The following is a 57,671-nucleotide window of genomic DNA, read 5'->3' on the forward strand; positions in this document are numbered from 1 at the left end:
GTCTACCATTCCTGCAATTTTCACGTAGCCACCAAAAGGCAGCCATCCGATACCGTATTTTACGCCTTCATATTTTCTCCAATCGCTATCCGGAAGTACAGAAACGTCGATAGGTTTAAGCACTTTTTTACCGTTCACCTCAACCTCTTCCTCGGTAGGCTGGTTTGGGGTGAAAAATTTATATCTCCATTTTCCATTGATTTTCTTCATGGCGAAGATGGAAAAGTAAGGGTCGAAAAATAAAAAGAATTTATCTACTTTGGTTTTAAACCATTTGGCGGGCAGGAAATGCCCAAGTTCGTGAAGAATGACTAAAATAGAAATGCTCAAAATAAATTGAAACACTTTAATTGCTATTTCCATTAATTATTTTTAAATTATAATTTGCAAAGGTAACAATTATCAAAAGGATGCCAAACAAAAAGCCTCTCTAAATGAGAAGCTTTGTCATATCTTAAGGGGATTTAAAAATTAAAAGATATACCCAGACTGCCATTGTTTCCGACTTCCGCAAACACGCCGATATTCTGTGTGAAAAAGTATCTCGCTCCGATGTGAGCGCCGATTCCGAATTCTCTGTGCAGAACTCCAACATCTACGCCGGGATAAATATCCAGCTTTTCAGGAAGTTCCAGTGTTTTATTTAAATGGAAATTCACTCTTCCGAAGGCAAAAAAGCGGTTGTCACTATTATTGTCTTTGAAGTTTTCAAAATAAATATTCAATCCCGCTCCTATAGAAATCAGATCGTTAATACCGTAGTCGTAAGTTCCCGTGATTCCGGTTCCGTAGCCCCACGCGCTGAGTCCTGCATTTACCTTCTGGTCGCCACTTCCGGTGTATGCCTGTGCACTGACTGTCATGCCCGAAAATACTAAAATCATCATTAAAAACAATTTCTTCATAGTCTATTTTTTAAGTTAAATAAGTTTTGCTCACATTGATTTAAGCCTTTCTGAGTAAAGCAAAGTTGCGTTGAATTTTCGATTATTATTAGCTCATTTCCAAAATTAAGAAATTTACTGTAATTCCCATCGGTATGCATTTCTCTGGTTTCCCGAACAACCTGTATTTTATAAGTTAGATAGGACAATATTAAAATTATTGCGAAAAGGCCTATCTTTAAATTCGAAAAATTCATTAAATGAAAAAATATATTACAGTTCTTTTATTTCTTTCAAATTTCTTTGCATTTTCTCAAAACAAAATCAAAATGTATAACGAGCGAAAGGGTGATTCTATTACATTTTATGTTGACAATGCTGAAATTTATCCTGTATCATTGGTATTTAATGGTCAGCCTGAAGCAGAAAACCTGAGAAAACCCGATGTATTTAAAACCACTCAGGTGATTCCCGGCAAAACCAGCAGATACCGCGTGACATATTTTGTAGTAAATGATAAAAAGAAAGGCTGGAATCTGAAAAAAATGCCCGGTTACCAGTCTTACATCGGAGACATTACCATAAAGCAATACGACAAAAACTACCAGTATGATCTGCCTTTCGGGAAAGGAAAAGCGTTTTATATTCATCAGGGATATAACGGCACATTTTCGCATCAGAATGAAAATTCGTTAGACTTTATCATGCCCGAAGGCACCGAAGTTTTAGCTGCCAGAGACGGTTTGGTGATTGATATTGTACAACATAACGACAAAAGCTGTCCTACAAAAAACTGTGCTGCCTTTGGAAATTATGTATCTGTTTTACATCCTGACGGTACTATTGCGCAGTATTTTCATTTAATGCAAAATGGAGCCAAAGTGAAAGTAGGTGATACCGTTACCAAAAGCCAACCTATTGCACAAAGCGGAAATACAGGCTGGAGCAGCGGACCACATCTTCATTTCGTTACATATCTCCCGAGTTCCACAGGTGAGAAACAGAGAATTACTTTGAAAACCCTTTTTAAAACCGGACATGGTGATAAGGTGGAATATCTGGAGGAGAAGAAATCTTATGCGAGAGGGTATTAGATTAAGAGAGAAAGTCAGCCAATGCGACTCGATTACTACCATCAATTCCGACTTCTTGAAGAGCATTTTTATGTATAATTTGACGAAAAGAGAAAAAGGTTTACCACCTGAAGAAGTGAAGTGATTTTTTGATTTTAAAACAAATCCCCGAAGAGGTGATCTTCGAGGACTTTGTGGGTATCGCCCTTTCAGGATTTTTCAATTTAATTCTGATTCAAAATTATCTCAAATCGATAAAATTATCCGTAGGATTCACATCTGCCATTCTTTGGCTTAAATCAATTCCCAACATAGATATTTGAGATTTTGAGTAAGGAATGGTAAGTGTGTATTCTTTCTGCGTCCAGGGCCAGTATTTTTCTGTTTTGAAATCGCCGTAGCCGTCCTCCTGTTTCCAGCTGCGGGTCATGTTCATCGGGATTTGGTAGGTCACGATTTTATTGTCTTTCGTCATGATGCTGAAGTCAACAGGCATCGGGATCTGGCTGTTGTTAACTAAAGTTATCGTTGTAGATTTTGAATCGTATTTTACGTCTTTAATTCCGTAGTCAATGGTTTTCGTAGTATTGATCCAGTAATGATGAAACCATTTCAGATCCATACCAGAAACTTTTTGAGCAATGTGAAGGAAATCTCTGTCTGTAGGGTGTTTCATAGCCCACTGATCAAAATATTCTTTCATTATTTTTTCTAAATTCTGCTCGCCTACGATGTAGCCCAACTGAACAAGATACAATTCACCTTTCACATAACTTGCAAAACTGTACGCCGTACCGTTGTCGTGGTGGTCGCCCAACCAAACGGCAGGCTCTTCGATTCCTCTTTTTACAATATTTCTGTAAGCATCAATTTTCTCCACAAATGGGTTTGGCCGCTCGTCTTTTGGAGGAAACAGCTGGTGCATCACAATGCTTTCGGCATAGCTGGTGAAACCCTCATCCATCCACGGTCTCAAAGGTTCGTTGGTTGCGAGCATCTGCTGATACCATGAGTGCGAACCTTCGTGAACCATCAGTCCCATTAAATCCTCTACACTTCCTGCTTCACCTAAAATCATAGTACACATCCCGTATTCCATTCCGCCGTCACCACCCTGAATGAAAGCATAAGAAGGATAAGCATATTTCCCGAAACGGGAATTCATGATCTGGAAATATTTCGTCACATAAGGCTTTGCCTCGCTCCAGACTTTGGTTTTATCGTTTTTCTGATATACGAAAAACACTTTCGGTCCCTGAGGAACATCAAAACTTTCTATTGAATAATCTTTATCTGCCGCCCAGGCGAAGTCGAGCATATTTTTAGCCGACCATTTCCATGTAGCTTTGTTTTTATCGGCTTTGATTGTGGCTGAAGCATCGTAACCTTTTACTTCAGTCGGATTTAAAAGCGTTCCACCTGCTCCCACGACGTAGTCTTTGTTGATTTTAATGGTCACATCAAAATCTGAAAACGGCGCATGAAATTCTCTTCCCACGTAATCGAAAGTTGCCCAGCCATCGTAATCGTATTCAGCGATTTTCGGATACCATTGAGACATCGTCATATCGACGCCTTCACGGTTATTTCGTCCTGCTCTTCTGATCTGTTGTGGAATCACAGCGTCCCACTCCATGGTAAAAGTGGTTTTGGAATTGGGTTTTAAAGGTTCATTTAAATACACCTTCATCACGGTTTCCTGAATTTCAAACTTTACATTTTTGCCATTCTGTTTGATCCAGTGAATATTCTGTGAACCTTCCTGATCTTTAGGAATTGAAGCTAATCTTGAAACGCCGTTTTTCTGCAATCTCGAGTCTCCGTTTTTTCCCTGTCCGGCCACCCTTTGATCCATCATTGAATTAGGTTTAAAAGCATTCCAGTACAAATGGAAGTACACGACATTGAGCTCGTCGGGAGAGTTGTTGGAGTAATTTAAAGTCTGATTTCCTTCGTAGGTAAATTTTTCTGCATTGACATCAATATCCATTTTGTACTGGGCAGCCTGCTGATAATAAGCTTTCTGCTGCGCCTGTAATTGTGAAATGATCAAGGCAAAGAGTATTGCAAACGATTTTTTCATTGAAGATTTTATTTTTTTTAAAGGTAAGTATTTTTTTGAGTTTCGCACAGATTACACAGATTTTCACAGATGAGTACGGACTTTATAAGCCTAAAATGCAACTGTACCAATCGGTGAAAAGCATCAGTGTTATTTGCGTTGAAATGAATTATTTTTTTAATCAAAGTAATCTGTCCTAAATGATAATAGCAATGCTCGATCATTCCATCCATGTTTCTGAGATAGGTATCATATTTTTCATCTACAAAAACTTCACTGAGTTTAGAATCAGGCATCTGCTCCAATAATGTTGCGAATTTTTCAGAATCGTTCCAAAGTTTATTTAAAAGAGATTCCCATTGTTCCTGAGATTCAATTGGCTGAAGATCAAAACTGAATCTGTCTTTAATTTCCAGTTCGCCACCTTCTAAAACGTTCAGAATTCCGGCGATGTAATAATCAATATGAAAAGTGAGCATGGCGATGGTGTTGAGATTGGCAATTTTTGTATTTGCCTGCTGCCAAGTTACATCTGAAAGCTGATCTTTAAAATTGGTATTGGCAATCCATTTTCCATCCAATACAACTTCACGGAATCTTCTGGCTAATTGTGAGGGTGTGCTCATTGTTTTAAATTTAAATATCTTAAAGATAATATTTTTTTTAGCTCCCACAGATCTCGCAGATTTTCACAGATTCGTTTTAAAAACAGTAAAATAATTATTGCCACAAATTCACGAATGATACTGTATCATTTTCTAAGTAACATTGACAAGGTTGGTAACGATTAAACCGTAAAAAAAATCCTTCAGGGTTTTGAAAACCTTGAAGGATTAGATTATAAGTTAAGTTGAAAACTATTTTTTAGAAGAAAGCTCTTTCTTTCCGCTTTGAAAAATCTTTTCCAGAATTCTTAAAGTGATCAGATACGTTGGTTTTACACCTGTCAGTCCTAAACCTCCTGAAGATAATGTAGCTCCCGTTTCCAAAGGATTATCAGAAGCGTAGTATGCGTAACTTACAAAAAGATCCGGCGCAATGTGATGTCTGATTTTTGACGCAACCTGAATGGCTTTTTGGTAATGTGCACCTTCCATTTCAAGTCCAATCGCCTTCCATGAAGTGTTCATAAAATAAGAAAGAATGTCTCTGTTCTGAAGCGATGTTCCCAAAACGGTAATCATCGGCCCTTCGAAAGCTTTCAGTTCATCATCTTTGAAATCTTCAAGCTTTAAGGCATTTTCAAATGGGTAATTATCTGCAGTTCCTTCGAAGATATGGGAAGTCGGAATCATAATGTCGCCTTTTCCGCCGGCAAGAATTCCCGCTTTCCCCATGATGGAGACTGATTTTACTTTCATCATGTACACTTCACCTTTTTGCTCGAAAGGTCTCAGCAATTCATCCATCACCTCAAAGGCCTGTTCGCCAAATGCGTAATCGAAAACCAAAACAACATCGTCTCCGGTAAATTTAGTATCACTGAAAGGCGTGTTTTTCAAATCAATTTTGCTTAAATCGATGATCTGAACGTCAATATTACTGCCGCTGCGGTCGTCAATATAAATTAATCCCTGCTCCTGAGAGTATTTTAATACCTTATCACGAAGATCTTTCTTGTTAGAAATTTCCTGATAAAGTTTGTAATCAACTTCTTTGGTCTGTTTTTTCTTCAATGCATCGTTCCCGAAAAGCATGTTTTTCACCGAATGCATATTCGCAGAAATAATGTGTAACGGACGCATGTGAAGATCATTCTCAAATAAAACTTCTTTCACTTTGTGGGCCCATTTTTCACCGAAATAGTGATGCCCAACTCGTTCTTTTAAGATTGCACTGAAATAAATTTCGCGCTCACGGCTTTGTTTGGCATCTTCAAGACTCACTTTCCCAAGATGGTAAATGATTTTGAATAATCTGTCCGGATTCTCATCGTCACCGAAAGTATTGTAGGCATTTAGAGTTTCATCAAAAGTTCTTCCTATTAAAGAAGAAAGATGAATCAACGCAACTTCTTTTTCCCTTCTGCTGAATTTCTTCTCACCTTTCACTACTTCTTCAATGATCTTGAAAGCTCTTGTCGGCTTCCAGTTCTCATCCTGAATAAACGCGAGGTTGCGGATTTTATCGGCTTCTATAAATAAGAATGTTAAGTGGGTAAGAATATCATAGATTTCTGAACGTCCCAACAGAACTTCGATGTTCATCTGATGTTCGTCGATACGGTAACAGTTTCTTCTTCTCTTTTTAGGCACGATCGGCTCGAAACTTCCTTTATCAAAGCCTTCGTCTGATGTAAGATGTATGAAAGCACATTCTTCTATACCTTCCGGAAGTCTGTCTAAAACATACATCAAACCATCTAACTCCAACTTGCTTGGAACGCTCATGGTACCGTAAATTTCGGGATTGATCGTTTTCAACAAACTTCTAATGCTTTCTCCGGAAACTCCGCTTGGCTTGAAAAAACCTCTATAAAACAGGTGTCTCATAGAAATGTATAGTCTTTCAATTGCCTCGGTGGTTTCTCTTGCTCTAGAATTTGTCATATATTAAATTTTTTATAAAAAGTCTCGCAAGTTACGAAAAATAATTTTAACATTTTAAATAACTTGTTTTCAGTTGCTTAATCTTTAAAACTAAAAACCCAGTCGACATATTTAAAGTTTTTTAAAATTAATACTTGCCGGAAAATGTGAAAAGAAATTCAGAATAATTTTTATTCATATTAAAAGAAATTAAAATTCAGAGTCGGGAATTTAATTTAAATTGCAAAAGTTTTTTCTGAAAATTATTTGGAAAAACTCAGTTAACCCTCGAAAATCATAGGTTAATTTAATTTTAAACATATTTAAACCTCAAAAAATCATAAAAATTTAGGGGTATTTTATTTTCAATCTATATTTTTTGTAAATTTGCGTCGTAAAAATCAAACCTAATATGTCAACTTTAAGATTCAAAGCGTTAGAAACTTTACCATTTAAGGACTTCAGAAAAGATAATTCTATTGAAGTTCCTGTAAAATTATCAGAATTATTCTGTCAGAATGTTTTCTCTGAAGAAACGATGAGAGAATATTTAACGAAAGAAGCTTTCCAATCTATTTTGGATGCGATGAAAAAAGGAACTAAAATCCAGAGACACATCGCAGATCAGGTAGCTGTAGCGATGAAAGACTGGGCAATGAGCAAAGGTGTTACTCACTACACGCACTGGTTTCAGCCTTTAACAGGAAGTACTGCAGAGAAACACGATTCGTTTTTCACTCCAATTGAAGGCGGAAGAGCAATCGAGAGATTCAGCGGAAATCTATTGATCCAGCAGGAGCCTGATGCATCTTCTTTCCCGAATGGTGGTATCAGAAACACTTTTGAAGCGAGAGGTTACACAGCCTGGGATCCTACATCTCCGGCGTTTATCATGGGAACGACTTTATGTATTCCTTCGATCTTCATTTCTTACACAGGAGAAACTTTAGATTATAAAGCACCACTTTTGAGAGCTTTGAACGCTGTAGACGAAGCTGCAACGAATGTAATGCAGTATTTTGACAAAAACGTAACGAAAGTAACACCGACTTTAGGTTGGGAGCAGGAATATTTTTTGGTTGATTCAGCATTGTATCAATCACGTCCGGATTTGGTTTTAACAGGTAAAACTTTGCTTGGACACTCTCCAGCAAAAGGACAGCAATTGGACGACCATTATTTCGGTTCAATCCCGACAAGAGTAATGAACTTCATGAAAGAGCTGGAAGTTGAATGTATGAAACTGGGAATTCCTGTTACTACAAGACACAACGAGGTGGCTCCAAACCAGTTTGAGCTTGCTCCAATGTTTGAAGAAGTAAACGTTGCTGTTGACCACAACTCTCTGTTGATGGATGTTATGGCGAGAATTGCTCACAGACACCATTTCCATATTTTATTCCACGAAAAACCTTTCGCAGGTGTAAACGGGAGCGGAAAACACAACAACTGGTCTTTAGCAACTGATACAGGTGAAAACCTTTTAAGTCCAGGAAAAAACCCTAAGAAAAATTTACAGTTCTTAACATTCTTCGTGAATGCAATCAAAGCTGTTCATGAGTATGCTGACCTTTTGAGAGCAAGCATCGCTTCTGCAAGCAACGACCACAGATTGGGTGCTAACGAAGCTCCACCGGCAATTATTTCTGTATTTATCGGAAGTCAGTTGTTCAGAGTTTTGGAAGAGCTTGAAAAAGTAACCGAAGGGAAACTTTCTCCAGACGAAAAGACAGATTTAAAATTAAATGTAGTTGGAAAAATTCCTGAAATCTTGTTAGATAATACAGATAGAAACAGAACTTCTCCATTTGCATTTACTGGAAATAAATTCGAGATCAGAGCGGTAGGTTCTTCTGCAAACTGCGCAGAATCTATGACGGTAATGAACACCATTGCTGCAAAACAATTGATCGATTTCAAAAAAGAAGTTGATGCTTTAATTGAAAAAGGACTTAAAAAAGACGAAGCGATCTTCAATGTGTTGAGAGAATACATCAAGCAGTGTAAAAACATTATGTTTGAAGGTGATGGTTATTCTGATGACTGGGCTCTTGAAGCTGAAAAAAGAGGTTTGAACAACTGGAAAACGACTCCTGAAGCATTGAAGCAGGAAATGAACCAGAAATTCCTTGACCTTTATGAAGAAATGGGAATTTTCAACCACAGAGAAGTTGAGGCGAGAAACGAGATCAAATTAGAAAAATATTCAACAGTAATTGATATTGAAGCCAGAGTTTTGAGCGATATCGCAAGAAACCACATTATTCCTTCTGCTTTAAAATATCAGAACAGATTGATTGAAAACGTGAAAGGCCTTAAAGATATTTTCGGAGATAAAGAATTCAAAACTTTAGCTAAAGAGCAAATGAGTTTGATTACCAATATTTCTGCGAATGTTTCTAAAATAAAATTAGGCGTTGAAGATCTGATTACTGCAAGAGAGGCAGCAAAAGCGGTTTCTGACAGCCAAACGCAGGCAGAAGATTACTGTACAAAGGTAATCCCATTATTCGACGGAATCAGAGAAGCATCTGATGACCTTGAAATGATGGTAGATGACGAGCTTTGGCCAATGACAAAATACAGAGAAATGTTATTTACAAGATAGCATTTTGTAAAGTTCCATATTAGTGAAAAATTCCCCCGTCTTTTTAGGCGGGGAATTTATTTTATCTGGTTCTTATTGATTGAAAAAACCCTGCCAGCGTTTCAAACGCTGGCAGGGTTGATTTTTAGATATTTAAATATAAGCTTAAAAATTAAGCCAACATTCTCTGTGCTTTTTTCACGCCCTCCACCAAAAGATCAATCTCTTCAAAAGTATTGTAAACAGCAAAACTTGCGCGTACCGTTCCGGCAATATTAAAGAAATCCATAATTGGCTGGGTACAGTGATGACCGGTTCTTACGGCAACGCCCATTTTATCGAGGATCATTCCCACATCAGAAGAAATCCCGACTCCTTCCAAATTAAAGGAGACAACACCCGTTCTGTGTGTATTTTCTCCGTAAACTTTTAAACCATCAATTTCAAGAAGTTGCTTTTGAGCATATTGCAACAAAGCATTTTCATGATTCTGAATGTTTTGGTGACCAACTTTATTCATAAAATCAACTGCTGCTCCCAGCGCAATATTTCCCCCAACATTTGGTGTTCCTGCCTCATATTTAAAAGGCAAACCTGCGTACGTTGTTTTGTCAAACGAACAGATGGCGATCATCTCTCCGCCTCCGTGGAAAGGTGGCAAATTTTCAAGGATTTCCTGTTTTCCGTATAAAATTCCGGTTCCCATTGGGGCGTACATTTTATGACCAGAAAAGACAAAAAAATCGCAATCCATTTTCTGAACATCAATATTAAAATGCGGAGCCGACTGAGCGCCGTCAATTACAATATAAGCGTTTGAATTGGCTCTTGTTTTGGAAATAATTTCCTCAATCGGATTTACAATTCCCAAAGCATTGGAAACCTGATTTACAGAAACAACCTTTGTTTTTTCGCTTAAAAACTGATCCAGATAATCCAGCTGCAAAACTCCGTTTTCATCCATAGGAATCACTCTTAATTTTGCTCCGGTTCTTTCGCAAAGCAACTGCCATGGGACAATATTCGAATGATGTTCCAGATAAGAAATAATAATCTCGTCGTCCTGCTTTAATTTTGATGTTAAAATATAGGATATTAGATTTAAACCTTCCGTAGTTCCTTTAGTGAAGATAACCTCAAAATCATGTTCTGCATTGATGAATTTCTGGATTTTTCTTCTCGAAAGTTCCATTTCTTCAGTTGCCAGCTGGCTCAAAGTATGAATTCCTCTGTGCACATTGGCATTCAATTCCGTGTAATATTCGTTCCAGATCCCCAGAACTGAGTTGGGTTTTTGAGAGGTAGCTGCATTATCTAAGTAAACCAATGGCTTACCGTTCACTTCGCGGTTTAATATAGAAAACTGACTTCTGATTTCCTGAATGTCAAACATTTATTAAAATTTAAATTAAAAGGTTCTTTATTTAGAACACGTCAAATTTACGGCTTTTTTATGAAAGGATTTGATGCTTACAGCCATAATAGATTTAATCTAAAAACAAAAAAACCTGCCAGAATCTGACAGGTTAATTTATTTAGGATAAGAAAATTCTTATTCTGCTGCTGCTTCTTCAGTTGCAGGAGCTTCTCCTTCAGTTGCAACTTCTTCTTCATCATCGTCATCCTGAGCTGCTGCTCCACCTTTCGCTGCATTTCTAGACATTTTAACAGCTACAACAACTGCATTGTCAGGGTGCATGAAAGAATATCCTTCAGCTTTGATTGATCCAACATAAAGTTTGTTACCAATTTTAAGCGAAGTAATATCTACAACTACCTCATCCGGCAAGTTTGCAGGAAGAGCTTTTACTTTCAGTTTTCTGAAAGTCTGACGTAGAACACCACCAGCTACAACACCTTTAGAACGACCAGTGATTCTTACAGGAACTTCCATAATTACCGGCTTATCGTCAGATAATCTGTAGAAGTCTGCGTGAATAATCTTGTTTGTAATTGGGTGGAACTGAATATCCTGAAGAACTGCAGGAATTACCTGTCCGTCAACTTCAATAGATACCGTGTGTGCTTCAGGAGTGTACACTAAACCTTTGAATGATTTCTCCAATGCAGAGAAATTCAATGGCTCGCCACCTCCGTAAACAACACAAGGAACTAATTCAGCATCACGTAAAGCTTTTGTCGACTTTTTGCCCACGCTTTCTCTTTTTGTACCTTGAATTGTAATAGATTTCATTTTATAAAAAATTTTAAAAATTGTTTCGTTTTATATTGCAAATAATTAATTATCAATTAGATAACAAATTTGCTACTGATTGACTGATGCTCATGCACCATCTTCATAACATCTGCAAATAATGGGGCGCAAGATAGCACTTTTATTTTAGTTGACAAATTAGTTTTCACAGGAATTGAGTCAGTTACAATAACTTCCAGCAATTGTGAGTTTTCTATATTATCGTAAGCCTTACCGGAAAGTACTCCATGAGTGGCCATTGCTCTTACAGATTTTGCACCTTTTTCCATTAAAATATCTGCAGCTTTGCAAAGTGTACCTGCAGTGTCGATCATGTCATCGATAAGGATCACATTTTTACCTTCCACATCCCCGATAAGGAACATTTCTTCTACAACGTTTGCTTTTTTACGTTCTTTGTAAGCGATTACTACATCTGCACCAAGGTGTCCTGCATAGTTTTTAGCTCTTTTGGCACCTCCCATATCAGGAGAAGCAATTGTGAGATTTTCTAAATTAAGATCTCTGATGTAATCTACAAAGATTGTAGAGGCATACAAATGATCTACAGGAATCTCAAAGAACCCTTGAATCTGATCTGCGTGCAAGTCCATCGTCATAATTCTTGTTGCTCCTGCAGCTGTTAAAAGATTGGCAACCAGTTTTGCCCCAATTGGTGCTCTTGGTTTATCTTTTCTGTCCTGTCTTGCCAGACCAAAGTAAGGAAGAACAACAGTAATACTTTTTGCAGAAGCTCTTTTGGCAGCATCAATCATTAGTAGCAATTCTAAAAGATTATCTGCCGGTGGAAATGTAGAAGCAATCAGAAAAACTCTTCCTCCTCTCACAGATTCGTCTAAAACGGGCTCAAATTCTCCGTCGCTGAACTCCTGAATAATGATTTTTCCTAATTCTTTCCCATAGTGCTGGGCAATTTTTTCTGCCAGCTCTTTACTGGTTCTTGTAGAAAATAGGTAACTTAACTGATCGGCCATTTTTACATTTTTATAGATTTGCAAATTTAAAAAAAAACCACAAGAATCAATCCTGTGGTTTTCATTTTTTATTTTCGTCCTTTTAAGGGAATTTCACTCCTGAATATTTGTTGACATCAACTTGAGGAAGTGAAGATTTATAAGTAGAATTTATAGCTTTAATAAATTCATTTGCGATAATTGCGTATCCTCTTCCTGTAAGATGTACACCATCTAATGAAAATGCACCACCTGTAACAAACTTCGCATTATACCTTACCCCATCCCAAGAAATACCGGACTGAGAACCTAATTCTGACATTTTTTTGTTGGCATCAACAAAAGCATATCCCTTAGAAGTTGCCGCTGCTTTAATGGCTACGTTATAAGCATCGATAGCAGTATTTATTTCGATGATTTCGGATGGAATTAAGATGTATCTGTCTGCAAATGGGTACGCAACACCTCTTGCGCCTAAACTTGCAGGAATCCCCGGTGGAAGTGTTTCAGCTTTACCAATTTCATTTCTTGTGGTTAACGGCACTAAGTCGCCTGCTCTCGCTTGTCTTGCCTGCCCGTAGGTTGCTCCTAAATACGGTGCAAGCGCCATCAAAGTTGGATTTCCTGAAGCGGTTGCCGCAGCAGTAATCTGTGTATTCAAAGGTGATAAAGTTTCATCTTTTATCAAAAGCGGATTAGATGCAGTCTTAGAAAGCGTCTTAATTCTATCACCAGCTCCTAATGCTGTCAGTATCTGATTTAACGGCCCATATAAATTGGTGTTCAGATTATCAATTAAAGCTTCCCCAGCAGCAACATTCCCATTTCCTAAAACTGAAGCAGATAATGGATTTACAGGAACAGTAGTTAAAGAAGGAATGGAAGTAACACCGGGAATATTCGCTATTACGCCTTTTGCGTTTGTAGATGAAACCTCATTAATTAACGCATTATAAAATGCAGTAAATTGAGCAGGAGCAGTTAGCGTCTCAACAGAAGAGTCCGCTCCTGCTAAAGCATATAATAAGGCATCATTATTTCCAATCCATAAGCTAAAAAAAGTTGGGCTTTGAGCTTTAAAATCTGCAATAACGGAAGTGCCTGGACTTGAAGCAAATCTTACAAAAAAGGGATTAGCGGTTCCCAAACCTAAGTTCGCCGGATTTCCATAACCCGGAAATAATAAATGAGAAACTTTTGCTCCAGGTACACCCAAATTTTGATAAGGACCAGAACTATAAATATTCGCTAAAGTTGTAGTACCTGAAATAACTGGATTCTGAAAAGGAGCTACGCCACCAGCATTTGCAACCAACACCAACTTATCTTTAAAGCCAACGGAAGCAATTCCTCCCATGTTATCACCCATCATCGGTTGTTTAAATAAAGTTCCTCCTGCTAATGTCATTTGCTGTGCAATCATTGAGGGATACGATTCGTTCTGTCCATCAGTGTATAGTGCACCATCTCTGTAACCTGCTGTTAATGAGTTTCCAAGAGCTACGTATTTAGTAAAATTTGCTTCACCGCTAGTGACAGCGATGTCTTTCACATCTGTATCAAAATCTGTTTCGCAGCTTGTTGTAAAGAACAGCGCTGAAACAGCTATAGAAGATATTAATATTTTTTTCATAAGATAATCAAAATTAAAGGGCGTTATACGATAATCCCAGACCGAAGTAGAAAGCCTGCGCTTTTGCCTGTCCGTTAAATCCTAAATAACTGTTGTTTACACTTCTGCTTTGTGGGAATGTATATCCTCCCGCTACATCCACACCAAACTTTTTAAGTTTAAATCCTAAACCGCCGGTAAGCACAAATGTGTTGAATGAAGGTGTTTCAGGAATGAAATTCTCATCAGTATAAGGTGATTCGTCATAGTAACCTCCTAATCTTCCGTAGATCATATTTGAGAAAGCATACTGAGTTCCCAGTCTGAAAGTTTTGGAATTTCTAAAATTCTTTGGAGCAACCAAAACTGTTGGATCTGCCTGATTTCCTGCAGGTGCCTTGGCAAAATCAATCGTCAGTTTTGAATATCTTTCCCATCCGTGATAGTTGAAATCTGCGGAAACGAGCCATTTTGGTGTAACTTTATAAGTCATACCGATCGTGTACTCATCAACAAGTGGAAGCGTAGCATTAAAATTATCAACCCCATCGGTTCCCAGTCCTAAAAGTCCATAAACAGACTGTGACGGAAATCTGAATGTTGCCGTAGCATTTTCAGCTTTCATATCCACCGGTGAGCGGTAAGCAACACTCGCTTCAAACTTATCATCAGGTTTGAAATAGAAACCGAAACCAAATCCGTGGCCGCTGGCATCTTCACTCTTCAGATTGACTTCTCCGCCAAACTGCGTTACAGCTTTATCCCAGTTTACCTTACCTGATGCGTAGATATAACTTGCGCCAAAAGAAAGCCATGGAGCCATTTTCACAGAAACCATTGGCTGAAAATAGAAGCTTTTCAGTTCCAGCATCTGCACCATTTCCCTTCCTTCCCAGTCATAAGGATATTCTATCGTACTTCCAAAAGGAGTAGCAAAACTGAAACCTACAGATAAATTTTCAATAGGTTTATAAGCAATAGCAGCGTAGATAGGCGTTCCGACAGGATTATTTGTTTCTGTACTCTGAAGTGTATTTAAATTCTGGAAAGTAACTCTATTACTTGCTCCGAAGCCTCCGGCCACAATACTTAACTTTGAAGGTATGAAAGACATCCCCGCCGGATTAAAGAATGCAACACTCGCATCTTCCGTATGGGCACTGGTGTGTGCCATCGCCAATTGTCTTACTCCCTGCAGCGAAACCCTGAAGCCTCCCGCATAAGATAAGACCCCGGCCAGCAAAGCCGTTGATACTAATATTTTTTTCATAGGGTATTATTATTAATTAACCCAAATATAAAATTATTTTGCCAACGCCTGTTAATAAAAGTATAATTTTTAAACAATATGTTAAAAGAAAACTATGTTTAAAATAACAATTCACACTGTATTCGATATAAGTAACTACTAACAAGACTTTTATAATTTGGATAAAAAATTAATTATACATCTGTTTAAACTTAAACATTTAAGAAAGAGAATAATTGTTATTTTTGGAATTATGTAAAAATAAAAATCGATAAATTTGCAAATTAAATTAATATACAATATATGAGTTGTGGATGTAAAACGTCCGGCGATTCTACCCATTCGTGCGGGCCTAAAAAAACCGCCAGTGGCTGCGAAAGTGTAAATACCTGTGGTAATAGTTATAAATTAAGTGTTTTCGACTGGTTGTCTAACATTCAAAATCCTACATCAGACCGATGTGACTTTGTGGAAGTTAGATTTAAAAATGAAAGGAAAGCGTTTTTTAAAAATGTTAACAACATTCCTTTACATATAGGTAGCGTAGTAACGGTAGAATCAAGCCCCGGGCATGATGTGGGCGTAGTAAGTCTCACCGGTGAATTGGTAAAAATTCAAATGAAAAAAAAGAGAGCTCCCGAAGATGCTGCTCTTAAAATATACAGACAGGCCAACCAAAAGGATCTCGAAGTATGGCAGGAAGCCAGAAAAAAGGAAGAAACCATCAAGGTGGAAGCCAGAAAAATCTCTCACAGACTTGGTCTTGAGATGAAAATTACCGACGTTGAGTATCAGGGAGATGCCTCAAAAGTCACATTTTTTTATACTGCAGAAAGCAGGGTAGATTTCAGGCTTTTGATTAAAGAATACGCTTCTACTTTCCGCACAAAAATTGATATGAAGCAGATTGGTTTCCGTCAGGAAGCTGCGAAAGTGGGCGGAATCGGGTCTTGCGGAAGAGAATTGTGCTGCTCGACATGGCTGACAGATTTCAGATCTGTAAACACCAATGTTGCGAGATACCAGCAGTTGAGTATCAACCCTCAAAAACTGGCAGGACAATGTGGAAAATTAAAATGTTGTCTTAATTACGAGCTCGACAGTTATCTGGATGCATTAAGCCACTTCCCTTCTTCTTCAACTACTTTAGATACTGAAAAAGGAAGAGCTTTTTGTATAAAAATCGATGTTTTCAAAAAGAAAATGTGGTTTGCATACGTTGATAATTCAATGGCATGGTACGATTTCGATATTGATTTGGTGAAAAAACTGATCGCTCAAAACAAAAAGGGTGAAAAAGCACCACCTCTTGAAGATCTGAAAGTACCGGAATTTGCTGCGACTTCTGTTGATCTTATTCAGGAAAACAGTGTTGACCGTTTCGAAAAGAAAGGAAGAAACAACAGAAACCGCAATCAGAATCAGGGACAGAACAATAATCAGAACAGAAATAACGGACAGAGAAATAAACCCCGCGGCGAAAGACCAGACCGTCCGGAAAGAGCTGAACGACCTGAGAGAACTGAACGTACGGAACGTCCTGCTGAAGAGCGAAATTCTGAAAGAAACTCAGGCAGAAATCAGCAAAACAGGAATCAGAATAATCAAAACAATCCAAGACCTCCAAAAAATCAACAGCCAAAAGCTCAGTCTGAAAAAACCGAGCGTCCGGAGAGAGTTGAAAAGGTTGAGAATGCTGTGAATTCCGACAAGCCAAAAGCTCAGAATCCGAATCCGAATAAAAAGAATTTTAAAAAGAAATTTCCTCCCAAAAAAGACAACAATAACAACAACAATAATGCATAAATTTTTAGGTTTATTAGTTTTTGCCCTGTTCATCAGCTGTGATTCTTCATCTGAAGACATCATCATGAATCCCGTAAACGGAAAATGGAACAGAAAAACAGTGCAGAAATATAATCTCAATATTTCTGATTCTCAAAATCCTAAAAATATTATATTTGTTGTGAGAAACAACGACAGTTATCCTTACAGCAACCTCAGGTTTATTGTTGATTTTAAGGATCTTCAGACCAAAAAAAGTAATGTTGACACTTTAAATTACATTCTTGCAAAACCTAATGGTGAATGGTTGGGAACTGGTTTTGGAGACACAAAAGAGACTTTGTTTCTGTATAAAGTAAACCACAGATTTCCGAAGAACGGAAAGTATGAAATCAATGTTACGCAGGCTATGCGAAATGATAATCTGCCAGGCATTGAAGATTTAGGAATTAAAGTAGAAACGGCAAAACCGTAATCATACATGGAAGAAAATAAAAACATTTCCGGAGGCAAAGGAAAAAATTTTCCGCTTCCGCCTAAAAAAAAGAGAGATACCGGCTGGAAAAGATGGGTGAAATTCGTCTGGATCGGTTTCTTAGCAGTTGTTTTGGGAATTTCAGGTTTATTCTTTGCAGTTTCCCAGGGATTTTTGGGAGAAATGCCGGATGTGAAAGAGCTTGAAAATCCCGATATTTTTGTAGCTTCAGAAATTATCTCCTCAGATGGGGTGGTTTTGGGTAAATTTGAAAAGGAAAAAACACAGCCTATCACTTATCAGGAGCTTCCTCCTTACCTTATCTATGCACTGCAGGCAAAAGAAGACGAGCGTTTTTCCGAGCATTCGGGAATCGATTTGCAGTCTGTGGCAAGAGCGGTTGCGTACGGAGGTAAACGTGGTGGTGGTTCTACAATCACACAACAGCTTGCAAAACTTCTATTTACAGGGACAGCCTCAAGAAACAAGATTGAAAGAGGAATTCAAAAGCTGAAAGAATGGGTTGTTGCCGTAAGTTTGGAAAAAAGATATACCAAGCAGGAAATTATCGAGCTTTATTTTAACAAATTTGATTTCCTTTTCAATGCCAATGGTGTTGAGATGGCTTCTAAAATTTATTTTAATAAAAAAACGTCAGAACTCACTCTTCCGGAAGCTGCAACCTTTGTAGCAATGCTGGAAAACCCCAACAAAAACAACCCACACAGATACCCTGAGAAAGCTAAGGAAAGACGAAATGTCGTTTTGGAGCAGATGCTTAAAACAGGATATATTGATAACGATACTTATCAAAAAGCAATAGAAACTCCTGTAGTGGTAGATTATCATCCAATTAAAGATGTTACTCAGGGATATTCGGCGTATTTTAAATCTTATCTGAAAAAGGAAATCGATAAATATCTTGATGAGTACGAAAAGGAAACAGGCAAAAAACTGAATCTTTATAAGGACGGATTAAAAATCTACGTTACCCTGGATTCTAAAATGCAGAAGTATGCTGAAGAATCTATTAAGGAACACCTTACAGATCTTCAGAAAAGATTTGATGCCGAGCAGAACAGAAGAAAAAACAGACCTTTCTACTATCTTAATGACCAGCAGGTAAACGACGTAATGATGCAGGCTGTGAGAAGAACAGGCAGATATAAACTTCTGAAAGCCGAAAATATGCCTGAAGATTCTATCATGATGGAATTTCACAAACCGATCAAAATGTCAAGATTTACATGGAACGGTGAAGAGGAAGTGGAAATGTCTCCATGGGATTCTATCAGGTGGCACAAGCAGGTTGCTCAGGCAGGTCTGATGTCTGTGGTTCCTGGAACGGGAGAAATTAAAGCATGGGTTGGTGGTATCGACTGGCAACACTTCCAGTATGACCACATAAAACAGGGTAAAAGACAGGTAGGATCTACCTTCAAGCCTTTTGTTTATGCGACCGCTATTATGAAATTGGGTATGACCCCTTGTTCTACAGTTTCCAATGCAACATTTAACAAAGGAAGCTACAGCGTACCAGGCCGTGGTGGAATGCTTACCTTAAAAGATGCATTGGCACATTCTCAAAACCCTGTTGCATTGAGACTTGCTGAAATGGCAGGAACTCAAAGCGTTATTCAGACTGCAAGAGACTTGGGTGTAACTCAGGATATTTCCACAAGTTTACCGATGGCTTTAGGTTCGTCTGACATCACCATCTACGAAATGGTGGGTGCCTACAGTACCTTTGCCAATTACGGAAACTACAACAAACCGGAAATGATCTGGAGAATTGAAGATGCCAACAACAGAGTTATCAAGGAAATCAATGCTGAGCCAAAAGAAGTGATGAATCCTAATTACGCTTACACGATGATCGAATTGATGAAAGGTGTGGCACAATACGGAACAGCTTCCGGAGAATTAGGCAGAAAAGGAATTTCAAAAGCAGTTGAAATTGCCGGTAAAACAGGTACAACGCAAAACAACTCAGACGGTTGGTTTATGGGAATTACTCCAAAACTGGCCACCGGAGCATGGGTAGGCTGGGAAGACAGAGCAACCCACTTCCTCGGAACAGGTGAAGGTCAGGGTGCGAAAATGGCATTGCCGATCTGGGCTATCTTTATGAAAAAAGTTTGGGCAGACAAGTCTCTGAAAATCTCACCGGATGACAAATTCGTAAAACCTTCTGAATGGAAAGACGGATGTACCAATCTTAAAGGTTTAAGTTCAGGCTACGGCGACGAAGGCGGTTTACAGACCATCGACGAAATTAAAAACCCAAGACCTGCTGAAAATAACAATAAACAGCCTGGCAAAAAAGAAGAAAATGTAAATGAGAATCTGAATAAGTCTGAAGAAATCGACTTTAATAAATAAGATTACTCAACTGTAACTATAGAGACCTTCCATATCGGGAGGTCTTTTTTTATGAAGTTTTTGGTTAATTTTGAACTATGAATCTCGATCAGATAAAACAACCTTTCACAGAACAGTTTCCGGGAGATTTCTCAGGAAACACCATGCAGCGACAGACCCCTAAAATGCTTTTCTCAATTGTTGAACCTTCAGGTTTTGAGAACCCGGAGCTGATTTTATTTAATCAAAAATTATCTGATGAAATCGGTCTCGGAGAATTTAGTGAAAAATCTGATTTAAATTTTTTGGTCGGAACAGATTTGCCTCAAAATATAAAAACCTATGCAACCGCTTACGCCGGACATCAGTTTGGAAACTGGGCAGGTCAACTCGGTGACGGAAGGGCGATCTTTGCCGGAGAAATTGAAAACAAAGAGGGTAAAAAGTTTGAAATTCAATGGAAAGGTGCGGGAGCTACACCTTATTCAAGACATGCTGACGGAAGAGCTGTCTTGAGATCATCCGTTCGGGAATATCTGATGAGTGAAGCAATGTTTCACTTAAAAGTTCCTACCACGAGAGCTTTAAGTTTGGCTTTATCCGGAGAAAATGTAGTTCGCGACATCATGTACAGCGGAAATCCTCAATATGAAAAAGGTGCCGTGGTGATCAGAACTGCTGAAAGTTTTTTGAGATTCGGGCATTTTGAACTTCTTGCGGCTCAAAAAGAAACCGAAACTTTAAAAAAACTTCTTGATTTTACCATTGAAAATTATTTTCCTGAAATAAAATCTGAGGGCGCAGAAAAATATCAGGAGTTTTTTAAAACAGTTTGTACAAAAACTGCAGATCTGATGGTTGAATGGTATCGGGTCGGATTTGTACACGGTGTGATGAATACAGATAATATGTCGGTTTTAGGTTTAAGTATCGACTTTGGTCCTTATTCGATGTTGGATGAATATGATTTAAATTTCACTCCAAACACCACCGATTTGCCTGGCAGAAGATATGCTTTCGGAAAGCAGGGACAGATTGCCCAATGGAATCTCTGGCAACTCGCCAATTCGCTGTTTCAGGTGATTGAAGATGAAAAATTTTTGGAGAAAACATTAAACGAATTCGGAACTTACTTCTGGACAAAACATGATGAAATGTGGTGCAGAAAATTCGGATTTGAAAAACTGATTTCCGGTGACGATGATTTCTTTTCGTCATGGCAAAGTCTGATGCAGGAACTTTCATTAGATTACACACTGTTTTTTAACGAACTCGAAAGTCATTTGAACCAAAAAATAACTTCTGAACAGCTTCAAAAAATTTCTTACGGATTGATTGACGATGAAAATCTTGAAAAATTTAACAAATTTTTATCTGAATATGAGAAAAGGTTATCAAAAAACTCAATTTCTGCGGAGGAATCAAAAAAGCTGATGCAGGAAAACAATCCGAAATTCACTTTGAGAAATTACCTTTTGTATCAATGCATCGAAGAACTGGAAGAAGGCAAAAGAGATTTACTTGAAAAACTGATTATCGCTTTGGAAAACCCTTATGAGGAAAAATTTCCTGAATTTTCTGTGAAAAGACCGGATGGCTTTGAAGGCGTGGCGGGCTGTTCGATGCTTTCGTGCAGTTCATAATTTGAATTTAAACCTTTAAGATTTCGTTAAAGACTTTTGTAAATCCTATTTTTGCAGAAATTTATAATGAATGTCTATTAAATCAAAACTCATTCACTTTTTTAAAATGATCTTTCCCTCCACATTTATGGAGCTGGGAATTTTCATTTTTTCCCTTGCCACTTACGGGATTTTCGGAACTTTTTTGGCGCAGCATTACAAAATAGTTTTCGACAGCAGAATTCCGTGGGATGCGTATTTCAGTTTTGATAACAAAGCAATTGTGATGACGGGTGGAAGCTTTGAACGACATCCGCTTTCATGGTATTTTTTCAACTGGATCAGAGAATTTATTTTCCTTTTCACCAACGGAAAAATGGGAATGGAGTTCAGACTTTTTCTGGTTTGGATCAGCAATTTTATTGTGAGCCTGAGCATTGTTCAGGTCTATAAATATCTAAAAAACATTGTTCAGACGCCACTGTTCGTGAATTTGCTTTTGGTTTTGTTCTTCAGTCTTTTTTCAACGTGCATCCTTTTATCATTCACTCCTGAAACATATACTTACACCTTACTTTTACTTACTGCATTCAATTATTATTCAGCCGTAAAACTTAAAAGAGATGGTAACATTTCCGGACTTTCGTTGGTTTTAGGATCAACAGTCGTTGGAGGTTTAACCGTGACAAATATTGTTAAAATATTCATCCCTGTTTTATTTGAAAAAGACCTTTTCAAAAACTGGAAAAAATTTGGATTTGCTGTATTGAGGGTTGGGATTTCATGTGTGATTTTTGTTTTACTGTATTTGAACAGAATCAATTTTAAATATGAAAATATTCTGTCAAAATCTGGTGAGCAGTACGAAAAGTTCTCGAATGTAAATTCCACTCCCGTTTGGGATATGATCTATTCTTACTTTTTTGGCGGAAATATTCTGTTTCCAGGCTTTTTTATCAGAGAAAAACACAATATGCAAGGCTTTTATTACAAAGCTTTGTTCATGGATGTGTACACTTCTGCTGTTCCGTATATTTTCATCGGATTATTACTTCTTTTGATATTTTGGAGCTATTTCAGAAATTTCAAAAACAAACTCGTGCAGATTCTGATGATTTCTTTTGCTGTTGACATCGCAATTCACTGCGTTTTCAGATTTGGGCTTCATACCTCTTACATTTACGGCGGTCACTTTGTTTTTGTCTATCCAATGCTTTTGGGATGGTTGTTTTTCGCATACAAAAATCAACCGAAAATGCTTTCATTTTTAGGTTGTTCAATCGTTATTATGACCGTTTATTTAGGCTTCAATAATTTCTATCGAATGTCAGAATTCTTCGATTTTGTAAACCGATATTATTAACAAAAAACGTCTGCAATTTTCACTGCAGACGTTTATATTTTTAAATTAAATTTTTCTTATTTGGCTTCAGAACAGAAGATTCTGTACTGAACTGAGGTAGCAGATTTAAAATATTCCCTTACTCTTGAAAGATCGCCTGAAGCACTTTGTTTAGAGAAATAACTTCCTGCTAAAATTTTATAATTTGGTCTTAAAGAAGCATCAGTTTCCACTTTCAGATTAGGAAATCTCTTTCTGAAATAGGCTTTTACCTCATTAGCCTCTTCATTCGATTTTACTGTAGTAATTAGAATTTTAAAACCTAAAATTCTCGGGTTTTTTGCACAGATTTCAGCTTTTGTCAGTTCACGGTTCGGAACATAAACTTTAGCCGGTTTTCTCACTTCGCTGTCGGAATCTTCAAAAGATTTTCCATACGTAGTTTTCTCGCAACGCTCTTCCAGATTGCCCAAAGCATCACTAACTCTGGAGTCCATTGTTAAAACAAGCTCGGTTCCGGAGATTGTATCTTTCTTTACAACTTGCTGTGCGTCAATAGTATTAAGACCACAAGCGGCAAGAACAGAAAATGTAGCAATAATTTTTTTCATTTAAAACCTTGTTTCTGCAAAGTTATAAATAATAAAAAACATAGCAAGCACGGTTATTTAGAATAGTTACAAATTAAACGGAAATGACATTTTACCTTTTACAGCAGTCGTTAAAATCTTCTTAAAAATCTTATTTTTGCGGGATTGATTACAAATTCAATAATTACTAATATAAGATAATTTAAATGATTAGTTGGAGAAAGCATTACAAAAAAACGTTGATTGCAATTGGTATGTTGCTGTCGACAAGTGCTTCAATTTACGGGCAAGATGGCGATCCTAAAGCAGGTGAGACACTTTTCAAAGCAAATTGTACAGCATGTCACGCTTTAGACAAGCAGGTGGTTGGACCGGCACTGAAAGGTGTGGTAGAAAGACTGAAGTCTGAGCAGGGCCTGGATACAGAATGGCTTCATAAGTGGATTAAAGACAACAAGGCACTTAGAGCTTCAGGCGATAAGTATGCCAATGAAGTTTATGAAAAATTCAATAAGACTGAAATGCAGGTCTTTCCAAATCTTTCAGAAACGGATATTGATAACATCTTAGCTTATACATCCAATCCTCCGGCAGAAGAGCCAAAAGAGGAAGCTGCACCAGGTGCTCCCAATGCTAACGGTACTGCTGCTGCAGCTCCAGCTGATAAAAGCGTTACAACAATCATGATTATATCACTTTTGGCAATTGCCGGACTTTTAGTTTGGATTTTGCTGAAGTTGAGACAGTTGGTAAAGCTGGGTCAGTCTGACGAATTATCTGATTACAATCAATCTAAAGTAAAATCTTTCAGCGAAATCTACGAGAAATACCACATGGTGGGTAAAGGACTTCTTGCAATTCTTGCAATCCTTGCTGCTTACGGTGTCTGGAACTGGATTATGTGGATTGGCGTTTATAAAGGTTATAAGCCGGAGCAACCGATTTATTTCTCTCACAAAATTCACGCAGGAGAACAGAAAATCGACTGTCAGCTTTGTCACTCAAGTGCAAAATACGGTAAGGTATCTGAAATTCCTTCAATGAACGTTTGTATGAACTGTCACAGAACTATTTCTGAGTACAACAAAGATCATTACATGGAGCCAGGAAAAGACAAGGCATTCTATGACGGAGAAATCCAGAAGATATATGCTGCTACCGGTTGGGATCCTGCCGCACAGAAATACACAGGAAAAACAGAACCTGTAGAATGGACGAGAATTCACAATATGCCGGATTTCGTTTACTTCAACCACTCTCAGCACGTTGTTGCCGGAGAAAAAGCAATCATCAATTCTTTCAACAAGAAAAATCCTGATAGCAAAATCGATGTAGTATGTAAAGCATGTCACGGTAAAATTGATACCATGAACGTTGTACAGATGGCGAATGATTTCACAATGGGATGGTGTATCGAATGTCACAGAACTACGGAAATAGATATGACCAACGGTTATAATAAAGATTACTTCAAAAATCTACACGATAAGTTGAAAAAACAATATCCTCAGGATGGTGGTAAGATCACGGTAGATGCAATTGGAGGTCTTGAGTGCGGTAAATGTCATTATTAATAACTAAAAAATTAGAAGTATAAATGGCTTCAAATAAAATACAATTCAGAAGTATTCACGAACTTAAAGACCCTGCCTTAAACGGTAAGTTGGCTCTTAAGGAGTTCCAGGAAGAAATTCCGGTAGAAGATTTTCTCGACAAAGCGGAAACCAGCGATGCAAGTACAACCAGAAGAGATTTCCTAAAACTTTTAGGTTTCTCAACTGCGGCGGTAACTTTGGCAGCGTGTGAAGCTCCGGTAATCAAAACGATTCCTTATGTAGTAAAGCCACATGATATTATTCCTGGGGTTCCAAATTACTACGCTTCAACATATTTTGACGGTTTCGATTTCGCCAGCGTTTTAGTAAAAACCAGAGAAGGAAGACCAATCAAAATTGATCCGAACCCGGCAGCCGGCGATTTAGGTAAAACTAATGCAAGAGCTCAGGCAGCTGTACTTTCGTTGTATGACAATGATAAAGTAAAGCAACCGAAACTGGACGGGAAAGACGAAACTTTCGACAAAGTAGATGATTTCGTTATCAAAGGATTAAACGAGGCTCAGGCTTCAGGTAAAAAGATTGTTCTTTTATCTCAGTCTTTCGCTTCACCTACTTTCAAAAAATTATTTGCTGAATTTAAAGCAAAATATCCGACTGCAGAGTTGGTAACTTACGATGCTTTCCCTCACAATGCAGCTTTAGATGCTGCTCAGGAAGTATTCGGAACAAGAGCTTTACCTGTTTATGACCTTAAAGGTTCTGAGTTGGTAGTAGCTTTCCAGGCAGATTTCCTGGGAGATTTTAATGCTGCAAGCCTTGAAACTTCTTATGCTTCTGCAAGAACTCCGGGAGCAACAATGTTAAGACACATTCAGGTAGAATCCAATATGTCTTTAACCGGTGCCAATGCCGATTCAAGATACAGATTAAAGCCAAGTGCTGTAAACAAAACTTTGGTTGAAGTTTACAACGCTATCGTTGGAGGAACTGCTCCGGCTGATAAAACTGCAGCAGAAATCGTGAAAGAACTTCAGGCTAAAGGAAGCAAAGCTGTTGTATTTGCTGACGGATCTAAAGCTGCTCAGGTTTTAGCACACTTAATCAACCAAAAATTAGGTTCTGTTGCTTTCACTGGTAAGGCAAACTTCCTGAAAGAATTTGACAAAGCAAGATTTGAAGAGTTCTTAGGATGGGTAAACGGTGGACAGGTTGGTGTTTTAATCACAAACAATGTAGACCCTATTTATTCTTACCACAAAGGTCAGGACTTCAAAAAATCTTTGGCAAAAGTACCTTACATCGTTGCTGTTGCTGATAAGAAAAACGAAATGTATAAAGCAGCGAAAGCTGTAATTCCTGTAGCCAACTGGTTGGAGTCCTGGGGAGACATGGAGCCTCAGACAGGTGCTTATACATTAATGCAGCCAACGATCCAGAAAATTTACAAATCAAGACAGATCGAAGAATCTTTATTGGTTTGGAAGAATGGAAAAAACAATGCTGCCAATAACTATTACGATTATTTAAAAGCTAATGCAGGTTCTCTTTTAGGAGGGACTTCATTTAATAAAGCTTTATATAACGGTTTTGTAGCTTCTACAAATGCAACAATGCTTTCTTACGCTGGTGGAAACGCTGGTCAGGCATTAGCTGAATTAGGAAACTTCAAACCTGCTGAATTAGAATTGGTATTGTATACCAAGACTGCAATGGGAGACGGAACTCAGGCAAACAACCCTTGGTTGCAGGAATTACCGGATCCAATTACAAGAATGTCATGGGATAACTATCTGACTATTTCTCCTAAAGATGCTGAAAAGTTTGAGATTAAAAATGATCTAAACGCTAGAATGCAACTTGACGGTTCTTATGTAAACCTTACAGTAAACGGAGTAAAATTAGAAAACGTTCCTGTCTTTGTACAGCCGGGTCAGGCAGAAGGATCAGTAGGTCTTGCTGTTGGATACGGAAAGAAAAATTCAGGGGCAACTGCTGATACAGGAGTAAATGCTTATCCTCTATTTGATGGATCAAACCTTGTAGTTTCAGGTGTAAAAATTGAAAAAACAGGAGAAGACCACGAATTTGCGGGAGTTCAGCTTCAAAATACTTTAATGGGTCGTTACGAAATCGCAAGAGAAGTTCCTTTGGCAGATTTCATCAACGTACCTTTCGATGATGAGCACAAAGGATGGAACAAGCCTTTGGAATATCACACGATCAGCGGAGCTCTTCCAGCTGCAAAAATTGACCTTTGGGATGCTTTCGACGATACAGACGGGCCTCACTTTAACTTATCTGTTGACCTGAACTCGTGTACTGGTTGTGGTGCTTGTATCATCGCCTGTCAGGCTGAAAACAATGTTCCTGTAGTAGGAAAAGAGGAAATCAGAATGTCAAGGGATATGTATTGGTTGAGAATTGACCGTTACTATTCTTCAAAAGAAACATTAACTGTTTATGATGGTTTAGCTCAGGATAAAGCCGTTCCGGAATTATATGGAAGCAAAGTTCTTGGAATCGAGGGATCTTTAGAAAATCCTGCAGAAAATCCGGACGTAATCTTCCAGCCGGTAATGTGTCAGCACTGTAACCACGCACCTTGTGAAACTGTTTGTCCGGTAGCGGCGACTTCACACGGTAAGCAGGGACAGAACCACATGGCTTATAACAGATGTATCGGTACAAGATACTGTGCAAACAACTGTCCTTATAAAGTAAGACGTTTCAACTGGTTTACTTATAACTTAAATGACCGTTTTGATTTTAATCAGAATAACGATTTAGGTAGAATGGTATTGAATCCGGATGTTGTTGTAAGAACAAGAGGGGTAATGGAGAAATGTTCTATGTGTATCCAGGAAACTCAGGCTACAATTTTAGCTGCGAAGAGAGAGAACAGAAGAGTAACAGACAACGAATTTAAAAATTCTTGTGCCTGTGCAGCTGCTTGTTCTACCGGAGCAATGACGTTTGGAGACATGAATGACAAAGAGTCTGAAGTTAGAAAATTATATTCTAGTAACAGAAGATATCATTTACTTGAAGAGATCGGCACAAAACCAAACGTGTTCTATCACACTAAAGTAAGAAACAGAGTAGAAAAATAAAGTTATAAATAATAAATAGGTAAAAAATGTCAGGACATTACGAAGCTCCGATAAGAGAACCTCTAATTATTGGTCACAAAACTTATCACGATATCACTGAAGATATTGCACGACCTATCGAAGAAAGAGCAGGAAAACTATGGTGGATTTCACTATATGCAGCCTTAGTTCTTTTCATCTACGGATTTGGCTGTATCGCATACACTATCGGAACAGGTATTGGATCATGGGGGCTTAACAGAACTATTAACTGGGGTTGGGATATTACCAACTTCGTATGGTGGGTAGGTATTGGTCACGCCGGTACGCTGATCTCAGCAGTATTATTATTATTTAGACAGAGATGGAGAATGTCTGTAAACAGATCTGCAGAGGCGATGACGATCTTTGCGGTTGTACAGGCAGCTTTGTTCCCGGTAATTCACATGGGTAGAGTTTGGGTAGGATATTGGGTTTTCCCTCTTCCTAACCAGTTTGGTACACTTTGGACCAACTTTAACTCTCCGCTATTCTGGGACGTATTTGCAATCTCTACTTATTTCTCAGTATCTACAGTATTCTGGTTTATAGGTTTGATTCCTGACTTTGCAATGATCAGAGACAGAGCAAAAACGCCTTGGACCAAAAAAATCTATACATTACTGTCTTTCGGATGGGGTGGAAAAGCAAAACACTGGCAGAGATTTGAAGAAGTATCTTTGGTTTTGGCTGGTTTGGCAACTCCACTTGTATTCTCGGTACACACTACGGTATCATTTGACTTCGCAACTTCAGTTATAAAAGGATGGCACTCTACGATCTATCCTCCTTACTTCGTTGCGGGTGCGATCTTCTCAGGATTTGCAATGGTACAGACGCTATTGTTGATCGCAAGAAAAGTATGTCACCTTGAAGACTACATCACCATGTATCATATCGAAATTATGAACATCGTAATCGTATTGACAGGTGGTATGGTAACTGTAGCTTATGCAACTGAATATTTTATCGGATGGTATTCTGGTTCAAGATACGAAGACTTTACTTATCTTTCTCCGGGTGCTGCAGTAGGACCTTACTGGTGGGCATTCTGGGCATTGATTATCTGTAACCTTGTTGTTCCTGCATTATTCTGGTTCAAGAGAGTAAGAACAAACATCATTGCTACATTTATTATTGCTTTAATTATCAACATCGGTATGTGGTTTGAGCGTTTTGACATAATTGTAATCAACCTTTCGAGAGATTACCTTCCAGGATCTTGGACGATGTTTAAACCAACCATCATTGACGTTGGAGTATATTTGGGAACAATCGGATTCTTCTCTGTATTATTCTTATTATATGCAAGAACATTCCCTGTAATTGCACAGGCTGAATTGAAGAGTATCTTAAAAATTTCAGGTGAAACCTATAAAGTAAAAGAAGGAGATGAGCACCACTAAAATTGTATACGGACTTTATGCTGATGACGACGATTTAATGAACGGCGTTAAAGCATTCAACGATAAAGGGATCTCTATAAACGAAGTTTATACTCCTTTCCCTGTTCACGGCCTTGATAAAGCTTTGGGATTAAAGAAAACAAGAATTTCTGATGCCGCATTTATCTTCGCACTTTATGGTGTAACCATTGGTATTACTTTATCATGGTACATTATGAACCATGACTGGCCACAGAATATTGGTGGTAAGCCGGCATTCACATGGGTAAACAACTTCCCTGCTTTCATCGACCCGATGTTTGAATTGATGGTTTTCTGTACTGCTCACATGATGTCATTAACTTTCTTTGTAAGAAATAAAATGTATCCTGGAGCTCCGGCACAGAATCCTGATCCAAGAACTACTGACGATAAATTCTTAATGGAGTTTGTAACAGACGATGTAGAATCTGTAAAGCAGCTTCTTATTGAGACCGGTGTAGAAGAGATAACTGTAAAAGATGCTTAAGATGAAGAATAATATTTTAAAAATTACAGCCGTTTTAGGTCTTTCAGCAGTATTATTTACTTCCTGCGGACCGAAAGATAATACACCCTTGGTATATTTCCCGGATATGTATTTTCCTGTAGCTTACGATCCTTTGATGAAGGCTCAGGATGCTTATTCAGATCATGAAAATGAAATTCCTGCTTTTGTAAAAAATAACGGTGCCACAGGTCTTTCTCCTGTAGAAGGTTCAGTTGCCCAGAATAAAGACGGTATTTTCGCTGAAGGTAAACTTCCAAAAAATCCGGACGAATACAACGCTGGTTATGATGCTTCTAAAACAGTAAGTACATCACCTTTGAATCCTGCAAACGCTGAAAAAGATATCGAAAGAGGAAAGTTCTTATTTGAGCGTACCTGCGCAGCCTGTCATGGTACAGGAGGTGATGGTCAGGGACCAATCGTTCAGAGCGGAGCCTATGCCGGTGTACCAAATTATGCAGACAGAGAAATTACTGTAGGATCTGTGCATTATGTATTAACTAACGGTAGAAATGCCATGGGATCTTATGCAGGACAGCTGAACCCTGGCGACAGATGGAGAGTGGCGATGTATGTGATGAATGCTTTCAAAAAAGGAGCAGCAACACCAGCAGCAACTCCGGCGGCTACACCAGCAGCAACTACTGAATCTACTGAAACTAAAAAATAAGAAAAGAAATGTATAGTTTTTCACCAAAATTAAAATCAACTTCTCTCATACTTCTTGTTGTAGGTTTGGTTCTTTTCGCAGCCGGGTATTTCATGAATAGCGGTTTATCTACTGAGAAAATAGAACACATGATGGAGGCAGTACATGCCTCAGGTCATGATGCACCTACGCATTCAAGCCAGCAGGTGGGTCCTCAGGATCACGAAGCTCACCTTGAGCATGCAACAATGCAGATTCACAATTCGCCATTGGCATCTATTCATTTTGTAGCTGTATTTTTCTTCGGAATCAGTGCTGCAGTATTGTTTTTCTACTGTATTCAGCATGCAGCTCATGCAGGATGGCCAATTATCATCACGAGAGTAATGGAAGCTATTGCTTCATATATTCCTTACGGTGGAGCAATATTAATTATCATCATGATTCTTAATATTACACATCAGGGACATTTATTCCACTGGATGGATCCGGATTTAACAGATCCTACGTCAGCACACTTTGATGTGATCCTGTTTGAAAAGAAAATTTTCCTGAATATTCCTTTCTACGCAATCAGAACATTTATCTATGTTTTGGGAGCATCATTCTTTGCTTGGAAACTGAAAGCTCAGTCTAAAAAAGTTGATGATACAAAATCTTTGGTTGAGTATCAGTTCCTTTACAGATGGGCAGTTGGTTACATCGCATTCTTCGGATTTGCTTCTGCAGCATGGGCTTGGGACTGGTTGATGTCTATTGACCCTCACTGGTATTCTACAATGTATATCTGGTATTCAATGGTTAGCTGTCTTTCAAGTGGTGTTGCGGTTATTATTTTATTAAGTGTTTATCTTAAGAAAAATGGTTTCCTTCCACAGTTTAATGACAATCACTTGCATGACTTAGGAGTATTCCTTTTCGCTACAAGTTTACTTTGGACGTATACATGGTTTGCACAGTTCATGTTATACTGGTATGCAAACATTCCGGAAGAGGTAAATTATTTCTTCGGAAGATTCCAGCACTATTCACCTACTTTCCTTCCGATGTTGGTATTCAACTTCCTTTTACCTTTATTGGTATTGGTGAGCAGCAGCATCAAGAGAAATTACAAAGTAGTAACTACAATGGCTTGTATCGTAATCTTCGGTCACCTTTTGGATTATTTCAACATGGTAATGCCGGGAACAGTGGGTCCTTTCTGGAAAACACCTGAATTGCTATTATTGGTAGCCGGAGCGGTATTATTTGTGGTAGGATTATTTATGTTTACAGTGCTTTCAGCATTATCTAAACTAAAATTAATTCCTACAGGTAACCCTTACCTACACGAATCTGAAATTTACGAATATCCTTTCTAAGGTTTCGTTACAGAATATAATTACAAAAGACTGGTCTTCGGATCAGTCTTTTTTTGTGCTGAATTTTTGGGTGGATGTTGGAAGATGAATGCTGGAAGTTATCTATCGCTCATAATGAAAACTTATTTTTGTACTCTTAACAAAAAATAAATCTACCGTAACAAAAGCTAAATTGAGAGCACTCATTAAATAATTATAAACTCAAGACAACTATTCCGGATTTTCTGCGTCTTTATAATAAACATTAAAAAAGCTAACTATGAATTTTAAAGTCAAAACTTCCTTTCTTCTACTTTTTGTACTGAATTTTTTCTTTGCACAAACCATCACTTTCGTTTCTGAAAGAAGCGGGCAACCACTTACCAAAGTCTCTGTTTTCGGCAAAGACGGAAATATTTTAGGATTCTCGGATATTGATGGTAAAATTGAGAAATCTGCAATTAAACCTGAACAGGAAAAATTTAAACTCATTTATGATAATTTAGTATTGGCAGAGCTTTCTTATGCAGAAATCAATAAAGATGTTGTAAAACTGAATGATAAAGTAAGAGAAATTGAAGCTGTTGTCATTAAAAAATCAAAGCCGGCCAAATATCTTTTCATTAAAGGAAATTTTAATGCTTATGTGACAGTCAACAATAAGCTTAATTGTTATGTAGACGGTGTTGCGACCTATGTTTTCGATAATAAAACAAGAAAGGTTAAAGACATTCATGTGGAACAGTACCGAATCTTCCGACTTGAAAGTGCTACCAATGAGAAGAAAGAAACCGGATCTTGGGATTACAATTCTTGGTTGGAAATGCCAAAAATGAAGAATGTCGGCAACTATGAAGACTATCAAACCCGAAGATTTAAAATAAAAGAACTTAAAGGTACATTCAAAGACGAGATTGAAGTGACCGGAGAAGCTTTTCAGGAAAAAGAACTTGCGTTCCTAGGATACAGAGTTTTCGATATGAGATCAATTATGAATCTGTCCTTTGAAAAAGAATCAAAAAAACAGCTGAAAGATTTTACGGAATACAACGAAATTATGTTTGTTAAACTTAAACACAAAAGCGAAGCAGATTATAATCAGGCGATTGTTTACAAAAATTTCTATCCGACAGAACTGGATTATTCCGACAAAGACAATGTGCAGGAAGTAAAATACAACAAAAACCAGAGCAACTACAGTACAAAATACTGGGAAGATCCTTCGTTTCCGAATATGCAGACTGTTTTCAGCTCGTTCTTTAAAGATGATTTGAAGGAAAAACAAAACGCAAAATAAAAAAACGCTTCATATAAAAGGTTTTATTTAAATTTGCAACAAACCATCATTCAGCAAAAGCGCTGTGATTTGTAAATACAAACACAATGAAGATACTGTGATGGCGTAACTTGTTCCGATTATTCGGGATGAATTTAAAAAACGATAAATAGCTACATATGAAAAAGGTTAGATTTTTTTTACTTATTGCCGGTCTTGCACTGTTTACAGCCTGTAAGAAAGACCATGTAGACGCAAGTTCCACACAGTCTTTGCAGTCGAGCATTAATGATATGACCTCAAGTCTGAATACGCTTCAGCAAATCAAATTCAATGAAGCTTTATATGTACTTAAAACTTTCGGTGTAGAAGCCGATGGTGATATCAACGAACTGAAAGCTTTAGGCAAGCTGATTGACGGCAAAAAAGTGCCTGAAATTCTCGCACTCGCCGATCAGGTAGCACAGAAAAACAGCATGGACTGGTCAAGCACCGCTCCGCCATCATTAGGCGAAATGGATATCTTCGGAGATCTGAATCCTAAGGAAGTTGATTCCAATGATGTGCGTGCAGGTTCTATCAACCTTACTACAAGATATTCAGGAGATACGGGAAGCGGCCCGACTGCCGTTCAGATCATTCCTAAATTAACAGATGCGTCCGGAAATCCAGTTTCTTTCAGTGGTGCTTCTTTGGAGGCTACTTTAGAGGTTTTCAATAATGGTGTAAAATTATCTACGGCAAAAAATATAATGGTAGATAATAATTTCAAAGGATTTTATCTGAAATTCTCTTCGCTTTCGGCAGAAAGGGTAACAGATGGTAAAATTGATATCACGGTATCGGTAAAAACATCCTCGAAGACTTTAAAAATGACAAAAATCGGTTTGGATGTTAATCCGGCTGCGCTTAAAATGCCTGCTCCACCGAAAATAGATTCTGCAGCAATTACAGAACCAACTTTTCCTGATGTTAATTCACCTTCAGGAACTCCGGTGGACCCAACTGCAACACCGGCACCTGCAACGCCGAAGCAGCCTGCAGCAGATCCGAAATCTACAGTGAGCAAATTTCTGAACAATGTAAGTTCACAAAATTTAAAAGCAGCATTTGATGCATCAAGCAACCCAAGCTGGGGAAGCTACGATTCATTTTCCAATGCAACTTCCGGTTTTGGAGCGGTGAAAAATGTTTCAGTAAAAAATATCAGCACAAACGCTTCCACACCAAATTCGGCAAGTGTAAATGCGACTTACGATGTTACCGATAAAAGCGGAAAAACAACTGCATTAAAAGTAACTTTCGGACTGAAAAACGTGAACGGAGACTGGAAAATTTCAAGCTACAAAATCAATCCTTAATGGCTTCTGAAGAACTGATCAAAAGATTAAATGAAACGATAGAAAACATTCCTGATTTTCCTATTGACGGAATTCAGTTTAAAGATATTTCGACTATTTTTCTCGATCATCAGCTTTATAAAGATGTAATTGAAGATTTTGTACAGTTCAGCAAAGGAAAAATCGATGCCGTCTGTGGAATTGAAAGCCGCGGTTATCTTTTCGGAATTGCGATCGCCTCAGCTTTGGAAGTTCCTTTCATTTTAATCAGAAAAGCAGGAAAACTGCCACCACCAGTCATTTCAGAAAGTTATGATCTTGAGTACGGAAGTGCTGTGATCGAAACCCGTCACGGACAGATCAAAAAAGGACAGCGCATTTTGATTCACGACGATCTACTGGCAACAGGCGGAACCACAGAAGCTGCTGCCAAATTAGTTGAAAAACAAGGAGCAAATGTTTCGCAGTTCAGTTTTTTAATTGGGTTGAAAGCCCTTCGCGGAGAGGAGAAATTAAAGAAATTTGATGCGGAAATTTACCGCATTTTAGAATATTAAAATTTAAAACTAATAATACTCGCAAAGTATTTTGTAAATCATTCAGAAACAATTAAATTTGCAGTTCAATTTTTAAGAATTTATGGCAAAATTGGGAAATAAGGCTCCGAACGAGCAGGAAGGTAAAGAAACAGTGGAATTCTTTAAAGACCTTGACAGAGAAGCTTTAAACACAGAAAGATTCCTTGAAAAATATTCAAAACCATTAGGTATTGCTTTTGGCGTACTTGTTTTAGGCGTTTTAGGATTCTTCGGATACCAACAGTTTGTGGTAGCTCCAAAAAATGCTGAGGCAGTAAAAACATATCTTTCTGCACAGAAAAATCTTACAGAAGGTAAAGATAAAGAAGCTTTAGGTGGAAAATCTGCGGCTAATCCAGGATTTTTAGGTACTTACAATGAGTATTCTTCTACTAAAGTGGGTAAACTGGCTGGTTACAATGCGGCTCTTTTAAAATTCAAGGAAGGAAAATATCAGGAAGCTTATGATCTGATGGATCAGTTTTCTTCAGACAACAAGACTTTGGAAGCAATGAAATATGGAGTAATGGCAGATGCACAGTCTGGTTTGAACAAAAACACTGAAGCTTTAAGCCTTTTAGACAAAGCAGTTTCTGCATCAAATGACCCTTATACAACGTATTATTTTACAAGAAAAGCTGGTATTTTGGCTTTAGGTTTAAAGAAAAATGCAGAAGCTAAAAAATATTTTACTACCATCGACGAAAAGTATCAGGATTACGACAACGGAATGTCTGATTCTTATATTGAAATGTCTAAATATTTAAACTAAAACATGGCAACAGTTAATCTTTCAGATTACAAGCCACTTCATATATCCAATGCCGAAGATTTTTCTATCGGCATTGTTTTTTCTGAGTGGAATGACTTTGTAACCTACAATCTTCGTGATGCAGCGCTTGAAATTCTTGAAAAAGAAGGCGTAAAAAAAGAAAACATCAGACTTTTTTCGGTTCCGGGAGCTTTTGAACTGAATTATGCAAGCATGCAGCTTTGCAAAGAACGTAAGTTTGATGCGGTAATTTCTATAGGATGCGTAATCCGTGGCGAAACGCCTCATTTTGATTTTGTATGTGATGCCGTGGCACAAGGAATTAAAGACTGCAATATTTTAACAGATACCCCAACTATTTTCTGCGTTTTAACTGATGACACCAAAGAACAGTCAATCGCAAGAAGTGGCGGCGACCTTGGAAATAAAGGCGTTGAAGCGGCGGTAACGGCTTTGAGAATGATTGATTTTAAAAAGAATCTTTCAGACAAAAAAGGAAATATTGGTTTCGGGAAATAATTCCTAAATCTTTAAAAATAACAAAGGAGCTTTTCACAGCTCCTTTTCTTTTATATACAGTTTGTTCTGATCAATTAAATGAGGCACAAACCGACTTTGATTATTCGTAATTAAATTGACACTTTCCCTGATGCCGATTCCGGCAGCCTCCTGACCGATGACCCAGCTTCCGATGACAGGATGATTTCCGTCGAAGTTGGGAAGATCAAACAACTGCTGATAGATGAAACCGGTTTTGCCATACTCGCCTTCATTTTTCTCCAACAGAACACTATTTTTGTGAATACTCACATTCGCTCCCTCCCGTGAATAGATTGGTTTTTTTACGAAACTCGTTAGAGTTCTCTGTTCAAAATAACACTCCAAAAGATAGGGGTGATTTGGATACATTTCCCATAAAATAGGCAAAATAGCTTTTGAAGAAAGAAGTATTTTCCATGACGGCTCGATCCATTGAGATCTGAAATTATTTTTAACTAATTTTTCACCAAAACCGTCATCCAAAATCCATTCGTAAGGATAAAGTTTGAAAATATATTCCATTACACTTCGGTCAGCCGCAATGAACTCTCCCACATCTTCCGCCCAGCCAATATCCTGAATCGGAATAAATTCAGTTTCAAAACCAGCCTGTGTAGCACAATCACGCAGATATTCCACATTGGTGACGTCTTCAATATTTGTAAGGGAAGCAAAATAAATATAATGCGGATCCATATATTTTTTAAGATACGTCCAGTAATCAACCAGTTTTTCATGGATGGAATTAAACTGATCTTTCCCCGGAAACATTTCCTGTAACCAGTACCACTGAATAACAGAGCCTTCGTAAAGAGAAGTCGGCGTATCAGCATTGAATTCAAGAAGTTTTAAATTTTTCCCGTCAAAACCAAAATCAAACCTTCCGTAAATCGAAGGATGATCTTCTTCCCAGCTCGTGACGATATATTTTCTGAAATATTCAGGAATATTAAACCTGTCCCAAAGATTCTTGTCGATAACATAATCTACAGCTTCCAGACACATCTGCCACAATTCTGCAGTTGCCCTTTCGATGGTGTTCACTTCATCCATGGAAAGTTCGTAATAAAGACTTTCATCCCAATACAAATCTTCCATAGAATGATATCCAAAACCTAAATTTTCAAGCTTGTGTTCCCAGTTTTTTCTGAATGGTGAGGGTATTCTTTTCATTTTTAAATTCTAAGATGATGCCCTGAAACCGCTTCTGCCCATTCCGCCACTTACTACATTTCCTTTGTATGTGCTTCTTCCGATATTCGATTTTGAACTGATGGCATCGCTGTAGTATCCTGTTCTTTGAAAAGCACCATTGCTGTAAGCCCCATACGGTCTGAAAGCGTGATACAGCAAAAGCCCTGTCATAAAACCATGCGACCTTGAATAAGACGCCGTGGAATCTGAACGCATATACACCTTCTTTTCGTTTTGTCCCTGCACTTTTGACGGTTCCTGAGAGCAGGCCGCCAAAATTCCGGTCACGAAAAGTAACTTTATAGATTTTGATTTTTTCATTACTGTACCGTGATATAAAATTCGTAATCTTTTTTCACTTTGGTATTGTGCTCATTTCCGTTGGCATCCTCCACCATTTGCAGAGAATCGCCCAAAGCAGGAATTGTATCTCTTTTGATGATTTCTTTGAAAAGTTTATTGTCTTTCCAGATTTTATGCTTGGTAATCAAAACATCGGCAGTATCGATGTGCTGTACAGAAAGCTCTGTTTCTACAGATGCTTTTTTATCTACATTTTGTACCTCATCTTCTTTCTCTTCGGTTTCTTCACAAGCTACAGCGGTCATCAAGCCAAAAATTAGAAGACAGAATTTAAATTTTCTCACTTTCGTTATATTTTTCTACAAAAATATTATTTAAAATTTTAAATTTACCTAAAAAAATAACAGATATGAAATGGACAAACGACAGAAGTGACAATGTAGATGACAGAAGAGGCCTGGGCGGTGGCGGAATGGCCGTGGGCGGAGGTCTTGGAACCATTATCATTGCAGCCATTGTTTTCTTTCTGGGAGGCGATCCTTCCGCAATTCTTTCTTCAGGAGGAGGCTCTCCACAGCAGACCGAACAAAGACAGCTATCCAAAGAAGAACTCAATGTGAGAAGTTTCATTCAAATGATTACTGCTGAAAATGAACAAACCTGGCAGAAAATTTTTGCCGAAAACAATATGCAGTATAAACCTGCAAAAGTAGTTCTGTTTGAAGAAATACTTCATCTGGCTGCGGAACAGCACAATCTGCGATGGGACCTTTTTATTGCCCTGCCGATCAATCGGTTTATATGGATATGAGTTTCTTCAATGAACTTCAGTCAAAATTCGGAGCCAAGGTTACAGAATTTACCATTGCCTACGTTATGGCTCACGAAATGGGACACCACGTACAAAATCTTTTAGGTGTTTTAAATGAAACCCATAATGCCAGACAAAGCGGCCGTTATTCTGAATCTGATCTCAACAAAATGTCTGTAGCTACCGAACTTCAGGCCGATTTCTATGCCGGACTTTGGGCAAGATACTCCAACGAGAGAGAAAGTTTCTTAGAACCCGGTGATTTGGAATCAGCTGTGGAAGCCGCAGAAGCCGTGGGCGATGACAATATCCAGAAAAGATCTCAGGGATATGTGAATCAGGAGAGCTTTACACATGGCTCATCTGCACAGCGTAAAGAATGGTTTATGAAAGGCTACAATTCCGGAGACATCAGACAGGGAAACACCTTCCAGCAAGTAAGATAACTTTTAGAACTTTGATTAAATATTTAAATCTGTGGAGTGTAATGCTTCACAGGTTTTTTTATGTAAACTTTAAAAAAAAGGACTACAAAAATTTTGAGATTGATAAGATGTTTGCAAAATTTGTTTTTTTCTGCAGCAAATCCTTACATTTAAACCGGAAAAATTAATATCAGCTTTTTGTAAGAACTGCTGAATAAACAAGAAGTATGAATTCAATCGTAATCAACGTTGGCAACAGCAATATCAGATTCGGACTTTTTAATGGTGACAACTGCGAAATTTCCTGGGTCATTAATACAAAACCTTACCGTACAGCCGACGAGCTTCACGGTCAGATGCTGATTCTTTATCAAACCTATAAAGTTGATCCTGAAAAAATCGGGAAAATCATCATCGGTTCTGTAGTCCCGCAGCTGACGAGGGAGATTAGCTCAGCAATAAGAAAAATCCATGGAATCATGCCCATCATGGTCGATCGAAATACACCTTCAGCGGTTGTTGCGAAGTCAAAACAAATGGGAACTGATATTTATGCCAATCTTGTGGCGGCTCACAACATGTATCCGGACAGAAAAAAAATCGTTCTTGATTTTGGAACTGCCCTTACGGCAAGCTGCGTCGCTGAAAATGGCGAATGTCTGGGTGTTATCATTGCTCCGGGCATTGTGACGGCTTTGAATTCACTGATCAGTCAGACCGCCCAACTTCCGGAAATTGAACTGGTAAAACCGAAATCTGTTTTGGGATTAGACACTGTTTCCTGCATGCAAAGCGGGATGGTCTACGGTTTTTTAGGAATGGTGGAAGGTTTCATCGACCGAATTAATGATGAAGTCAACGACGACTGTTTCGTTATCGCCACTGGTGGCGTTTCCCACGTTTACAAACCGTTGACGGACAAAATACATCTGGCAGATCGGCTTCATACTTTGAAGGGATTGTATTTTTTAGGGAAAGATATTTAACAAAGGTTGAGGTTAAGGTTGAGGTTGCGATGATTTTCTTCTAAACCTGAGCCTCATCCTTAACCTGGTTTATCTTTTCGATCTAAAAAACTCTTTTACAATCGCTGAGCATTCATTTTCCATAATTCCGGAGACGATCTCTGTTTTGGGATGAAGACTGAGGTTTTTGTTGATGAATCCGCGCTGCTCATCTCTGGCACCGATCACAACTTTTGAAATCTGTGACCAGCTCAATGCTCCTGAACACATGACACAAGGTTCCATCGTAACGTACAGTGTACAGTTGATGAGGTATTTTCCACCTAAAAAATTGGCGGCTGAGGTGATGGCCTGCATTTCTGCGTGAGCGGTAACATCGTTTAAGGTTTCAGTTAAATTATGAGCTCTCGCAATAATTCTGTCGTTTGAAACAATGACGCAGCCAATGGGAACTTCATCCTTTTCCAATGCGAGTTGAGCTTCCTGAAAAGCCATTTTCATAAAATATTCGTCTGTAAACATAAAAATAAAAGCTTAGTACAAAACTAAGCTTTTCAGGATATATTTTTTATTATAATTAAAATCTGTAACCAATGCCACCCATGATTTTTCCGGTAACAGGCTCAGAATAATTATTTCTATCTGTTCCAAATCTTCTGGCGATTCCGCCACTTGCTTCGATGACTAATCTTTCTTTAATTACCCATTTTCCACCAACGCCAAAACCAATACCAACTGTTGTTAGCTTCTCATCTCTATAATTAAAATTTCCATTGCTATAATAATCATATGAACTATAGCTATCAGTTGTAACAGGGATAAAACCCTCGAAAAAGAATCCTTGGGCATATTTTCCCCCCATATAATATCTAAAATAAGGAGAGAATTGCGTAAAATTATCTACATTATCATCTAATGTTATCATGGCATTCAAACCCACACCCATGTCTTTATTGAGAATTCTCTCATAAGACACGTTGATCATCGGTACTGCAATAAGAAGAATAGGATCCACGACGATGTCGTTTTTTCTTTCTGAGGCGGATTCCTGAGTGGAGTTTAGATCCTGTGCAAAAAGGTTTATTGCTGTAAATAAAACCGTTAAAATTGTAAAGAGTTTTTTCATGAAGTTTTTTTGCCAAAAATAAACATTCCCACGACACGGTGAACTTTTTTATGAAATTTTAATCAAATTTCAAGCTTAATGGCAGTTTGAAGCGGGATCTCACGGGAATTCCGTTGATGTATAAAGGCGAAAACTTTTCTGCAACAGAATACAGCGCGATCTCAGCCTGTCTGTTGAAAGTGAAATTTTCTCCTTCTGCTTTTACATGCGAGATACTTCCGTCTTTTTCCACAATGAAGTCGACGTGTGTTTTTAAGTCTTTCACATCAGTGTAAACTCCGTCTGAATAGAAAAGATTGGCAACTTCCTGCCTTAAAGCATTGATGCCGCCAGGATAATCTGCGTCTTTGTCAATGGTCTGTGCAACGTCTTTTCTGTTCTGAATCTGTGATTTTACAGAGTTAAAGCGTTCGAGGTCTTCAAGATTTTTTGTTTTCAGAAGAACTCCTATGAGGGCAACATTTTCAATACTGTCCATCTTTCTCATAAAAAGCTGAAAATCTTTTTTGATGGAAATTTTCACGAAGTTATTTTGTTCTTTATCAAATTTCTTTTTGAACTCCTGATTCAGCATGCTTCTGTGTTGGTTGTAATACATTTTTACAGCGCGGAAATCTTCCGTCTGCTGAGAAAAGAGCATGGCTGAAAGGTTTATAAAAAAGAAAATACAATACTTCACAAAAGGTTATTTATGTAAATATAAGCAAAAAAGTATGTAAATTATTTAATTGTAAGCTTTAAAGTTGAAGAAAACAAAAACCGAAGCTCGTCGAACTTCGGTTGATATATTAATTTAATTCTATCGGATTGCTGTTGCGTTTCATTTCCTCTTTCATTCTTTCCTCTCTTCTTTTTCTCATCTCAGCAGAATTCTGATTTCCGCCGCCACGACTCATGGGTGGACTTGGTGCGCCAATTCTTATTCCGCCACCGCCACCAGTGTTTTGAGCACTCATGAAAGCTTGCGGATCTTTTCTGAACTTTTCCAGCTGTTTGTTGTAATCGCTTCTTTTTACCTTCATCGTATTTCCGAAACGGTTGGTTTCAGGAAAATCTGCAACTTTATAGTTTCTCATTAAATCAAATGAATATTCTGCTTTGTCATCCTCAATTTTTACAATTAATCCGGGTAGACCTGCAAATTTGTAAGGTCCGTCCTGATAGGGAAGATCAGTGGTGAACCATGCAGTCCATTTTCGTCCTGCAAAATCTGTTTCAGCTTTCTGCACTTTGTAATCACCGATTTTCGTAGTTTCAGAAAGCATTTTCCAGCTGATTGGCCGCTCTTCTTCATAAGAGTAAACATCTCTTCCGATTCTGTTTTTATAAGTAACTTTCTGTGTAGATTTATCTTTTTCAATAGAATAATCAATGTTGGTTCTCAAACCTTCCATCTGTTCACGGTTGAAATTTCTAGCACCGCCACTCTGAAACATCGCCTGCATTACAGAATCTCTTTTGATACGGTTTTCAGAATAAAACTGAGATTTCTCTTTGGAAATGTCCAGATAGGCATTCTCAGTTTTAACATCGTTTTTATTTTCAGCGTCAGATTTCATGGTAACCTGATACACAAAACGGTTTACCTGTGCGTTGAAACTCAATGCTGCGAAACAGGTCGTCAGGAAGAAAATTTTTTTCATTCTGTTTTAATTTTAAGGTTGGATATTAATCTTTTGGCAAAGTTAAACTTATCAATGATAAAAATAGTTAAAAATAAAAACACCAATTTTTATTTACTGATTATTAGTCGTAAATTTGCAGACTAAATTCATTCTAAATAGAAACAATGATAAAAGTAAGCGATCAGGCAAAGGTAAAAGCAGTTCAGCTGATGACAGAAGACGGCTTTGATCCTGCTGAAGATTATATAAGAGTTGGAGTGAAGAGCGGTGGTTGTTCAGGTTTAGAGTATGTGCTGGGTTTCGACAATAAAAAAGGAGAAACTGATCAGATTTTCGAAGATAACGGGATTAAAATCGTTGTTGAGAAAAAAGCAATACTTTATCTGGCAGGAACTGTTTTGGAATACTCCGGGGGTTTGAACGGGAAGGGATTTATTTTTAATAATCCAAATGCATCCAGAACCTGTGGTTGTGGAGAGAGTTTTTCTCTTTAATTAATATTGAGGTTTAAAATTCAAAATTGAGATGACGCTCAATTGTATACAAATCAGACCGAAAGATTTGGTTTTAAAAAAAGCAACAGCTTTTAACAAAAGGCAGGAGACTTTATAATAATTAAAGTTTCTACATTTAATACAGTTAAAATTAATTCAGAAATTCAAAGTTTTGGATTTTGAATACTAATTATGAGTAAATATACTGAAGACGACTTAAGAGTCGATTTAGAAAACAAAAAGTACGAATTCGGCTGGGAAACGATACTCGACTACGAAGATTTTCCTACTGGTCTGAACGAAGACATCGTCCGCGCTATTTCTGCTAAAAAAGAAGAGCCGGAATGGATGACAGAATGGCGTTTGGAATCTTTCAGAATCTGGTTGAAAATGGTTGAGCCTGAATGGGCCAACATTAAATACGAAAAACCAGATTTTCAGGCGATAAAATACTACGCAGCTCCAAAAGCAAAGCCGGAATTGGCAAGCTTAGATGAGGTTGACCCTGAATTACTGGCAACATTCGCTAAGTTAGGAATCAACATCGAAGAGCAAAAGAGACTTTCAAATGTCGCTGTAGATATCGTGATTGACTCGATTTCTGTAAAAACAACTTTTCAGGATACTTTGGCAGAAAAAGGAATTATTTTCTGTTCGATTTCTGAGGCGATCAAACATCATCCGGATTTGGTGAGAAAATATCTTGGAAAAGTAGTTCCGAGAGGCGATAACTTCTACGCAGCATTGAACTCCGCAGTATTTTCTGACGGAAGTTTCTGCTATATTCCAAAAGGGGTAAGATGTCCGATGGAATTGTCAACTTACTTCCGTATCAATCAGGCGGGAACAGGTCAGTTTGAAAGAACGCTTGTGATTGCTGATGAAGGAAGTTATGTTTCCTATCTGGAAGGATGTACCGCTCCGTCAAGAGACGAAAATCAGCTTCACGCAGCCGTTGTGGAATTGATTGCAATGGATAATGCTGAAATTAAATATTCAACAGTTCAAAACTGGTATCCGGGAAATGAAGAAGGAAAAGGTGGAGTTTTCAATTTTGTAACCAAGAGAGGACTTTGTGAGTACAAAGCAAAAATCTCATGGACTCAGGTGGAAACAGGATCTGCTGTAACATGGAAATATCCTTCATGTATTTTGAAAGGTGACGGATCGATTGGAGAATTTTACTCAATCGCTGTAACCAATAATCATCAGTATGCCGATACAGGTACAAAGATGATTCACATCGGTAAGAATACAAAATCAACGATTATATCAAAAGGAATTTCTGCAGGAAAATCTCAAAACTCATACAGAGGACAGGTAAAAGTAATGCCTTCTGCAAAAGGAGCACGAAACTTCTCGCAGTGCGATTCATTATTGATGGGTAATGAATGTGGAGCGCATACTTTCCCTTACATTGAAATTAAAGATCCAACTGCTCAATTAGAGCACGAGGCTACAACATCAAAAATTGGTGAAGACCAGATTTTCTACTGTAACCAGAGAGGTATTGATACAGAAAGAGCGATTGCTTTAATTGTAAACGGTTTCAGCAAGGAAGTTTTAAATAAATTACCAATGGAATTTGCCATTGAAGCTCAGAAATTACTTGAGATTTCTTTGGAAGGGTCTGTTGGATAGAATTTTGTAATTTTAAATAAAATTTAAGTTATGGAAGTTGTTCTGAAAAATTTGAAGAAAAAAGATTTTGAAGTGATCAAATCACTGGCAAAAGCATTGGGCTTTGAAATTGAAAAAAAAGAAGAACAGAGTCCGTACAATCCAGAGTTTGTAAAGAAGATTTTGGATGCTCAAAAAGAGATAGAAGAAGGGAAAGGTACGAAAATGACCCTTGAAGAACTGGATGCTTTATGGAAATAATATTTTCTGATAAAGCAAAAAGTGATTTGCTTTTTTGGCAGAAATCAGGAAACAAAATTATTTTGATAAAGATTTCGCAGCTTATTCGTTCCATACAAACTAATCCTTATGAAGGAATTGGAAAACCAGAACCTTTGAAATATAATTTATCTGGAACCTGGTTAAGGAGAATTGATAAAGAACACAGGATCATTTATCAGATTACTGAAGAAAATACAATTGAAATTTTAAATATTTTGTCTTTAAAAGGGCACTACGAATAAAATATATGTTAAACATTAAAAACCTACACGCCAGAATTGAAGATGGCGCACAGATATTAAAAGGTATCAATCTTGAAATCAAACCAGGCGAAGTTCATGCTATTATGGGACCGAACGGTGCCGGTAAATCAACGCTTTCTTCTGTTATCGCAGGGAAAGAAGATTACGAAGTTACAGAAGGAGAAATTCTTTTTCAGGGTGAAAACATTATTGAAGATGCTCCTGAAGAGAGAGCTCACAAAGGGGTTTTCCTTTCTTTTCAGTATCCCGTGGAAATTCCGGGAGTTTCTGTGACAAATTTCATTAAAGCTGCTTTAAATGAAAACAGAAAAGCAAACGGACTGGAAGATATGCCGGCAAAGGAAATGTTGGCAATGATTCGTGAGAAATCCGAGAAGCTGGGAATTAAAAAAGACTTTCTTTCAAGATCATTAAACGAAGGTTTTTCTGGTGGTGAGAAGAAGAGAAACGAAATTTTCCAGATGATGATGCTGAATCCTAAACTGGCAATTCTTGATGAAACCGATTCTGGGTTGGATATCGACGCTTTGAGAATCGTTGCAGACGGTGTAAATGCTTTTAAAAACGAAGGAAATGCAGTTCTTCTGATTACACATTATCAGAGATTGCTCAATTATATTCAGCCTGATTATGTACACGTTTTAGCAAACGGAAAAATCATTAAGACAGGTGATAAATCTTTAGCATTGGAACTGGAAAGCAAAGGGTACGATTGGCTACTAAATTAATGTGAAATTTGGTATTTGAAATTTGACATTGTGAGAGCAATAAATAATTTTGAAATTGAACAGTAAAACAGTTATAAAAACTTAAATATGAAGGTTTTGAGATTTTAAAAATAAATTACGGATTTATTATTTGCCAAATCGCAGATGGTAAAAGCCGATAAACTTAAAGGAAGTGATGGTCAGTTGATTGAACATTCACAATTTCAAATCTCAAACTTCAAATCTCAAATATGTTATCAGAACAAATTTTTACAAATCATCCCGGATTTCTTAATACACTTCGTCACCGTTTTTTGGATGAAAGCAGAATCGAAGCGTTGGCAAAGTTTGCAGGGCTGGGGTTTCCTACAAAGAAAGACGAAGAGTACAAGTATACCAACCTTAAAGAAATCACGGAGAAAGATTATAATTTTTTCCCGAAAGAAAGTCACAATATCACCAAAGAACAGCTGGATGAGCTGCATTTGGGAGAAGAAAATTTTGACTGGATTGTTTTTGTAAACGGTCAGCTTCACAAAGAGCTTTCAAATATTTCCATCGAAAATGCAGAATTTCTGTCTTTCAACTACGCTTTGAATAATGAAAATCATAAAGATGTTTTTGATCAGTATTTCAACACAATTGCTGCAAAAGATTTAGCTTTTACAAGTCTGAATCAGGCGTATTGCAAATATGGTTTTTTCCTGAAAGTGCCAAAAAATGTGGTGATTGAAAAGCCTATTCATATCTTTTATCTTTCTCAGAATCAGGAAGAAAACACATTCTATAACACAAGGAATTTGCTTATTGTTGAAGAAGGCGCAAAAGTTGAAATCATTGAAAGTCACCATAATTTTGACGAAAGTTTTGTGTTCACCAATTCGGTTACCGAAATTTTCACGTATCAGAATGCAAAGGCAGACTGGCATAAGATTCAGAATGACAGCGATACTTCTTATCTTGTGGATCATACTTTTGCAAAACAGGAGAGAGACAGCTTAACGACGGTAAATACGTTTACTTTCGGAGGGAAAATTATCAGAAACAATCTGGATTTTATTCATAACGGAGAAAATATCAACTCTTTTATGAACGGAATTACGATTATTGGTAAAGATCAGCTGGTAGATCACCACACGGCTGTTCATCACAATACACCGAACTGTCAGAGTTATCAGAACTACAAAGGTATTTTTAAAGATAAATCTCACGGCGTTTTCAACGGAAAGGTTTTTGTAAATAAAATTGCTCAGAAAACCAATGCTTACCAACAAAACAACAACGTTTTACTGAGCGAAGGAGCCACAATCGACACCAAGCCTCAGCTGGAAATTTTTGCAGACGATGTGAAGTGTTCTCACGGCTGTACGGTGGGACAGTTAAACAAAGATGCTTTGTTTTATCTGAGAGCCAGAGGAATCTCTAAAAAAGAAGCTCAGGCATTGCTTCTTTACGCTTTTGCCAACGACGCGATGCAGAACATTGACATTGAGCCGTTGAAGGTGAAAATCGAGCAGCTTTTAGCAGAAAAACTTGAAGTAAGTATGGAATTTTAATTCAAATAATCTTATATAAAAAACAGGCAGTCCCTTTTGAGACTGCCTGTTTTTATTTGCTTCATTTATTTTTTTAGCCAAAACTGGCTGTCTTTTCTGTCGGATCTTTTCACGCCGTTATCAAGATTGTAGGCAAAACCAACTCCGAGAGTCTGTTTCAGCTGTGTTTTTCTGATTTGGTTGTGATCATACATCAGATCCAAAGTTACAATGGATGAGATGAATCTGTTGATCTTCATATTCAGAAGCATATTGTATGATAAAACCATATGATCAGGATTTTCAAGATAATTTGAGAAGATGGAACCTGTGTTGGTCATTTCAATATTCTCCATAAGCTTCACTTTATAAATTGCTGATCCCAGAAAACCCATCTGCATCAGGAAAAAATCGCCGTCAGCTTTTAAACCGTATGTTCCGGCGACCTGAAGTTCACGGTCAAGAACAAAAGTAAACCTGCTCAAAGGTCTCATCGTGACAGTAAGGTTTTCGTTGGGTCTGTACGTAATACCGACACCGGCATTCACATAGCCCGGCGCCATAAAGTTGGATATTTTCTTCGCCTCAGGATTGTTTCCGTCTTCAAAACCTCCGGAAAACTGGGAAAGCAAACTGGCTCCGGTAGACACATACCAGCTTTTGGAAAACTGAAGACCGTAGTTGGTCGAAAGATTCAGGACATCCTGTGTTTTCCGTGTACCAATTCCTTTTGTGGTATTTTGTCCGTAGTTCATGATGATGATATTTTCCCAGAGATTACGGCCGTTTTCATAAACGAGATTGTAGTTGGCACTTGCCAGCCAGCCTACGTTGTTGGCTCCACCACCAACCCAGTTTGAGAATGCTGCCTGATTAAACATCAGACTGTTTTTGGCAACTATAGACCAGTGCCTCGGTTTCTTAATGGTATCTACTGCTGCAGAATCGCTGATAATTACCTGCGCATTCACGGTGAACCCTGCATACATCAAAAAAATCAGAATAAACTTCCTCATAATCATTACTTATAATTTGTTCTGTGCAAAAATAAGAATATATAAATAGACGGCTGTTTCCGGATTTATGAATGTTTTCAGCAATAATTTTAATTTGTCTGTAATGTCTTACGAATATTAAAATACTGTATAAAAATTAATAACTTTCTGTCTCATTTATATTTATAAACATAAAATGAAAGCCAAAATTTCCGAAATTTATACGTGGCTTTCGTTTTGTGAGCTTTGAGGTATGATTACAAATATAATTTCAAAAAAGGCATTGCTTTATCCGTTTTTGATGCTGGCTGCGATGTGGTTTGGTTATCTGCTGCAGATGAACGGTTTTTTTGACAGCTGCTTCGGTGCAATCATTCCTCTGCTGCCTGAAGGCCTTTTGGGAATTATCACCGCGCCGCTCCTTCATGGGAATATAGATCATATTGTAAGCAACTCCATCCCGATTGGGATTCTGATGTTTCTGCTGTATCAGTTTTATCCGGAAGTGGCTAGTAAAGTATTTGTGATCGGCTGGCTCTTAGCCGGATTTTTAGTTTGGATACTTCCTCCAATTGATATTGTTAGTGGCGAATACACTTACACCTGTACCATTGGTGCAAGTGGAGTAGTATACGTTCTTGCATTCTTTCTTTTCTTCAGTGGAGTCTTCCGATGGAATATGAAACTGCTTACAATTTCGTTACTGGTTGTTTTGTATTACGGAAGTTTAATCTGGGGCATGTTTCCGGAAGAAATGTTCAGCGAAATGCTGGAGCCAAGTAAAATCTCGTGGCAGGCACATTCTGCCGGTGCCATTGTGGGAAGCGTTTTGGCGTATTCTTTTAAAAAGTCGGGTGAGAAAAAGAAAAAGTATATTTGGGAATTTCCTAATTACTACAGCGAAAAAGACGACAAACTTTGGCAGGAATATAAAGAAAACCATCCCGACGACTTTTTGGAACTTCCTTATCAGAAAAGAGAAGATATTTGGGATCATTTGGAAGATTTAAGGAGAAATAAATCATAATTTATTACATTTGATGAAAATAAAACACAAATGTACACAGAAGAGCAACTGTATTCTATTGCGCTGCGGGAGTGCAATTTCATCGGAGACATCAACTTTCTGAAACTGGTCCGCCGTTTCGGAACTGCCGAAAATGTCTGGAAATTTTCAAAAAAAGAGCTCAGTAAGACTGACGGAATTGGCTTAAAAACCGTTTCAGACATTGGCAATCCCGAACATTTAAAATTTGCCGAAAAAGAAATTTCGTTTTGTGAAAAAAATTCAGTTAAAATAAATCTCAGACATCAGAATGAGCTTCCGTTTTTACTGAATGAATGCGACGATGCTCCCGCAATTCTTTACCAGAAAGGAAATTTTGACACGAAACTCAAAACTGTAAGTCTTGTCGGTACAAGAAACATTACTTCCTACGGCAAAAAATTTATAGAAGACTTTTTTGAAGAGACAAAATCACATGATTTTATTTCGGTTAGCGGTCTGGCTTTAGGTGTTGACAAAGAAGTGCATGAGCAGTCTTTGAAATATCAAATCCCTACAATTGGCGTTTTAGCTCATGGTTTTCACACTTTTTATCCCTCAAAAAATAAGAAACTTTCAGATAAAATTTTAGAACAGAACGGTGGGTTGCTTACAGAATTCAATTCTTCAAGAAAACCTGACAGAGAAAATTTCATTCAGAGAAACAGAATTATTGCCGGAATTTCTCCAGCCACAATCGTTGTAGAAACAGCTTTCGGAGGTGGTTCCATCAGCACGGCATCGTTTGCAAATGCTTACAACAGAGATGTTTTTGCGCTTCCCGGCAGAATATCAGACCGTTATAGTCAGGGATGCAATCATCTTATTTTTCAGAACAAAGCGACAGCGATTTCGACCATTAAAGATTTATTGGATCTTACAGGTTTCAACGATTCAAGAGAGATTATTGAGGAGCTGTTTCCTTACAGTAAAGTCACAATTCAAATGTCTGAAAATCAGGAATTAATCTATAATAATATTTTGGCAAATCCACATGTCACTTTAGATGATTTGGCAGAGAAAATTGCCGTGCCTTCTCATAAATTATTGCCTGTAATACTGGAACTGGAGCTTTTAGGAAAAGTAAAATCATTTTCCGGGAGACAATTTGTAGCAATTTAAGAATTAACGATTTCTTAATATTTCATTATTTCAGATATAACATTTAATTTTTAATAAAATTTAGATTGATATTATCAGTTTAATAATATTAGCAATCATTATTATTGAATTATCAGCAAATATCAAATAAGCTATTGTGAATCTTGAAAAAAAAATTAAATTTGTTGACATAATATTCAACCTAACCTAATATGGAACAATATAATATTGACCAGAAAATTCAGGAGTTTATTGCTAAGATTGAAGCAAAAAACCCGAATGAACCGGAATTTTTACAGGCAGTAAAAGAAGTTGCCGTAACGGTAATTCCGTTTATCTTAACGAGAAAAGAATATACAGGCATGAAGCTTCTTGAGAGAATGGCTGAAGCTGAAAGAATTATTATATTCAGAGTTCCATGGGTTGATGACAAAGGCGAAATTCAGGTAAACAGAGGTTTCAGAATTCAGATGAACTCTGCAATCGGACCTTACAAAGGGGGAATCCGTTTCCACCCAACAGTAAACCTTTCTGTACTTAAATTCTTAGCTTTCGAGCAGGTATTCAAAAACTCTTTGACAACTCTTCCAATGGGAGGTGGTAAAGGTGGTTCAGACTTTGATCCTCAAGGTAAAACTGATATGGAAGTAATGCGTTTCTGCCAGGCTTTCATGACAGAATTATGCAAGCATATTGGCCCTGAAACCGACGTTCCTGCCGGAGATATCGGTGTTGGAGCAAGAGAAATCGGATATTTATTCGGTCAGTACAAGAAAGTGAGAAACGAATTTACAGGTGTTCTTACAGGAAAAGGTCTTGCGTACGGTGGTTCATTGATCCGTCCTGAAGCTACAGGTTACGGAGTGGTGTATTTCGCAGAGCAGATGCTTAAAACGATCGGACAAACATTTAAAGATAAAATTGTAACTGTTTCAGGTTTTGGTAACGTTGCATGGGGAGTTATCAAAAAAGTACATGAGCTTGGCGGAAAAGTGGTTACGCTTTCCGGTCCTGATGGTTATGTATACGATAAAGATGGTATCGACGGAGAGAAAATCGATTTCCTTCTTGAGTTGAGAGCTTCCGGAAACAACAGAGCTGAAGATTACGCCAAGCAATATCCATCAGCTGTTTTCCACGCCGGGAAACGCCCTTGGGAAGTGAAGTGTGATGTTGCAATTCCTTCTGCAACTCAGAATGAGCTTGACTTTGAAGATGCTAAAATGTTGGTGGAAAACGGTTGTCTTTGTGTGACTGAAGCTGCAAACATGCCTTCAACATTGGAAGCAATCAATTATTTCCTTGAAAACAAAGTATTGTTCTCTCCGGGGAAAGCTTCAAACGCAGGTGGTGTAGCCACTTCAGGTTTAGAGATGACTCAAAACTCAATCAGACTGAACTGGACTTCTGAAGAAGTTGATGCAAGACTGAAAGAAATCATGATCGGAATCCACAAAGCTTGTAGAGACTACGGTAAAGAGGAAGACGGATATGTAAACTATGTAAAAGGTGCAAACATCGCCGGCTTCGTAAAAGTAGCTGAAGCAATGTTGGCTCAAGGTGTAGTATAAAATATAGAGGCTGGGAAATTTTCCCGGCCTTTTTTCATAAAACCTGTCCCGGGACTACAAATGGGAAAAAGTAATAGTGAAAGTGAAAGCATTGAATGTCCAGTTCAATGCTTTTTTTTGATACTAAAATGTCTTATTTTGTCTTTTTTACAGGTGTGGTCGGAGTGGTGGTATTCACAGTTCCGGATCCCGGCACAGGTCTGTTAACACCGGTATTTACTGTTCCGCTTGTATTGAGACTGCCTGTAGTTCCGATGTTGACGGTGCCAGGCGATGAAACTTTATTATCAATAATACCTGTACTCATTGGAAGAGTTCCGTTTGGGTTGGCAGAATTGATGGTTCCGTTATTCATGGTTTCCAAATTGTTATTCATAGTTCCCTGTAGATTGTTCCCGGTGCTTAATTGATTGTTATTCAACGCTCTCACATCCGAGTTAAGGTTTCCTCTGGGGATAGTCATGCCCTTCTGAGTTGTTGATGAAGTCGTGACAGTGGATGAACCTGTATTTGTTTTCTGAGGTGTTGTCTGTGCAGAGACAGCAGATATTCCTCCCATTGCAAAAGCTGCTAAAATTAAATTTTTCATAATATAATATTTTGGTGATAATCAATACTATACAAATAGCGTACAACTCTGTGATCAGTAATCACATTAATATTTTTTTTAAGTTTTAATTATTTAGAAGTTCATTCTTTTTATTTTTACTAAAACTTTACAATGAAAAACACCTTCACCAATTTTGAGGAATATTTTCTTCTCTTTCCTGAGGAAGTTCAGGTCAAACTGGAGTTACTCAGAAAAACCATCCATGCACAGAATGCTGATTTGGAGGAGTATATTGGCTATCAGATGCCGGCGTTCAGGTATAAAAAGAAGCCGTTGGTTTACTTTGCAGCCTATAAAAATCACATCGGTTTTTATCCTGCATCAGATGGTATCAAATATTTTGAGAAAGATTTTATTGAAAGAAAATACAAATTCTCGAAAGGTGCAGTACAGTTTCCTTTGAATGAAGATCTGCCTCTGGATTTGGTGGAGAGAATGGTAAAATTCAGATTGGATGAGGCTGAAAATAAAGAATCCTGAAACAGTACATTTCAGGACTCCATTACATATATAAAAACTACTTCTATGTCAAACCAATTTGCATTGATTTCATTTTGAAACGCAGGTACAGAAATAAAATTATATTTAAGTTTTTATTTTAACTCAATTTAAAAGATTTTAAAACCTTTTAAGATTAACATTTACTTATTCAAATTCGTCATCATCTTTTCCACAAACTCAAATGCAGCCGGACAAATAATTGTGTTTTTAATCATCAAATCATTGATCTGATAAATCTTTTTCCGGTCTGTATGGGGATATTCTCTGCACGCTTTCGGGCGGACATCGTAGATTGAACAGGTGTTATCTTCATTCAGAAAATGGCAGGGTAGATTCTGTAGAACCTTATCGTTTTCTTCATCAACTCTCAGAAATTTAGCTTCAAAGTCAGCCTGTTTCATGCGAAGGTGCTTTGAAATTCTTTCAATATCTTTTTCAGTATAAAGCGGGCCGGTGGTTTTACAGCAATTGGCGCATTGAAGGCAGTCTATTTTTTCAAAAACTTCCTCATGTGTTTCCTGAACGATGTAATCCAGATTTTTAGGTGGTTTCTTTTTTAAACTGTCCAGAAACTTTTTGTGTTCTTTCTGTTTCTGTAAAGCCTGGGTTTTATAAAAGTCTAAATTCAAATTATTTATTTTAAATTGCTGAAAAGCAGAGTGCAAAGATAATTTTTTTTGATTTATGAAATTATAATGTTTGTCGGTGGAGATAATCGGTTAATACCCGTTTTATGAGTCTTATCAATGAAATATTTTACAGTAAGATTAAGAATTAAACTAAATTTGATACATCGTTTTTAGCTAATATTTAATTTAAGTTAGATGAAAAAATTAGAATCAAGAGAAGATATAGAACTGCTCGTCAACAGTTTTTACGACAAAGTAGTTGAGGACGAAACAATTGGTTTTTTCTTTAAAGACATTGTGAATGTTGATTTCAAAAAGCATTTGCCTAAAATGTATTCTTTCTGGGAAACGATTCTCTTCGGGCAAATGAGCTATAAAGGAAATCCAATGGCGGTACACTTCCCAATTAATGCATTGGAAGCCATGGAAAAACATCATTTCGGGCAATGGTTAAAACTTTGGAAACAAACCATCGAAGAAAATTTCAGTGGAGAAAATGCAGATATGGCGATTACAAAGTCGGAAAATATAGCCAAACTGATGGCTTACAAAATGGAAATGGCAAGAAAACATTAAAATTTTATTTTTGCCTTAACCTTAACCTTAACCTTAACCTTAACCTTAACCTCGGTTATGGTACAATGACCGTAAAAATATAGGCAGCTAAATTCACAAGTAAAACTGTTCCGTACAACACATTTGTTTTTCCTCGGCTTAAAGACAACATTACGATAAATACGGATAGCGTAAGTAAAATAATATCTTTCTTATCCAAACCTAAAACCAGCGGAATATCATACATAATACTTACCGCAGAAATAGCAGGAATACTTAAACCAATACTTGCCAAAGCTGATCCCAACGCCAGATTTAAACTCGACTGTATCTGATTATTTTTCGCTGCCCGAATCGCCGCAAGTCCTTCAGGAAGGAGAACTACAGCTGCAATGATCACACCTACCAGAGACTTCGGCGCTCCCATGCTCTGTACCAGATCCTCAATGGTTTTAGACAGACCTTTTGCAAGCAGAACAACGATTACAAGGCAGATGACCAAAAATACAAAACTGATAATAGCCTGTGCTTTATTCGGAATAAAATATTCTTCAGCAGTACCGTCTGCCGGCACAAAATAGCTTCTGTGTCTTACGGTCTGCACCATCAGGAAAACGCCATAAATTACAAGACAGGCAATCGATACAAAAACCAACTGTGCACTGTTGTAATAAGGACCATTCACGCTTGATGTGAAATTAGGGAGCACCAAAGTGATCACGAGAATAGAAACAATACTCACTAAATAGGTCGTTGCAGAGGTTCTTGCAAAATACTGTTCGAAATACTTCACACCACCCACCAGAACACAGATACCGATAATTCCGTTCAGAATAATCATCACTGCTGCGAAAACCGTGTCCCGCGCGAGGGTAATGGCCTGTTCGCCGCCGGCTACCATCAGTGAAACAATTAATGCAACCTCAATAATTGTAATACATAGGGCAAGAATGATGGTTCCGTAAGGTTCGCCAACTTTGTGCGCCACAACTTCAGCGTGGTGTACAGCGGAAAGTACGCTTCCGGTTAAAAGAATTCCGGCAATAACGTCAGATATAACTCCGGTTCCCATAAATCCCAGAAAGTAATAAATTACCGCCAGCACAGGGAAAATGTAGGTGTAGTGTAAAAATTCTTTTAGCTTCATAACAGTCTCTAAAATACAAAAAATCTATGGAAAGGGCAATGTTAAAAGATAATATTAATCAAATTTTAATGCTGCCAAAACATAAAGTCCTGAAAATCGGTAAACATGTGAAAAAGCAGACCGACAGCAACAATTCTGATATTTCCTTTAAAAAAAAGCATCAAAAAATACACCGCAATCATCGGGTAGGAGTGAAGAAGGTGAAAACCAACGCTCATTCTGTCAGAATCGAAAATTGGGTTAGCCAAAAGATGGTCTAAATCTACAAGCATGGTTGCCAACATGATCAGATAAGCCTTTTTCCAGTGTGGCTGAAAGAAAAGATACGCAATGACGGCGGGAAAAATAAGATGCAGAAAATAATGCGTAAAAGTTCTGATCAGAGCAAGGTCATCGGCATTCATTGGATATATTTTAAAATTTACCTCAGAATTAATGGTAATTCGTCAGATTTAAACTGAAACCGAAGCAGATTTAGTTTCTGTTCATTCCAGAAAAAGACCGATTTCAGCTTACCGGCTTTTTTCCTTAGTTTGGGAGACAGACTTTTAATCGAAGAAAGTAACAGAGGATTATTTTTAATGAAGATAAAATTTGCCTCAGAACTGTTTTTGATTTTTGGATCGTTGATCGTATTAATTAAAATACCGCTTTCATTTTTTGAAATTTTGTTGGGTAAAAAAGGAATCGCAGTAAACTGATTTTGAGTATTGATGAATTTCTTCTGTTCAAAATAGTTCCAGAGTTCATCAGGATTTTTAGATTTAATCTGAATTAAATATTGTGGCTGAACGATTTTCTGATAGCTTATTTTTTCGACTTCATTAAAGTTTTCGTCGTAATCATAGCTGATGATGGTATCAGTAACCTGTTTTAAATCTGAATGAATATCAACGGAATTGATTTTGGGATGAGAAAAAAGTTCAGTTTTAAACACTTCTGAAATCGTTTGAATATTTTTGCGGTCAAGCTGAGCTGTAATAAAACCGGTGTTCACCGAATTTTGTGTAAGTGTAGTTTCTGCCTTTTTTAAATCCGAAAAATTGGATATTTCAACGCTGTCATCATTCAAATGAATGGCGTATTTCCCGATATTTTTACCATTAACAATTCCTAAACTGCCAATTCCATCAATCATAAAATCATCGGCATTCCATAGATCTTTGTTTGATTTTAATGAATTTTCAATGATAGCAAATGACTTTTGAGAAGTTCCCACGATGCAGAATTCCCCGTTTATTTTCAGGAAAATATTTCCGTTTGTATAAAGATTGGTTCCTTTGGTCTGAAAGTTCTGGTCTTTTAAGAAAGATTTAAATGCTTCGCTGTTTTTAATTTCAAAAACGGTGTTCCAGCTTGTGAGATTTTCATTTTTAAGATGAAACAACTGCACAAAATCAGGGATTTTAATTCCTGCATCTTTCCATGAGATTTTGTCCTTTTTCCCGCTGTCTTTAAACCAGACTGATGGATGCGAAAGCATTTCAGCAAGATATTTTCTTGTCAGATTTTTCACATCAATCAGAACGACAGCATCTGCGCCGTCGGGGATGTATTTCAGTTCTTTATTTTTATGATAAAGGCCAAAATACACCACCAAAAGCACAATTGCCGGCGCCAAAAAGAGAAGCCATTTTCTCATTTATAATGTATGGGTTTTTTTCTCAGATTCAGATATTTTATAGATTTCATCCACTAAATTGAAGAAATAC

At 37.6% G+C, this 57,671-nt stretch carries 55 protein-coding genes and 1 pseudogene (2 of these 56 running past the window's edge); 31 read left to right on the forward strand and 25 right to left on the reverse strand.

The window, feature by feature from the left end; all coding sequences use genetic code 11:
• On the reverse strand, positions 1-363 hold the 5' end (the start) of the coding sequence (gene rseP / locus NG809_RS10350; RefSeq protein ID WP_262150385.1) for an RIP metalloprotease RseP. Its footprint begins 1,116 nt before the window's first position; the window shows 363 of its 1,479 coding nt (coding positions 1-363); its start codon is at positions 361-363; its stop codon lies off the left edge, out of view.
• 101 nt (positions 364-464) lie between these two features.
• Entirely contained in the window at positions 465-905 is a 441-nt protein-coding gene (locus NG809_RS10355; protein WP_262150388.1) for a DUF6646 family protein, read from the reverse strand.
• Between the two features lie 239 nt (positions 906-1,144).
• On the opposite strand from NG809_RS10355, the gene NG809_RS10360 reads away from it, so the two are divergent.
• Complete coding sequence (locus tag NG809_RS10360) at positions 1,145-1,978, forward strand: M23 family metallopeptidase (RefSeq protein WP_262150390.1); 834 nt, start codon at positions 1,145-1,147, stop codon at positions 1,976-1,978.
• Positions 1,979-2,198: 220 nt separating this feature from the next.
• Here NG809_RS10360 and NG809_RS10365 read toward each other — a convergent pair whose 3' ends face one another.
• The 3 genes from NG809_RS10365 to NG809_RS10375 form a co-directional block, all read right to left on the reverse strand.
• Positions 2,199-4,040, reverse strand: a complete 1,842-nt coding sequence (locus NG809_RS10365; protein ID WP_262150392.1) for a M1 family metallopeptidase — start codon at positions 4,038-4,040, stop codon at positions 2,199-2,201.
• 17 nt (positions 4,041-4,057) lie between these two features.
• Positions 4,058-4,645: a DinB family protein gene (locus NG809_RS10370; protein WP_317619147.1), complete on the reverse strand. Its 588-nt coding sequence runs from the start codon at positions 4,643-4,645 to the stop codon at positions 4,058-4,060.
• 231 nt (positions 4,646-4,876) lie between these two features.
• Positions 4,877-6,568, reverse strand: coding sequence for a DUF6909 family protein (locus NG809_RS10375; protein ID WP_262150394.1), 1,692 nt, complete (start codon positions 6,566-6,568; stop codon positions 4,877-4,879).
• A 391-nt stretch (positions 6,569-6,959) separates the two neighbouring features.
• On the opposite strand from NG809_RS10375, the gene NG809_RS10380 reads away from it, so the two are divergent.
• Positions 6,960-9,155: a glutamine synthetase III family protein gene (locus NG809_RS10380; RefSeq protein ID WP_262150395.1), complete on the forward strand. Its 2,196-nt coding sequence runs from the start codon at positions 6,960-6,962 to the stop codon at positions 9,153-9,155.
• Positions 9,156-9,306: 151 nt separating this feature from the next.
• Here the strand turns inward: NG809_RS10380 and NG809_RS10385 are convergent, their stop codons facing one another.
• The 5 genes from NG809_RS10385 to NG809_RS10405 form a co-directional block, all read right to left on the reverse strand.
• On the reverse strand, positions 9,307-10,527 hold the full coding sequence (locus tag NG809_RS10385; protein ID WP_262150398.1) for a cysteine desulfurase: 1,221 nt from the start codon (positions 10,525-10,527) through the stop codon (positions 9,307-9,309).
• A gap of 159 nt (positions 10,528-10,686) precedes the next feature.
• Positions 10,687-11,328 (reverse strand): 50S ribosomal protein L25/general stress protein Ctc, encoded by a 642-nt coding sequence (locus NG809_RS10390; protein ID WP_262150400.1) that lies wholly within the window; start codon positions 11,326-11,328, stop codon positions 10,687-10,689.
• Between the two features lie 56 nt (positions 11,329-11,384).
• Positions 11,385-12,323 (reverse strand): ribose-phosphate pyrophosphokinase, encoded by a 939-nt coding sequence (locus NG809_RS10395; RefSeq protein WP_056083518.1) that lies wholly within the window; start codon positions 12,321-12,323, stop codon positions 11,385-11,387.
• Between the two features lie 82 nt (positions 12,324-12,405).
• A complete protein-coding gene (locus NG809_RS10400; protein ID WP_262150402.1) occupies positions 12,406-13,935 on the reverse strand; it encodes an SGNH/GDSL hydrolase family protein in 1,530 nt (509 codons plus the stop codon).
• A gap of 13 nt (positions 13,936-13,948) precedes the next feature.
• Positions 13,949-15,184 carry an OmpP1/FadL family transporter gene (locus tag NG809_RS10405; RefSeq protein ID WP_262150404.1) on the reverse strand — a complete coding sequence of 412 codons (1,236 nt, stop codon included), beginning with the start codon at positions 15,182-15,184 and terminating at the stop codon, positions 13,949-13,951.
• Between the two features lie 282 nt (positions 15,185-15,466).
• On the opposite strand from NG809_RS10405, the gene NG809_RS10410 reads away from it, so the two are divergent.
• The 5 genes from NG809_RS10410 (at position 15,467) to NG809_RS10430 (ending at position 22,769) form a co-directional block, all read left to right on the forward strand.
• A complete protein-coding gene (locus NG809_RS10410) occupies positions 15,467-16,969 on the forward strand; it encodes a PSP1 domain-containing protein (protein ID WP_262150406.1) in 1,503 nt (500 codons plus the stop codon).
• A complete protein-coding gene (locus NG809_RS10415) occupies positions 16,962-17,423 on the forward strand; it encodes a gliding motility lipoprotein GldH (protein WP_262150408.1) in 462 nt (153 codons plus the stop codon). The genes NG809_RS10410 and NG809_RS10415 overlap by 8 nt, the downstream gene beginning before the upstream one ends.
• Positions 17,424-17,429: 6 nt before the next feature.
• Positions 17,430-19,805 (forward strand): penicillin-binding protein 1A, encoded by a 2,376-nt coding sequence (locus NG809_RS10420; RefSeq protein WP_262150409.1) that lies wholly within the window; start codon positions 17,430-17,432, stop codon positions 19,803-19,805.
• A gap of 77 nt (positions 19,806-19,882) precedes the next feature.
• Positions 19,883-21,427: a protein adenylyltransferase SelO gene (locus NG809_RS10425; RefSeq protein ID WP_262150411.1), complete on the forward strand. Its 1,545-nt coding sequence runs from the start codon at positions 19,883-19,885 to the stop codon at positions 21,425-21,427.
• A gap of 70 nt (positions 21,428-21,497) precedes the next feature.
• Positions 21,498-22,769 carry a DUF6080 domain-containing protein gene (locus NG809_RS10430; RefSeq protein WP_262150413.1) on the forward strand — a complete coding sequence of 424 codons (1,272 nt, stop codon included), beginning with the start codon at positions 21,498-21,500 and terminating at the stop codon, positions 22,767-22,769.
• Positions 22,770-22,825: 56 nt separating this feature from the next.
• Here NG809_RS10430 and NG809_RS10435 read toward each other — a convergent pair whose 3' ends face one another.
• A complete protein-coding gene (locus NG809_RS10435; protein ID WP_262150415.1) occupies positions 22,826-23,359 on the reverse strand; it encodes an SPOR domain-containing protein in 534 nt (177 codons plus the stop codon).
• 185 nt (positions 23,360-23,544) lie between these two features.
• On the opposite strand from NG809_RS10435, the gene NG809_RS10440 reads away from it, so the two are divergent.
• From NG809_RS10440 to ribH, 11 genes are all read left to right on the forward strand, one after another.
• Positions 23,545-24,912 (forward strand): c-type cytochrome, encoded by a 1,368-nt coding sequence (locus NG809_RS10440; RefSeq protein ID WP_262150417.1) that lies wholly within the window; start codon positions 23,545-23,547, stop codon positions 24,910-24,912.
• A 23-nt stretch (positions 24,913-24,935) separates the two neighbouring features.
• The gene (locus tag NG809_RS10445) at positions 24,936-28,007 is read left to right on the forward strand and encodes a TAT-variant-translocated molybdopterin oxidoreductase (RefSeq protein ID WP_262150419.1); all 3,072 of its coding nucleotides are present in this window, start codon (positions 24,936-24,938) and stop codon (positions 28,005-28,007) included.
• A 26-nt stretch (positions 28,008-28,033) separates the two neighbouring features.
• On the forward strand, positions 28,034-29,431 hold the full coding sequence (gene nrfD / locus NG809_RS10450) for an NrfD/PsrC family molybdoenzyme membrane anchor subunit (protein ID WP_056083549.1): 1,398 nt from the start codon (positions 28,034-28,036) through the stop codon (positions 29,429-29,431).
• On the forward strand, positions 29,418-29,939 hold the full coding sequence (locus tag NG809_RS10455) for a DUF3341 domain-containing protein (protein ID WP_056083551.1): 522 nt from the start codon (positions 29,418-29,420) through the stop codon (positions 29,937-29,939). The genes nrfD and NG809_RS10455 overlap by 14 nt, the downstream gene beginning before the upstream one ends.
• Positions 29,932-30,630 (forward strand): c-type cytochrome, encoded by a 699-nt coding sequence (locus NG809_RS10460; protein ID WP_262150423.1) that lies wholly within the window; start codon positions 29,932-29,934, stop codon positions 30,628-30,630. The genes NG809_RS10455 and NG809_RS10460 overlap by 8 nt, the downstream gene beginning before the upstream one ends.
• Before the next feature lie 8 nt (positions 30,631-30,638).
• On the forward strand, positions 30,639-31,970 hold the full coding sequence (locus tag NG809_RS10465) for a quinol:cytochrome C oxidoreductase (protein ID WP_262150425.1): 1,332 nt from the start codon (positions 30,639-30,641) through the stop codon (positions 31,968-31,970).
• Positions 31,971-32,229: 259 nt separating this feature from the next.
• The gene (locus tag NG809_RS10470; RefSeq protein WP_262150427.1) at positions 32,230-33,246 is read left to right on the forward strand and encodes a hypothetical protein; all 1,017 of its coding nucleotides are present in this window, start codon (positions 32,230-32,232) and stop codon (positions 33,244-33,246) included.
• 158 nt (positions 33,247-33,404) lie between these two features.
• Entirely contained in the window at positions 33,405-34,586 is a 1,182-nt protein-coding gene (locus NG809_RS10475; RefSeq protein WP_262150429.1) for a hypothetical protein, read from the forward strand.
• Entirely contained in the window at positions 34,586-35,122 is a 537-nt protein-coding gene (locus NG809_RS10480) for an adenine phosphoribosyltransferase (RefSeq protein ID WP_262150431.1), read from the forward strand. The genes NG809_RS10475 and NG809_RS10480 overlap by 1 nt, the downstream gene beginning before the upstream one ends.
• Positions 35,123-35,204: 82 nt before the next feature.
• Positions 35,205-35,915, forward strand: a complete 711-nt coding sequence (locus tag NG809_RS10485; RefSeq protein WP_262150433.1) for a YfgM family protein — start codon at positions 35,205-35,207, stop codon at positions 35,913-35,915.
• A 3-nt stretch (positions 35,916-35,918) separates the two neighbouring features.
• Complete coding sequence (gene ribH, locus NG809_RS10490; RefSeq protein ID WP_262150435.1) at positions 35,919-36,434, forward strand: 6,7-dimethyl-8-ribityllumazine synthase; 516 nt, start codon at positions 35,919-35,921, stop codon at positions 36,432-36,434.
• Between the two features lie 33 nt (positions 36,435-36,467).
• On the opposite strand, the gene NG809_RS10495 is transcribed toward ribH, so the two are convergent.
• Genes NG809_RS10495 through NG809_RS10505 form a run of 3 tightly spaced genes read right to left on the reverse strand, consistent with a single transcriptional unit; the run spans position 36,468 to position 38,296 of the window.
• Entirely contained in the window at positions 36,468-37,628 is a 1,161-nt protein-coding gene (locus tag NG809_RS10495; protein WP_262150437.1) for a glutathionylspermidine synthase family protein, read from the reverse strand.
• Between the two features lie 9 nt (positions 37,629-37,637).
• Complete coding sequence (locus NG809_RS10500; RefSeq protein WP_262150439.1) at positions 37,638-37,970, reverse strand: hypothetical protein; 333 nt, start codon at positions 37,968-37,970, stop codon at positions 37,638-37,640.
• On the reverse strand, positions 37,970-38,296 hold the full coding sequence (locus tag NG809_RS10505) for a hypothetical protein (RefSeq protein WP_262150440.1): 327 nt from the start codon (positions 38,294-38,296) through the stop codon (positions 37,970-37,972). The genes NG809_RS10500 and NG809_RS10505 overlap by 1 nt, the downstream gene beginning before the upstream one ends.
• A 65-nt stretch (positions 38,297-38,361) precedes the next feature.
• On the opposite strand from NG809_RS10505, the pseudogene ypfJ reads away from it, so the two are divergent.
• Both ypfJ and NG809_RS10515 read left to right on the forward strand, forming a co-directional pair.
• Positions 38,362-39,209, forward strand: a pseudogene (gene ypfJ / locus NG809_RS10510) (KPN_02809 family neutral zinc metallopeptidase).
• Positions 39,210-39,415: 206 nt separating this feature from the next.
• On the forward strand, positions 39,416-40,174 hold the full coding sequence (locus tag NG809_RS10515; RefSeq protein ID WP_262150441.1) for a type III pantothenate kinase: 759 nt from the start codon (positions 39,416-39,418) through the stop codon (positions 40,172-40,174).
• 69 nt (positions 40,175-40,243) lie between these two features.
• Here NG809_RS10515 and NG809_RS10520 read toward each other — a convergent pair whose 3' ends face one another.
• From NG809_RS10520 to NG809_RS10535, 4 genes are all read right to left on the reverse strand, one after another.
• Complete coding sequence (locus NG809_RS10520; protein ID WP_262150443.1) at positions 40,244-40,675, reverse strand: nucleoside deaminase; 432 nt, start codon at positions 40,673-40,675, stop codon at positions 40,244-40,246.
• 55 nt (positions 40,676-40,730) lie between these two features.
• Complete coding sequence (locus tag NG809_RS10525; protein WP_262150445.1) at positions 40,731-41,279, reverse strand: DUF3575 domain-containing protein; 549 nt, start codon at positions 41,277-41,279, stop codon at positions 40,731-40,733.
• A 58-nt stretch (positions 41,280-41,337) separates the two neighbouring features.
• Complete coding sequence (locus NG809_RS10530) at positions 41,338-41,919, reverse strand: hypothetical protein (protein WP_262150447.1); 582 nt, start codon at positions 41,917-41,919, stop codon at positions 41,338-41,340.
• A gap of 148 nt (positions 41,920-42,067) precedes the next feature.
• Positions 42,068-42,922, reverse strand: a complete 855-nt coding sequence (locus NG809_RS10535; protein WP_262150449.1) for a GLPGLI family protein — start codon at positions 42,920-42,922, stop codon at positions 42,068-42,070.
• Between the two features lie 146 nt (positions 42,923-43,068).
• Here NG809_RS10535 and NG809_RS10540 point away from each other — a divergent pair, with 146 nt between their 5' ends.
• The 6 genes from NG809_RS10540 (at position 43,069) to sufD (ending at position 47,826) form a co-directional block, all read left to right on the forward strand.
• A complete protein-coding gene (locus tag NG809_RS10540) occupies positions 43,069-43,398 on the forward strand; it encodes a HesB/IscA family protein (RefSeq protein ID WP_262150451.1) in 330 nt (109 codons plus the stop codon).
• 192 nt (positions 43,399-43,590) lie between these two features.
• Positions 43,591-45,039, forward strand: coding sequence for a Fe-S cluster assembly protein SufB (gene sufB, locus NG809_RS10545; RefSeq protein WP_262150452.1), 1,449 nt, complete (start codon positions 43,591-43,593; stop codon positions 45,037-45,039).
• A 30-nt stretch (positions 45,040-45,069) separates the two neighbouring features.
• Complete coding sequence (locus tag NG809_RS10550; protein WP_191736885.1) at positions 45,070-45,279, forward strand: DUF2683 family protein; 210 nt, start codon at positions 45,070-45,072, stop codon at positions 45,277-45,279.
• Positions 45,270-45,542, forward strand: coding sequence for a Txe/YoeB family addiction module toxin (locus NG809_RS10555; RefSeq protein WP_262150456.1), 273 nt, complete (start codon positions 45,270-45,272; stop codon positions 45,540-45,542). Before NG809_RS10550 ends, NG809_RS10555 begins: the two co-directional genes overlap by 10 nt.
• 5 nt (positions 45,543-45,547) lie before the next feature.
• Positions 45,548-46,291: a Fe-S cluster assembly ATPase SufC gene (gene sufC, locus NG809_RS10560; RefSeq protein WP_262150458.1), complete on the forward strand. Its 744-nt coding sequence runs from the start codon at positions 45,548-45,550 to the stop codon at positions 46,289-46,291.
• A gap of 230 nt (positions 46,292-46,521) precedes the next feature.
• Complete coding sequence (gene sufD, locus NG809_RS10565) at positions 46,522-47,826, forward strand: Fe-S cluster assembly protein SufD (protein WP_262150460.1); 1,305 nt, start codon at positions 46,522-46,524, stop codon at positions 47,824-47,826.
• A gap of 65 nt (positions 47,827-47,891) precedes the next feature.
• On the opposite strand, the gene NG809_RS10570 is transcribed toward sufD, so the two are convergent.
• On the reverse strand, positions 47,892-48,821 hold the full coding sequence (locus tag NG809_RS10570) for a DUF3078 domain-containing protein (RefSeq protein ID WP_262150462.1): 930 nt from the start codon (positions 48,819-48,821) through the stop codon (positions 47,892-47,894).
• Between the two features lie 232 nt (positions 48,822-49,053).
• On the opposite strand from NG809_RS10570, the gene NG809_RS10575 reads away from it, so the two are divergent.
• The 3 genes from NG809_RS10575 to gdhA all read left to right on the forward strand — a co-directional run bounded on the left by NG809_RS10575 (position 49,054) and on the right by gdhA (position 52,517).
• Complete coding sequence (locus NG809_RS10575; protein ID WP_262150464.1) at positions 49,054-49,827, forward strand: rhomboid family intramembrane serine protease; 774 nt, start codon at positions 49,054-49,056, stop codon at positions 49,825-49,827.
• Positions 49,828-49,857: 30 nt separating this feature from the next.
• Positions 49,858-50,967, forward strand: a complete 1,110-nt coding sequence (gene dprA, locus NG809_RS10580; protein WP_262150466.1) for a DNA-processing protein DprA — start codon at positions 49,858-49,860, stop codon at positions 50,965-50,967.
• Between the two features lie 191 nt (positions 50,968-51,158).
• A complete protein-coding gene (gene gdhA / locus NG809_RS10585) occupies positions 51,159-52,517 on the forward strand; it encodes an NADP-specific glutamate dehydrogenase (protein WP_262150468.1) in 1,359 nt (452 codons plus the stop codon).
• Positions 52,518-52,650: 133 nt separating this feature from the next.
• Here gdhA and NG809_RS10590 read toward each other — a convergent pair whose 3' ends face one another.
• Positions 52,651-53,106, reverse strand: coding sequence for a hypothetical protein (locus NG809_RS10590; RefSeq protein ID WP_262150470.1), 456 nt, complete (start codon positions 53,104-53,106; stop codon positions 52,651-52,653).
• Positions 53,107-53,238: 132 nt separating this feature from the next.
• Here NG809_RS10590 and NG809_RS10595 point away from each other — a divergent pair, with 132 nt between their 5' ends.
• Positions 53,239-53,607, forward strand: a complete 369-nt coding sequence (locus tag NG809_RS10595; RefSeq protein WP_262150477.1) for an iron chaperone — start codon at positions 53,239-53,241, stop codon at positions 53,605-53,607.
• Positions 53,608-53,768: 161 nt separating this feature from the next.
• Here the strand turns inward: NG809_RS10595 and NG809_RS10600 are convergent, their stop codons facing one another.
• Positions 53,769-54,257: a YkgJ family cysteine cluster protein gene (locus tag NG809_RS10600; RefSeq protein WP_262150479.1), complete on the reverse strand. Its 489-nt coding sequence runs from the start codon at positions 54,255-54,257 to the stop codon at positions 53,769-53,771.
• A 195-nt stretch (positions 54,258-54,452) separates the two neighbouring features.
• On the opposite strand from NG809_RS10600, the gene NG809_RS10605 reads away from it, so the two are divergent.
• Positions 54,453-54,833 carry a group III truncated hemoglobin gene (locus NG809_RS10605; RefSeq protein ID WP_262150481.1) on the forward strand — a complete coding sequence of 127 codons (381 nt, stop codon included), beginning with the start codon at positions 54,453-54,455 and terminating at the stop codon, positions 54,831-54,833.
• A gap of 55 nt (positions 54,834-54,888) precedes the next feature.
• Here NG809_RS10605 and NG809_RS10610 read toward each other — a convergent pair whose 3' ends face one another.
• From NG809_RS10610 to NG809_RS10625, 4 genes are all read right to left on the reverse strand, one after another.
• Positions 54,889-55,959: a calcium:proton antiporter gene (locus NG809_RS10610; RefSeq protein WP_262150483.1), complete on the reverse strand. Its 1,071-nt coding sequence runs from the start codon at positions 55,957-55,959 to the stop codon at positions 54,889-54,891.
• 65 nt (positions 55,960-56,024) lie between these two features.
• Complete coding sequence (locus tag NG809_RS10615; RefSeq protein ID WP_262150484.1) at positions 56,025-56,363, reverse strand: DUF6122 family protein; 339 nt, start codon at positions 56,361-56,363, stop codon at positions 56,025-56,027.
• Positions 56,364-56,380: 17 nt separating this feature from the next.
• Positions 56,381-57,601 (reverse strand): hypothetical protein, encoded by a 1,221-nt coding sequence (locus NG809_RS10620; RefSeq protein WP_262150485.1) that lies wholly within the window; start codon positions 57,599-57,601, stop codon positions 56,381-56,383.
• Positions 57,602-57,671, reverse strand: partial view of a hypothetical protein gene (locus tag NG809_RS10625; protein WP_262150487.1) — the end only. Its footprint extends 2,042 nt past the window's final position; the window shows 70 of its 2,112 coding nt (coding positions 2,043-2,112); the start codon falls outside the window, past its right edge; its stop codon occupies positions 57,602-57,604. It abuts the gene before it with no gap.

Origin of the sequence: Chryseobacterium foetidum, assembly GCF_025457425.1 — a bacterium.
In the GTDB taxonomy this organism is placed as follows: domain Bacteria; phylum Bacteroidota; class Bacteroidia; order Flavobacteriales; family Weeksellaceae; genus Chryseobacterium; species Chryseobacterium foetidum.

Coding starts and splice junctions, on each gene's coding strand:
- NG809_RS10410 (WP_262150406.1), top strand. CDS start 15,467: ATGAGTTGTGGATGTAAAACGTCCGGCGATTCTACCCATTCGTGCGGG.
- NG809_RS10370 (WP_317619147.1), bottom strand. CDS start 4,645: ATGAGCACACCCTCACAATTAGCCAGAAGATTCCGTGAAGTTGTATTG.
- NG809_RS10610 (WP_262150483.1), bottom strand. CDS start 55,959: ATGAAGCTAAAAGAATTTTTACACTACACCTACATTTTCCCTGTGCTG.
- NG809_RS10460 (WP_262150423.1), top strand. CDS start 29,932: ATGCTTAAGATGAAGAATAATATTTTAAAAATTACAGCCGTTTTAGGT.
- NG809_RS10425 (WP_262150411.1), top strand. CDS start 19,883: ATGAATCTCGATCAGATAAAACAACCTTTCACAGAACAGTTTCCGGGA.
- sufC (WP_262150458.1), top strand. CDS start 45,548: ATGTTAAACATTAAAAACCTACACGCCAGAATTGAAGATGGCGCACAG.
- NG809_RS10385 (WP_262150398.1), bottom strand. CDS start 10,527: ATGTTTGACATTCAGGAAATCAGAAGTCAGTTTTCTATATTAAACCGC.
- NG809_RS10540 (WP_262150451.1), top strand. CDS start 43,069: ATGATAAAAGTAAGCGATCAGGCAAAGGTAAAAGCAGTTCAGCTGATG.
- NG809_RS10590 (WP_262150470.1), bottom strand. CDS start 53,106: ATGAAAAATTTAATTTTAGCAGCTTTTGCAATGGGAGGAATATCTGCT.
- NG809_RS10380 (WP_262150395.1), top strand. CDS start 6,960: ATGTCAACTTTAAGATTCAAAGCGTTAGAAACTTTACCATTTAAGGAC.
- gdhA (WP_262150468.1), top strand. CDS start 51,159: ATGGAACAATATAATATTGACCAGAAAATTCAGGAGTTTATTGCTAAG.
- NG809_RS10470 (WP_262150427.1), top strand. CDS start 32,230: ATGAATTTTAAAGTCAAAACTTCCTTTCTTCTACTTTTTGTACTGAAT.
- NG809_RS10415 (WP_262150408.1), top strand. CDS start 16,962: ATGCATAAATTTTTAGGTTTATTAGTTTTTGCCCTGTTCATCAGCTGT.
- dprA (WP_262150466.1), top strand. CDS start 49,858: ATGTACACAGAAGAGCAACTGTATTCTATTGCGCTGCGGGAGTGCAAT.
- NG809_RS10570 (WP_262150462.1), bottom strand. CDS start 48,821: ATGAGGAAGTTTATTCTGATTTTTTTGATGTATGCAGGGTTCACCGTG.
- NG809_RS10445 (WP_262150419.1), top strand. CDS start 24,936: ATGGCTTCAAATAAAATACAATTCAGAAGTATTCACGAACTTAAAGAC.
- NG809_RS10420 (WP_262150409.1), top strand. CDS start 17,430: ATGGAAGAAAATAAAAACATTTCCGGAGGCAAAGGAAAAAATTTTCCG.
- NG809_RS10555 (WP_262150456.1), top strand. CDS start 45,270: ATGGAAATAATATTTTCTGATAAAGCAAAAAGTGATTTGCTTTTTTGG.
- NG809_RS10430 (WP_262150413.1), top strand. CDS start 21,498: ATGTCTATTAAATCAAAACTCATTCACTTTTTTAAAATGATCTTTCCC.
- NG809_RS10375 (WP_262150394.1), bottom strand. CDS start 6,568: ATGACAAATTCTAGAGCAAGAGAAACCACCGAGGCAATTGAAAGACTA.
- NG809_RS10395 (WP_056083518.1), bottom strand. CDS start 12,323: ATGGCCGATCAGTTAAGTTACCTATTTTCTACAAGAACCAGTAAAGAG.
- NG809_RS10400 (WP_262150402.1), bottom strand. CDS start 13,935: ATGAAAAAAATATTAATATCTTCTATAGCTGTTTCAGCGCTGTTCTTT.
- NG809_RS10535 (WP_262150449.1), bottom strand. CDS start 42,922: ATGAAAAAAATTTTCTTCCTGACGACCTGTTTCGCAGCATTGAGTTTC.
- NG809_RS10475 (WP_262150429.1), top strand. CDS start 33,405: ATGAAAAAGGTTAGATTTTTTTTACTTATTGCCGGTCTTGCACTGTTT.
- NG809_RS10575 (WP_262150464.1), top strand. CDS start 49,054: ATGATTACAAATATAATTTCAAAAAAGGCATTGCTTTATCCGTTTTTG.
- sufD (WP_262150460.1), top strand. CDS start 46,522: ATGTTATCAGAACAAATTTTTACAAATCATCCCGGATTTCTTAATACA.
- sufB (WP_262150452.1), top strand. CDS start 43,591: ATGAGTAAATATACTGAAGACGACTTAAGAGTCGATTTAGAAAACAAA.
- NG809_RS10405 (WP_262150404.1), bottom strand. CDS start 15,184: ATGAAAAAAATATTAGTATCAACGGCTTTGCTGGCCGGGGTCTTATCT.
- NG809_RS10355 (WP_262150388.1), bottom strand. CDS start 905: ATGAAGAAATTGTTTTTAATGATGATTTTAGTATTTTCGGGCATGACA.
- NG809_RS10595 (WP_262150477.1), top strand. CDS start 53,239: ATGAAAAACACCTTCACCAATTTTGAGGAATATTTTCTTCTCTTTCCT.
- NG809_RS10390 (WP_262150400.1), bottom strand. CDS start 11,328: ATGAAATCTATTACAATTCAAGGTACAAAAAGAGAAAGCGTGGGCAAA.
- NG809_RS10550 (WP_191736885.1), top strand. CDS start 45,070: ATGGAAGTTGTTCTGAAAAATTTGAAGAAAAAAGATTTTGAAGTGATC.
- NG809_RS10465 (WP_262150425.1), top strand. CDS start 30,639: ATGTATAGTTTTTCACCAAAATTAAAATCAACTTCTCTCATACTTCTT.
- NG809_RS10515 (WP_262150441.1), top strand. CDS start 39,416: ATGAATTCAATCGTAATCAACGTTGGCAACAGCAATATCAGATTCGGA.
- NG809_RS10615 (WP_262150484.1), bottom strand. CDS start 56,363: ATGAATGCCGATGACCTTGCTCTGATCAGAACTTTTACGCATTATTTT.
- NG809_RS10620 (WP_262150485.1), bottom strand. CDS start 57,601: ATGAGAAAATGGCTTCTCTTTTTGGCGCCGGCAATTGTGCTTTTGGTG.
- NG809_RS10455 (WP_056083551.1), top strand. CDS start 29,418: ATGAGCACCACTAAAATTGTATACGGACTTTATGCTGATGACGACGAT.
- NG809_RS10520 (WP_262150443.1), bottom strand. CDS start 40,675: ATGTTTACAGACGAATATTTTATGAAAATGGCTTTTCAGGAAGCTCAA.
- ribH (WP_262150435.1), top strand. CDS start 35,919: ATGGCAACAGTTAATCTTTCAGATTACAAGCCACTTCATATATCCAAT.
- NG809_RS10530 (WP_262150447.1), bottom strand. CDS start 41,919: ATGCTCTTTTCTCAGCAGACGGAAGATTTCCGCGCTGTAAAAATGTAT.
- NG809_RS10500 (WP_262150439.1), bottom strand. CDS start 37,970: ATGAAAAAATCAAAATCTATAAAGTTACTTTTCGTGACCGGAATTTTG.
- NG809_RS10365 (WP_262150392.1), bottom strand. CDS start 4,040: ATGAAAAAATCGTTTGCAATACTCTTTGCCTTGATCATTTCACAATTA.
- NG809_RS10480 (WP_262150431.1), top strand. CDS start 34,586: ATGGCTTCTGAAGAACTGATCAAAAGATTAAATGAAACGATAGAAAAC.
- NG809_RS10495 (WP_262150437.1), bottom strand. CDS start 37,628: ATGAAAAGAATACCCTCACCATTCAGAAAAAACTGGGAACACAAGCTT.
- NG809_RS10440 (WP_262150417.1), top strand. CDS start 23,545: ATGATTAGTTGGAGAAAGCATTACAAAAAAACGTTGATTGCAATTGGT.
- NG809_RS10360 (WP_262150390.1), top strand. CDS start 1,145: ATGAAAAAATATATTACAGTTCTTTTATTTCTTTCAAATTTCTTTGCA.
- NG809_RS10525 (WP_262150445.1), bottom strand. CDS start 41,279: ATGAAAAAACTCTTTACAATTTTAACGGTTTTATTTACAGCAATAAAC.
- NG809_RS10485 (WP_262150433.1), top strand. CDS start 35,205: ATGGCAAAATTGGGAAATAAGGCTCCGAACGAGCAGGAAGGTAAAGAA.
- NG809_RS10605 (WP_262150481.1), top strand. CDS start 54,453: ATGAAAAAATTAGAATCAAGAGAAGATATAGAACTGCTCGTCAACAGT.
- NG809_RS10435 (WP_262150415.1), bottom strand. CDS start 23,359: ATGAAAAAAATTATTGCTACATTTTCTGTTCTTGCCGCTTGTGGTCTT.
- nrfD (WP_056083549.1), top strand. CDS start 28,034: ATGTCAGGACATTACGAAGCTCCGATAAGAGAACCTCTAATTATTGGT.